The following is a 46,611-nucleotide window of genomic DNA, read 5'->3' as shown; positions in this document are numbered from 1 at the left end:
CGTTTCCCACTTCAAATCAGGATTGTTGTTTCTTACCATACCAAGGGTTACTGTTGGAGAACTCTTTACCGGAACAATGCCAGTCTGCCTTACGGTGTTCATGGTTGTGTAGGCGGAGATACCGCCAAGGTTGCCCGCCTGTCCCAAACCAGTGCGGAGTTTAAGCATTGACAGCGGTTTTATGTTGGCAAGGAAGCTTTCCTTCTTCATGTCCCAAGTGAATGATACAGATGGGAAGAATCCCCATGTGTTGTTGTCACCAACCATTGACGATCCGTCACCGCGTGCATTAACTGCTAAGGTATATCTGTCAAGCAGATTATAAGTGATGCTTCCCATTACAGAAGCCAGAGATTGGTCTTCGTAAGTGCTTTCTGTTCCACCGTATGGACGGGCTGCTGTAGCACCCAGATTGTCGTAATGAAAATCGTTTGTAGGTATTCCCTTGGCATACACCCAGAAAGCAGTTTTTCTCAGTTTTCTGTATTCACTGCTTACTCCAGCAGAGACCTTATGTATGCCGAAACTCTTTGTTGAAATCAAGAGATACATTGCCAAGCCATTCCTCTTTCTTGAAACTCTCCACGGTACACGTTGCCTTGTGCCCATACCCATGTCGGACAGAATTGTCCGTTTTCGGTAGAGCCATACAGGTAAGAGCCGAAGGTGGATACACGCCAGTTCTTATTGAAATCGTAGCTCAGCTTTATGTGTGCGTCAAAGTTCAAATCCTTGGAGTCGTTTTTCTCTTCAAGCAATATCCCGGGTGGGTTGACATGTGTTGCCGATTCGTTTTTCAGCCAGTTTCCATGCTCGTCAGTACCTGCAGGGAAAGTTGGGTTCTGGCATGCTGCGGAATAGAACAGCATCTGCGTATCAAAGATGTCATGGTTCTTGAATGAAGAGCCGAAAACTCCGAATTCTCCGGTTAGTCTGTCATTGAAGGCTTTCTGGGTTACATCAACTTTGGCAACAAAAACGTTATAGTCCATCTTCTTGATGATGGTGTTGTGGTCCATTACTCCGAAAGATGCACGATAGTTTGACTGTGGCGTACCTCCGCTGAATGCAAGGTAATGATTGTTCACCAAACCCGTGCGTGTTATCACCTTGTAGTTATCGGTATTGAAACCTCCGTTGTTGGCAATAGAATACCCAATGCCTTTGCCGTTGCAACATATTCAGCAGCATTGAGCATCTCCAGGTGTTTGTACATCTGCTCGAACCCCACATTACCCTCATACGAGATCTGGAATCCTCGTCCTGTGCCTTTCTTGGTTTTTCACCTCTATAACACCAGACGCTCCACGTGAACCATACATGGCGGTCTCCGCAGCATTCTTTAATATACGGAAAACTCTCGATGTCTGCAGGATAGATGGTTGATAGGGTAAGTACGTCAGAAGTAAACCCCATCAATCAACACTAAAGGGTCATTGCCACCGATGATGGAGGTTGTACCACGTACTCGCACACTATTGAGCATAGCCATACGATCCAGACCGTTGGATGTCACATTGACACCAGCAGCCTGACCACTCAACACGTCGAGGGCGTTGTTGGCCGCACCCTTGTTGGAATGATTTCCAACTATCTTTATTATATTACTTCCATTGTCAATGGAATCTTTCCGTTCTGCAGGAACTTGCTTTTGTGCATGAGCCAAAGAACTGCAAAAGAGCGCAATGAAAAGTAATGTAAAGTCTTTTTTGCTCTTTGCCATTTTCTATTTCTATTACTTTGGTTATGGATTATTTCCGATAAGCAAAGATAAGGTGCAATACATTAAAAAACGTATACAAACCCCAATATTTATGCATTATTAACGATAAAGAAGTAAGTGCGTAGAGTATTACTCCATAACAGTTGCACCTGCCAATGAATGTAACGGTTTACGGAGTTTTTGAGGATGTAAAATATTTATGATTTTTCATTTTTACATCACAGATCAGTAGCCATTTTATGTCTTTGTATCTTAATGTTATCGCCTTCAAGAACAATGGTAAATTCAAGTGGTCGCAGACGACACGATAACGTTGGCTACAAAAAGTACCGACCGCAGTCGCCTCAATGCCTTGGTCGCACAGAAAGGAAACTGTGACGACATCATCATCGTCAAACATGGACTTTTAACGGATACCTCATTCACGAACCTTGCCATATTTGATGGCAAACATTGGGTGACTCCCAGACATCCCTTATTGCTAGGCACAAAAAGAGCCGCACTATTGGACAAGGGAATGATACAAAAAGCAGATATTACATTGGACGATTTGCGAAATGCCAACAAGGTAAGTCTTTTTAATGCGATGATTGACTTTGGTGAAATAGAAATAGCAATAGAGAATGTCCACTTTCACTTTTGAACATGCTCTATTTCTTCTGATATACAAGATATTTTATGGTTGTAGCGAACATGGCTACTAAAATATTTGGCGTTATCAAATAAATACCATATCTTTGCAACCGCAAAAGTTGTTTGAACCATTATGCAAAGTAAAGCAGGCAGAAGTAGTCTGACTTTCGCTAAATCGTTACCATAAATAAACCAGTCGAAACAACTATGCTGATTATTAGACTGATACAACTTTTTTGATTATCTTATGCAAAGATAGTGCAAACCGAATGCAGGACAACAAGCTTGCTTGATAGTTATGCTGAGGTGAAGCCTATCTTATGCAAAGATACTTGTTTTTCCCCCTTCTGCAAATTTTTCCAGTCAGTTTTTTGCAGTGTTGTCAAGTTGTAGTATATTTGCATCGATAGACATATTGCCGTATTAGTAGACTCCCGTTTGCTGGATGTCGGCAGAATGCGCAAAATACCAACCACTACCACATTATTTTGGCGTATGACAGATCGCTACTATACCTTAAATACATTTCGAAAAATCCGACTATTATTCTCTGTGCGCAGCGCAGCCTTCCTTGTTACGTGTGCCATAATCCTGACTCTCATCATGTCGTGCCATAGTTCACCGTCGCCACGCGTCCTCGCCATGAAGCGTGATGCCGCCGACAGTGTGGTAAACGGCATGAAAGACAAAGAACAACTCGACAGCCTGGTGAAAGAAGCCGAAAAGAGCGGCGACTATATGCTTGAGATGAGATCACTCCAGAAGCGGGGACGCTTGTGGCGAGATGAAAACCGCTTCATGAAAGCCATAGCCTGTCATAACGTGAACTGGAACTCGCAAGGAAACTCGGTGACACCATCGCCACAGTGCAGGCGCTGAACAATATCGGAACGAATTTCAGAAGAATGGGAGTGCTCGACGAGGCAGTGGACTACCACTATCGTGCGCTGCACCTCGGCGACCTGTTCAGTCGGCGAAACGACAAGACGGCAATGAAAAACCGTGTGGTATCCCTCAACGGCATCGGAAACATCAGTCTTACTCTCGGCGACACCGAAACGGCAGACTCTATGTTCCGCGCTGCATTGAAGGGAGAGAAGACACTCGGAAGCCACCTCGGACAGGCCATCAACTACGCAAATATAGGTTCGGTATTCGAAAAGCGAAACATGCTCGACTCCGCATGGGCATGCTACAAGCAGTCGATGCAGCAGAACAGACTCGCCGATTCCGACCTCGGCATATCGCTCTGCTATACCCACTTCGGACGCCTCTTCGAGAAGCAAGGCAGACGGACAGAAGCAATAGCCGAGTATCGCAAGGCATACGAAATAATGGGAACGTCAGAAGACAGGTGGCATGCCATGGAACCATGTCTCGCTCTTGCGGAGATATACATTAAAATCGGCGACGAAAACACAGCGATGACCTATCTCGCCACTGCCGACCGCCTTGCCCACGACCTGCATTCGCTCGAACACCAGGCGCAGATTGCCAAGCTGTACTACGACATCTATGCAAAGAAAGACGACTGCCGGCGCGCTCTTCACTACTACCGGACGTTTGACCAACTCAGCGACAGTCTGACGAGCGAGAAGAATATTGTTCACATGCAGAACATGCGAGTGCGCTATGAGCATGAGCAGAGGCGTGCCGAAGTGAATGCCCTGAACGAGGAGTATCAAACGGAGAAATCGCTTAAGTGGGTCAGCATTATGGCTGCAGTCCTTTTGTTCGTGCTCGGTTGGTGTGACAATGAGTTTCATGCTCTACGCCCTTCGTAGCCGTAAGCGCAAGCAGATGGAGCAGCATCAGATGGAGGAGATGAGAATAAGTTTCTTCACTAACATAACACACGAGTTTCGCACCCCTCTCACCGTTATTCTCGGATATTCACGGATGATGGAGGAAGGCAAGGTGCCGGCAGGCGATATGGCAAAGGTGGGAAGCATGGTGTCAAGACAAGGCACGCGACTTCTGTCGCTCATCAACCAGTTTGCTCGACATACAGAAGGTGAAGTCGAATATCGGACATCCCGACTGGCATCATGGCGACATCGTGCTCTTCATGGCAAACATCATAGAGAGTCATCTCAATATGGCACACTCCAGACAGATAACCCTGATGTATGCCCCAAAGCAAAAGAAGATGATGTGTGACTTCGTGCCAGACTATGCCCAGAAGGTGTTGTGCAACCTTCTGACAAATGCCATAAAGTTCTCCAAGGAGGGCGGACAGGTGCTTGTGGCGCTTGAGGTGGAGAACGACATGCTGACCCTGCGCATTGCCGACTATGGTAGCGGTATACCGGAAAATGAGCAGCAGCATATCTTCGAACCCTTCTATCAGACAGAGAGCGACAAGAAGACCATCGGTCGGGAGTGGGACTGGCCCTCGTGAACCAGATAGTGAAAACCCTTGGCGGCAGCATAACGCTCGACAGTAAGGTGGACGTCGGTTCGGTATTTACTGTAAACGTGCCCGTCAAGGCCCCGGCGGGTGTTGACGTGAAGCCGCTTGAGTCACTCGGAACAATTCCTGACGACATTTTGCTTGGAGCAAATACTAAAACAGGTGGCAATAACGGAACTTCCGGTTGTGGAGAGGATAATAATCCTGTGGCAGGCGACAAGAGTGATGCCCTCGTGGATATCGGTGCGAATAGTCATGATATGGATGATGATGGTGGTGATGTGGCTGACGGCAGTTCTGCTGACACCCGTCAGCTCGTGCTCATCGTGGAAGACAATGCCGATGTGGCGGAATACATGACAATGCAGCTTAAGGCAAGATACCGCCTCGTGTTGGCACGTGATGGTGAGGAGGGACTGCGCATTGCCACGGAGGACGGTGCCCGACATCATCATCACCCGATCTCATGATGCCACGCATGGATGGCTACGAACTGTGTCAGAGAGTGAAGGAATCGGAGGTGCTCAACCACATTCCTGTCATCATCGTCACGGCGAGGACAACCCAGAAAGACAAGCTGCGCGGACTGCAGATTGGCGTTGATGCGTATATATATAAACCATTTGATGCTGAAGAACTATCCGTAACTGTCGGCAACCTGCTGGAGAAACACCGCTTGCTGCGCCTGCGCTATATGCAGGCGCCAGCCGACGACAAACAGGCTGCAGTGGAGACGCTGCCGCCTTGCGACCGCGTGTTCCTCAATAGGGTGGATGCCGCAGTGGACGAATTGATGGCGACGACCTCTCCGTAGACAGTGTGGCTATAGCCCTATGTATGAGTCAGCAGCAGTTGCGCCGAAAGCTCAATGCTGTGTCGGGCGACACACCGATGGCATATTTCCGCAAGCGCCAGATGCAGAAAGCCAAAGATATGCTGGACAACCGCGATGACATGTCGATCAGCGAGATAGGAATGAAGTGCGGTTTCTACGATATGTCGCATTTCACAAGAATATTCAAGCAGGTGGTAGGAATAACACCGTCGCAGTATAGCAAGAAAGCATAACCCCCCAAACGGTCATTATGCCGTTTGGGGATAAAATCCGCTCTTCTGAAAAAAAACACAATCCAGGCTGGCCATGATGACCGATTTGGGTTAAATGGTTTGCTGACCGTTTTTAAGATTATAAGAATAGTGGTCTTGATTTCCCAATTGAAGAAATCAAGACCACGAATGTTCCTTTGCGAAAATTCCCCCCTGGCGTGGGGAATGAATCCCCACATTAGGGGGTACTGTTCCCCACGCTGTGGGGAAAATATGAGACCTATGGCTTGTCTTGTTCCTATTTCATGCAAGCCTTGAAGATTTCGAGGATATCCTGTTCCAAGAGAGGAGCCCATGCCTTGTCGAGACCTTCATTGTCTGCCACGTGTTTCGCCATTTCAGCAAGGCGGCTGTCGTCGATGCCGACCTCAGGCAGAGTCATCGGGATGCCGATGTTGCGATAGAAGTCATGTATTGCCTTGATTGAAGGCCTCTGCGTTTTCAGCTCCAAACACGTTCTTGCCGAACTTCTCGATGCGCTCCACCACTGGTCGTGCAGTTCGCCTGTAGAGTGGTCGAGGATATGTTTCATCCAACGTGGCGTCACGATGGCAAGACCCTCCCCGTGGGTGATGTCGTAGTATGCCGACAGAGCGTGCTCCCATGGCGTGCATAGGCCAGCCGCTCGGACTGTTGCCGAGACAGTAGATGCCGTTGCAGCCAAGAGTAGTGGCATAGAATATCTCAGCCCTGGCGTTGTAGTTCTGTGGATCTTCCAATACAATCTTCACGTTCTTCACGAGCGACTTCACGGCACCCTCCATGAAAGCGTCGTTCATGTCGATGTGGTCGCCACAGAAATACGACTCCATGATGTGGTTGATGCAGTCGGAAACGCCTGCCAACGTCTGTTTCACAGGCAGTGTGAAGGTATATGTAGGGTCGATGAAGCTCACTGCCGGGAATACGAGTTTTGAGAAGTATGCCAGCTTGTCGTTTGTCTCAGTGCGCGATATCACTCCGCCCATGCATATTCACTGCCGGTAGCGCCATGGTGATGATGTCTACGATGGGCACTGCTGCCGTTTGGGCTTGCGTCCGCAAACGATGTCCCATGCCTCCTCCACATTGTCCGTCACCTTAGTCTTGAGCGTTCCGGCAACACCGGCTATAGCCTTAGTGCAGTCGAGCACCGAACCTCCACCCACGGCGAGTATCACATCGATGTCGTTGTCCTGACACATGCGCACACCGTCAAGCACGCTGGGGTTGAACTTGGGATTAGGCTGTATGCCGCCGAGCTCGAAACCTGCTTGTCTGTCAGTGTATCCTTCACCAGGTCATAAAGACTCTTGTCGTGTCCGGGAGCGGTGCGTTTGATGCTGCCGCCGCCATAAGTGATGAGTACACGTTTCCATACTGGTTCATTACGCTTGCGAGTTTTTCGCTTACTACACCCTTGCCGAAGATGAGGCGTGTGGGTGTCTGATAATCAAAATTGACCATAGCTCTTTGATTTAAAAAAGGTTGTTTATACATTGTCGTTGTAGATGGCAATCTTTATCACTCCGTCTTCTTTGTTTTCGAAGATGCGGTATGCCTCTTCTATCCTGCTCAGTGGAAGCGGTGGGTGATGAGAGGTGTGGTGTCTATCTTGCCTTGCTCGATGAGCTGCAGAACTTCCTCGCAGTCGCATCCGTCCACGCCGCGGTCTTGAACGTAAGGTCTTGCCATACATGTCGGGTAGTGGCAGCACCTGTGGCTCGTCATATAGTGCCCACTACGGTTACGATGGCGTTAGGACGGGCGCATCGCCAGGCGAGCTGGAACGTATGTTTGCCTCCAGCCACCTCCAATACCCTGTCGGCACCTCCGTGGTCGCTGTTTTTCATCACGAACTCCTCACACTCTTCCGGTGTCGTTACCATCACTTCCGGATAATGAGCCTTTACGAATGCCTGTCGCTCTTCCGACTGTTCGCACACGATGATGCGCTTTGCTTTTTCAGCATCACGCTCAGCAGTGTGCAGATGCCTGTCGGACCGGCACGATGATGAGCACGGTGTCCTCTTCCGTTATCTCACTGATGCGTGCAGCCCAGTAGCCTGTTGCCAGTACGTCGCCCACGAAGAGAGCTTGCTCGTCGCTCCACGCTGTCGGGAAATGGCGGTTCAGTCCCTGTGTAGCCAGCGGCACACGCACATACTCCGTCTGTCCGCCGTCGATGCGGCAGCCCAGTGCCCATCCGCCGTGTGGCGAGTGCAGTTGTTCACGTAGCCATGCTTGCAGTAGAAACATTCTCCGCAGAACGTCTCCACGTTCACCGTCACGCGGTCGCCGGCTTTCAGTCCCTTCACTGCCGTTCCTGTCTCTTCCACTATTCCCACCATCTCGTGTCCCACGGTGATGCCAGGCACCGCCTTGGCACGCTGCCATGCTTGATGTGCAGTCGCTCGTACAGATGCTGCCCAGCGTCACTCTGACGATGGCGTCGGTGGGGTCCTGTATCTTGGGTTTCGGTTTGTCGGTCATGGCAAACCTTCCTTTCTCAATGTATGTATATGTCATGTTATTGTTGGTAGTTTATGTTATATAGACAGAGGGTCAGAAGACGGTGTTTCATTTCTTGCCTTTCGTGCGAAGTATTTCCATAGCGGTGCTGCATCATAGCCTGATGAAACTCGTCGTTCATGAGCATGCGTACCACTTCGTCCTCGTCCAGTAGCACGACCTTGATGTCTTCCGACTCTTCGAGATGCTGGGTGGAAAGCCTTTCCACCCTGTGGCAAGGTATGTATGACTGTAGTTGGTGCAAGCCCCGGCATTGGACTAATGGTCATCAGCTTCGACCATTCGCGCCGCCATATCCCGTCTCCCATTAGAGTTCGCGTCTGGCAGCCTCCATCGGGTCTTCGCCTTTCTCCACGCATCCTGCCGGAATCTCTATTGCCGTGAGGTGCTGGGCATCGCGGTATTGGCGCTCCATGAGGAATTTCCCTTCTTTGGTTATCGCTATGACATTGCAGAACTCTGGATATTCCAGAACGTAGAAATCCTGTATCTCAGCGCCAGTAGGCAGTTTCAACATGTTCGCGTCTTGCCGTCAGCCAAGGCTCTCTGAAGAGGTATTCGCTCTCTATCACCTCCCATGCCATAGGGTCTTTGTCTTGTTTCATGATTTCTGATATTTCATTTGATTAGGAAAGGTGTCCATTGGAGGCATACGATTCCTAATTTCTTCATATCCTTTGGTATTGTAGATTTTATATGTCTTGATAATTTCTGTCTCTTCGTCTGTTCTATCTCTTCATGTCCTTGTCCACCATTGCACATACACAAGAGTCAGACCACACGTTCTCTGCCGTCTCTATCATGTCGATGATGGTATATTATGGCAGGAGATACCCATGATGCCGATTGGCGCATTCACTCCCGACATCAGCGAGAGGGTGAGGAAATAGCAGGCCCATAGGCACTCCGGCATTGCCCACTGCCGACAGCACGGAGATGAAGAGCCAGAGAATCATCGTTGTCAGCGGCAGCTCCATTCCGCCGTTCTGCATCAGGAACAGGGAGGTGACGAGGATGAACGCCGCACAGCATTCATGTTGATAGTGGTGCAGATAGGCAAGACGAAGCGTGACACCTTGCTCGACACTCCCATCCTCTCTTCTGCCGTCTGCATGGTGACAGGCAGCGTGGCAGCCGAACTCTTGGTGAATAGAGCCATCAATACCGCCGGCATCATGCGGCCGAGGGTGCGGAAGGGTTGATTCCCCTTGCCAGCAGGAACAGGGCAGTACGATGAAGAACTGTATCACGTTGCCACCCAATATCACCGCCACGTATTTTCCGAGCGATGCCATCACGATGCCTGCCGAGAACTGTGCCGAAAGCTGTGCTGCAAATGCCACGATGCCAAGTGGCAAAGCCCATATCAGACCGTGGATGAGCATGAAGAGCAGGTCTTGCAGACCGAACAGTCCCTTCACCACCACCTCCTTCTTGTCATTTTGTGGCATCTTTGCCAATGCAATGCCCACGGCAGCAGCCAGCATGAGGATGGAAAGCACGTTGCCGTCGGCAAACGGTTTCACTTATGTTGTTGGGAATCACACCCAATATTTGTTGGTCATAATAAGATGTCTCGCCCAGGTTCTGAGGCACGTCAGCCATACCGCTCTGCACCAGAGCCGCCGGCAGGTTGCCGGGAGCAATGACATTGTAGAGCACCAGTCCCACGGCGGCAGCGGCAAATGTGGTGAGCAGCGTGTAAGTGATGGCATGCCTGAAAATCTTTCCCGTGTCGGCCTGATTGCCGAGCGAGGCGAGAGTCGTCATCACCGCCAGGGCTATCGTCGGCACCGCCAGGAGCTGGAACAGACGGGTATATACCGTAGCGATGAAGTTCATCAAACCCGTTGAGCCATGCTATGCCCAAACATTCCCAATGCTGCACCGACTACCAGTGCACCGATCCAAAGCATCAGCTGCTTTGTCTGCTTCTTGTTGTTTTTTCCTTTTGCCTATATTGTTCATGGTGTTATTAGTATTCAGGTTCGTTACAACTTACGCCCTTTCAAATCCTTTGTATTGTATGACCGGCGGTCCGTCATGCGAACAGCTCATTCTTCTTTCTGTCACGGCAGAGCGGTTCGAGATGCGCCACAAGCATGTTGAGGCGTCCCCGATACCCCTTGCCTGTACCGACATACAGCTACGCATCGCATGCAGCCGATGCAGAGTCCGTTGTCGTTGCCTCTCAGATTGTCGGGAGAGATAGCTCCGGCAGGACATTCGCTCGCACACGTTCCGCAGCCCGTGCAGTTGTCGTTTGCCGTGGGGTAGGACCCTTGCAGCCCTGCTTGTATGGTCGGTTTCCCGGCAGGGAGAGAGGTGCATACTCTCCATCCCCCTTGATCTTGCGGAGTATGTCGGCGGCAAACGAAGCCAGTTCGTTGGCATCTTCTGCATCGGGACGGCCGGAGCCATACATGCGGCAGATACTGTGTTCGGCGATGGCGGCAATAGCAGCCACCACACGGAATCCCATGCCAGTTGCCACATCCTGCATCTCCACCAGAGCGTCTTCGTAAGCCCTGTTGCCATATACGGCAATGATGACACACCGTGCCCCGTTAGCCTCGATGCCCTTCAGTCTCTCCACAGCCATGGCAGGCACACGGCCGGCATATACGGGCATGGAGATTACCGTCAGGTCGTCGGTGTGGATACCGGGGAGTTTCAGATTCTCTTTCTTTGTGCAGAGTTCTGTAGTGACACACTCCCCGCCAAATTCTTTGCACAGCAGTTCGCCCACACGGCGTGTTCCACCTGTGGGACTGAATGTTATGTTGTGAATTGTCATTCTGGCTCTTATCCTTTTATAGCGTTTAATATCTGCTCCGCATGAATCTTTGTCTTGATTTCCTTTGGGGTGAAGATTTTCTCGATTATTCCGTTTTCGTCAACGAGATATGTGGTGCGCAGTATGCCGATGGTCTTCCTTCCGCATGTCACCTTTTCTCCCCAGCATCCCAGCTCTTGCAGCAGAGTGGTCTCCGTGTCGGCTATCAGCGGGAACTGCAAGCCGTGAGCGTCGGCAAACTTCTTCTGCAGTGCCTGTTTGTCTTTGCTCACACCGATGATTTCATATCCGGCGGCTGCCAGTTCCTCTTTGTGTGCCTGCAGCGAACAAGCCTCTGCAGTGCATCCGCTTGTGTTAGCCTTTGGATAGCTGTATATCACCAGTTTCCTGCCGCGATAGTCGCTTGCCTTAATCTCTCGTCCGTCCTGGTCGATGCCGAGGACCTCTGGTATTCTGTCTCCGATATTCATAATGATTTAGATTTATATTATTGTCAGGTTTAATCTTATCCTTTTATTATAACATGCAAATATAATAAAATGTATTGATAGCCCGTGATAATATTTTAACCCAAATCAGCAATTAGAGCGTTTATTGTATTTTTTTATATACTGCTTGCAGTCTTTTGTCTTTTATAAGGTGTCTTTTGCTCGTCCTTAATTCGTGATAGCTCGCTATTGCTCATTAAAAGCCAAATAAAATCCACTCTTCTAAAATACCAAAATCCAAGCAGACCCTAACGACCGATTTGGGTTAAATAATTGTTTTGCTGCTAAAGTTGCAAGTCGTGTTGCTGAGATAAAATTTCAGTAGCAGTTCTTTTGCGTTAAATGCATATATGCTGGGAATCGTGGTACGACCATAGTGAATGGCGGCTATGCCTCCAGCAGGAAAGTCAGTCCGCTGATGCCGATATAGGCATAGATGATGTATTTGAGCAGCGAGCCCGTGATGTGTCTGAACACCCATGCCCCCATCATGTTGCCAATCACCACGCCCACGATACCGTAGACATATCCCATTGCCACGGATGTGGTGAAGAATCCGTTGTATGCCCTCGCCATGGTCATCATCAGATTGCCTATGAAGAAGTAAGCCTGTGTCTGGGCGAGATAATGGTCCTTGTCGGGTTCGGAATTCACGAAATACAGCACCGCCGGCGGTCCCTGCATGCCGAAGAATCCGCCCATAAGTCCGCTCAGTCCGCCGGCCGTGACCTGCAGCGGCTTGGTGGGCTTTATCTTTATGCGCTTGCTGAAAAACGAGAAGTATATGCTCACGACGATCAGCGTGATGCCGAGCAGGATGTTCAGAATGCTGTATTCCATGCGTTTGAGCATGAATATGGCACCTGCCGACACCACCACGAAAGTAATCAGTATGGGCAGCAGTCTGCTCCATACGATGTATTTGTGTTTCTGTAAGACGATGATGAATGAAGTCGTCATCGCCAGGATGCCGGATAGAGTCGTCGCCTGTCCGTAAGACGACATTATTGCCGGCAGCATGGTCATGATGAAGATGCCGAAGCCGAAGCCCGTGGTGCGCTGCACGAAGCTCGCCCCGATGCTCAGCAAGAAGATTTCAATAGGCATACTGTCCTCATTATTTTGACGGTATCACGTAAACATGCTCTTCCCCGTGGTTGCCGCAGTCGTGATGGTCGCATGATTCCGCCGAGTCGGTGAGTTTGCCGTCGAGATATGCTTTCAGCACATCGTTGATGTCGCCCTTGCAGCCGCGTATCACGCTTATTCCATGTGCAGAAAGCTTGTTGAAAGCTCCCATGCCCATATTGCCGGCAAGCATCATCGTGATACCCATCTGCTGCATCACAGAAGCGATGTTCGACTTGCATCCGCAGCCCTGTGGAGAGTCAAGACGCTCGGTGGAAACCACCTGCTTGTTGTCGTCGATAGTGAATACGGAGTAGTGGTCGCAATGTCCGAAGTGGTCATCCACACGACCTTCGCGTGTGGGAATAGCTAACTTTGTCATGTTTCCTTGTTGTTTAGATTTATTCTGCAAAGGTATAAATCTTATTGTATACCCGCAAGTTTTCAGTGTGATAACCGCCTGCCTGCATCTATATTCTAACCCGTTGGCGGAGTTAATTTAGTGCACACTTATTAATGACCGATTTGGATTAAAATTGGGCACGGTGCTTGCCCAACTGGGGCAACGTGCTTGCCCATCATGGGCACGGTGCTTGCCCCTGTTGGGCAGATTTGCTGTCAGGCGTCTGCCCAATAAGCTAATGTTGTAACACACATATTCCTGTTTTCAGAATTCTGCCAACGCATGCCATTCCTGCAGTCTGAATTACTCACAGCTGGCATTCCTTTCATCTGACGATTCCTTTCATCTGACGATTCCTCACACTTGACAATTCCTTTCATCAGCAAACCATCCAGACAGTTGGCTGACAATTATTGAACAGTCAACAGCCTGACTGTTAGAATGTTACGACGAAAAACCAGATGGTCTGACAGTTTTTTGGCAATTCATGATTTTACTGAGAATCAAGCGATATTTACAACTTTTACTCATATCTGTCAACATAAATTAATTCCGCCAACGAGTTAAACCAAATCGGTAATTATTCCGGATACCGGACTACTGATTATTGTTAGGAAAGTATCGTTTGTATAGAGTATCGGGAAATAAATTACCAATTTTAAGGTATTGCGCAAATTTGGAAGTCCTTGTAATTTTGCAGCCGGAAATTTGATTACCACAGACTAATTATTTAAAGAAACAAAATTGTATTATATGAAGAAATTTTTTACTCTCATTGTAGCCACTTTAATGGCAAGTAGCATGATGGCACAGATGCACGGTGCTATGACTTTCGCAGGACCCTCGTCGGTTAATGTCCTGACTCAGAACACCGGGAATGCCTGCGATACCGTCAGATTTGAAATGGCAAGCATGAGTGCAGGCAACATCACGCTGCCCGTAATGCAGGGCATGGCAGCCATTCCGTCTTTCACCATCGAGAATGTGGCTTTCAGCAAGGGAGAGAATCATGTGATTAGCATAGCAGAACAGACCTTCACGTCTAAGGTTACGGTGAACGGTGAAGAGAAGAACATCGAAGGCTCGTCAATCTCTGGCTCCTATAATATGGCAGACAATTCTCTGACTTTGAAGGCAGTGTTCAAATATGGATCTATGCCCTTCGACCTGACCTACGAAGTCAAGGCATATTATGTGAAACCAGTGGCAAGCGCCATCACGGTTAACGTGGGCGGAACCTTCATCTATGGCAACGACGGAGTGACATACAACGTGCGCAAATACATCGACGGCGACGCTGAGAAAGTGGATGTGGAAATCCCTACTTATACACTCGACAATACTGTGATGGGCAACCTCACCCTCGGCACATACACCGTGAAGGGTCTGACCTACGACGAGGAGAAGGGCGGCTACTATCGCGACTACAAGAACGACGGACTGGAGTTCCACTTCACGGCAGAAAACAATGGCACCAAGACCATGGACGGACAGTATTCGTTCAATGCCGCCAAAGACAACAACATCCTCGTGAAATACGACGGCAACAAAGTGACAGACATCGTAAACGCTTTCCAGATGGGTGCCATGCCTTTCGCTATCGTCACCTCTTTCAATACAGAGGCGTCAGGAATCTCTTCGGCAAAGACTGAAAAGAAGAGCGACGGCAGAATGTATAACCTCAACGGCCAGCTGGTGGGCGAGAGCTACAAAGGTATGGTGATTGTGAATGGAAAGAAATTCATAAAGAAATAAAATACGGCAGATATGGTCTGATGACCGTAAGCGGAAAATACTAGATTCATATATAAAACAATCAATCGCAGATGATGAATTGGAATAAAAGGAATCATCTCAAAACTACCGTTGCAGGATTGGGGCTGATGATGCTCACGGCTTGCAACGGTATTTTTGACGATATCTACGACAAACCGGAAGAAATCGTTCCGGCAAAAGGGCAGATAGTGATGGATGCCACCAGCTGGACAGACTGGTATTATGTAGACCTTGACCGACTGCACCAGCTTGCCACCTCCGGCGACGAGGCAGCGCTGCTGAAGGCGCAGACCGAATTTGAAGCCTACCCGATACCGATGCAGGCCACAGGCGACAGGGTGGACACACCAACGACTGCCGATGAGGGGAAAGACGGAAAGGTCATTGCAACCCAAGGCAAGAAAGCAGGACAGTATATGTATTGGTTTGATGTGTTTGGCGCGGGCATAAAGAACAACACGTTCTCCTATTTCGAACCGACAGCAGGGCAGACGGCTCCGGAAAACTGGACCTTCGCCGTGCATCGCAATAATGTGAGGACCAATGGAGGCGCTGTGCTGGAGACAACCTATACATCGATGGACGAACTGCCGGAGAGTAGTGAGGCATTCCGCAACATGACGTTCACCGAAGACGAATGGAGCGAAAACGCCGTGTGGAACAGTCAGGACCAGATGCTCCAGGGCTATGTGCCGTCGCAGGGAATAGAGGTGAACAAGGTGCTCTCGTCGTGGCTCAGCATGGAGATTCCTCCGATGCCCCCATCGTTCAGCCTCAACCGCCATGTCTTTATCCTGCGCCTAAAGAACGGCAGCTATGCGGCGTTGCAGTTGGAAAACTATCTCTCGCCCAGTGGCAAGAAATGTTATCTAACCATAAACTACAAATATCCGTATTGATTCCGGTATCCGGTATAGATACAGTATATGATACGCTATCATGACATTATGCCGGCATCCATATTCATGCCGGTATCACATAGAGGCAGATTCACAACAGAGACAATCTGGCTTACACAATAAAATATCCTATTCAGGAAATACTCGATAAAGAAGAAATGAAGAAGCATATATTATTCTCCATGCTGATGGCAGGTGCCGCATGGCAGCCGGCAGTGGCAGCCGGCATTATAGATGATGTAGTGACGAAAGGCCGGATGGAGAGGAACGGAGGCATGACGGCGACGATGCCGTCGGTGAGCGACTCTTTGGCATACGAGGCATATCTCGACTCCATCAGCCGCAAGTTTGATCTGGGCGAAGTGGTGGTGACAGGCACACGGACTCCGAAGTTTCTGAAAGACACACCGATACAGACCCGAGTCATCAACTCAAAGGACCTTGCGAAGCTCGATGCCACAAATGTGCAGAACCTCTTGCAGCAGGAACTGCCAGGAGTGGAATTCTCGTATGCCATGAACCAGCAGACACACCTCAACTTCTCTGGTTTCGGCGGACAGGGAGTGCTCTTCCTCGTGGATGGAGAGAGGCTGGCTGGCGAGACCATGGATGATGTGGACTTCACGCGCCTCAACATGGACAATGTGGAACGTATAGAAATAGTGAAGGGAGCAGCCTCTGCCCTTTATGGCAGCAATGCCACGGGGGGAGTGATAAACATCATCACCAAGCAGAACAAGCAGCCGTGGACGCTGAACGTGAACGCCCGCTACGCCAAACATAACGAACAGAGATATGGAGCCTCGTTCGGACTCAACGGCAAGTACTGGAACAATATGCTGACCGCCAACTTCAACCGTATGGACAATTATGATGTGCATAGTGCGGCAGATCCCGTGACGCGTATCATCTCTACCGTATATGGCGACAAGACGCTGAATATAAAAGACCAGTTGGTGTGGGCCCCATCGAAGAATTTCAATCTCACGGGACGCGCCGGATATTTCTTCAGAGAGACAGTAAGGTCGGCAGACCAGCCGGAGCGCTATCGCGACTTCTCCGGCGGACTGCGCATGAACTGGAACATCTCAGACAGTGATGACCTGCAGGCGAGTTATGCCTTCGACCAGTATGACAAGTCAGACTATCAGCGCATCACCCGTCTTGACATCCGCGACTACAGCAATGTGCAGAACTCCTTGCGACTGCTCTACAACCACTCCTTTGACAGGGGAGACGTGCTTACCGTGGGCTCAGACCTGATGCACGACTATCTGTATAACACCAATCTGGAAGGGGAGACGAGAAAACAGAACTCATTTGATGTGTTCGCACAATATGACTGGCACATCACATACAAATGGGAGGCTGTGGCAGCATTGCGCTATGATTATTTCTCCGACGGCAGAGACTCCCACGTCACTCCGAAGCTGAACATCTGCTACAAGCCATTATATAATCTTGCCATACGTGCCGGATATGGCATGGGATTCCGTGCGCCGACGCTGAAGGAGAAATACTATAATTTCGACATGTCGGGCATATGGATAGTGGAAGGCAACGCCAACCTGAAGTCGGAGGTGAGCCACAACTTCAACATCTCGGCAGAATACACCAGGGGACACTACAATTTCACGGCGTCTATGTATTACAACAAAGTGAAGAACAAGCTTTCCACCTCGGCACCATATTTCAAGTCGCCGACCGACAAGCTGCCTTATCTGCCATATTCCAATCTCGACGACTATAGCGTTTGCGGAGGAGAAATCGGCGCACAGGCGAGATGGAACAACGGACTCGGTGCGCGCTTCACCTATGCATACACCAAGGAACAGCTGGCAAAGGACAAAAAGGGCAACACCATCAACAACCAGTATATACCAGCCCGCGAGCATGCCCTGAATGTAAGAGTGGACTACGACCGTCAGTTCACCAAACACTATGGCATGAACATCGGTCTGCAGGGACGTGTGCTTTCGGGTGTGAAGAATGTGGAATACAAAGACTATTATGATGTGAGCCAGGGAACGGTCTCCGTATCCTATCCTGCCTATACCATCTGGAAGCTCTCTCTCTCGCAGCGCATCGGAAAGGCGGTGAAGGTGAATGCCGCATTGGACAATCTCTTCGGATACAAGCCGAAGTATTATTACCTTAACAGTCCGATAACCGACGGAGTGACTTTTCAGGTGGGAATGTCGATATATATTGATAAATTATTGTAATTTTGCAGACTTGTCGTCTACTTTATTACTCGTCAACTGATAAGATGAAAAAGTCCACTTGGAGAAAACAACATAAATGGTTAGGGCTCGGTATGACGCTGTTCATGCTGCTGTTCTGTGTGTCGGGCATCCTGCTCAATCATCGTTCTCTGATCAAGAACGTGAACGTGAGCAGGAAATATCTGCCCGGCCGTTATGAATACCATGACTGGAACGGTGGACTGCTCAGAGGAACCACAGATATCGGACACCTCCCACCGTCTGTTTCCGCAGGCACCGCAGACTCATGCCGCCATCTGCTGATATATGGCAGCGGAGGTATATGGATTACAGATGCAAAAGCCTCATCAGTCAGAGATTTCAACGAGGGGCTGCCAGAGGGAGCAGACTACCGTCAGATTAGAAATGTTGTCAGGATAGACAAAAACGCGAATGACACCAATGATAATGCCGGTGATTCCGGAAACGCCATTTTTGCCGTATCTCCTTTCGCCCTCTATCGTTATGGCGTACATGGCGCGTGGCATGAGATAAAGATGCCGTTGGGAGAAGATGAGCGCTTGACTGATGTGGCTTCTCATGGCGATACGCTGGTGGTGCTTAGCCGCTCATTCGTCTACACGTCATTGCCGCCTTATACCACATTCCGCCGCATTGAAATTCGTGAGCCGGAAGGTTACGACGGACGGGCTACGGCTTTCCGTGCGGTGTGGCTCCTGCATAGCGGCGAACTCTTCGGCATGGCTGGACGACTGGTCGTGGATGCCATTGCTATAGTGTTGGCGGTGCTTTGCCTCACGGGAGTCATCTTCTGGTTGAGGCCGAAACGCAAGGCTTTGCTGAAGGCGTCGTTTCAGATACACGACAGGGTGGGGCGATACACCATCGTGCTCACTATATTGGTGGCGCTGACAGGATGGTGTCTGCGTCCGCCGGTGATGATAGCTCTGGTGCAGAACAAAATTCCTGCCATCCCCGGAACGGCGCTCAAGAGTCGGAATCCCTGGAACGACAAGCTGCGCATGGTGCGTTTTGATGAGGCTTGCGGCGATTGGCTCTTGTCTGCGTCAGACGGTTTCTATTCGCTGGATATCAAGCGTCGGGCGGCGACTAAAATCAGCGCCGCTCCGCCGGTGAGCGTGATGGGACTGAACGTGTTGCAGAAGGATAAGGACGGAAACTGGTATTGCGGATCCTTCAGCGGACTGTATGTATGGGACAGGCAGCACGCCAAGGCAACAGACTATTTCACTCATGAGCCGGCTCCGGCAGAAGCCGGTCCGCCATTCGGCAAGAAGGCGATAGCTGGCATGAGTCAGCATTTCTGCGCTCCTGTCATAGCGGATTATTACGACGGCACGTCGGTGGTTTCCCAGCCCTCAGCTTTAGCCCACCTGCCGATGTCGCTCTGGAATGTCGCTCTTGAGGTGCATAGCGGCAGAATATTCATCGGCAGCATCGCCACATACGTATTCATCTTCGTGATGGGCATCCTCTCCCTCTGGTGCCTGTGGTCGGGCTATAGGGTGAGAAGGAGGAAAAGAAAATAATGCATGCAAAAGTCTTGTCGAGCAGCAGTATTTGTTGACTCAATGATTGTCTGTCTTCATTTTGTTTGTTTTTCTGCAAGCTCCATTGGTAAATTCCCATAAATGGTCTATTACATTTTCTGGACCCTTATAGCCGTCATTGTCTTCTTTGCCATGCCATGTCATGAAGGCTAATTGTCGAAACAGGTCCTTTGTCAATTCCGGATTTATTATATGGAAAGAGTCTTTCACGTTGTCTATGTCACTAATTATTTCTTTTCCAGCTCCTGCAGACTTTCCATCTTCTTTGTCTCGAGGAATTCGTAGATGCCGCAGAGGTGTTCGCGAACGCGGCCATGACCGAATTCGTATACTTTGCTTACAAGGCCGTCGAGGAAGTCGCGGTCGTGGCTTACCACGATGAGGGTGCCGTCGAAGTCCTGAAGGGCTTGCTTGAGCACATCCTTGGTCTTGAGGTCGAGATGGTTGGTGGGCTCATCGAGGATGAGCAGGTTTACGGGCTCCAGCAGGAGCTTTAGGATGGCAAGTCGCGTGCGTTCACCGCCAGAGAGCACTTTCACCTTCTTTGTGGAGTCTTCTCCTCCGAACATGAATGCGCCGAGCAGGTCGCGTATCTTGTTGCGTATTTCGCCTTTTGCCACGTCGTCGATGGTCTGGAATACCGTGAGGTTGCCGTCGAGCAGCGATGCCTGGTTCTGGGCGAAGTAGCCTATCTGCACGTTGTGGCCGAGCTCCAGTTTACCTTCGTTCTGCAGCTGTCCCATGATGCATTTCACGAGCGTTGACTTACCCTCGCCGTTGCGTCCCACGAAGGCAATCTTGTCGCTGCGTTCCACTGTGAGATTTACGCCGCTGAAAATCTTCTTGCCGTCGAACGACATTGCCACATCGCTCATCTGTACGGGATAGGAACCGCTGCGCGGGCTTGGCGGGAACTTGAGGCGCAGGTGGCTCGTGTCTTCCTCGTCCACTTCGATGAGTTCCAGCTTCTCGAGCATCTTCACGCGGCTCTGCACCTGGAAAGTCTTTGAGTATGTGCCTTTGAAACGCTCGATGAAATCTTTCGTCTCTGCAATCATCTTCTGTTGCTCTTCGTATTTCTTCATCTGTTGTTCGCGGCGCTCCTTGCGCAGTTCCAGATAGTGGCTGTAGGTGGCTTTGTAGTCGTAGATGCGCCCCATGGTCACCTCTATGGTTCGTGTGGTGATATTGTCAACGAATTTGCGGTCGTGGCTTATCACGACCACGGCTTTGGAACTGTTGATGATGAAGTCTTCGAGCCATCCTATGGATTCTATGTCGAGATGGTTGGTAGGCTCGTCGAGCAGCAGCACGTCGGGCGACTTGAGCAGCAGCTTGGCAAGTTCGATACGCATACGCCATCCTCCGGAGAATTCGCTCGTCGGGCGGTTGAAGTCAGAGCGCTCAAAACCAAGTCCGAGCAGCGTCTTCTCCACGTCCTCTTCGAAGTGAGACATGTCTATGGCGTAGAATTTCTCAGAGAGCGCCGACACTTTTTCTATGAGCTGCATATATTCGTCGCTCTCGTAGTCGGTGCGTGTGGTAAGTTCGTTGTTGATGCGGTCTATTTCAGCCTGTATCTCGTGCAGATGGGCGAAAGCCTGGCAGGTCTCGTCGAACACTGTGCGACCGTCTTCTGTCATCAAGTGCTGAGGCAGATAGGCGATGACGCAGTCCTTCGGTGCCGAAACGCTGCCTCGTGTGGCAGTCCTGACACCAGCGATAATCTTGAGCAGCGTGCTCTTGCCTGCTCCATTTTTTCCCATCAGGGCTATACGGTCCTTCTCGTTTATCTGGAAGGAGATGTCTTTGAATAGGGTGGTGCCGCCGAACTCGACGGTCAGTCCATCAACTGTAATCATGTCTCTTTCTTGTACTTATAATGAAAAACGCTGCAAAAGTAGGCAAAAATATTCATATTCCCACGCAGAACGGCGGAAACATAGGTGGTATTATGGGTTTATATGATGCAAGGATTACAGGTGCAGGCGTCATTCTGTTGCCGTCATCTCAGAATATACGAGTTCTCCATCGATACGTTCGGATTTCATCACGAAAACTCGTTCTATCTTGATGCTTGCCGCCGGCACGTCGATGTCTGTAACGATTTGTGACGGGTGTCGCACCAGGGATATGTGGGGATAGAAAGCCTTGGCGCTGAAAGAAACTCCATGTGCGGTGAGGCGTTCGCGCAGCAGGTTGGCTATAGTCGTGGCAGGTTCGTTCTCTTTCGTGCCACACCAGATGACTCCGGCTTTCGTGGGGAATGATCCAAGTCTGTCCAATGTCAGGGTGAAAGGTTTGAATTCCACTTCGCTCAAAGCCTTTCCGATTTTCTGCAGGTCATATCGTTCGCCTATGAAGACAAGAGTCATATGGAGGTTGTCATAAGGGCAATAGTTTCCGCTGACGCCTCTTGCTTTCAGGGCATCCTGTATACTTACGAGTGCTTTCTTGAACTCGTCGTTGAAACGTATAGCTATGAATATGCGGGCCATAAGTGAGCTAAAGCTATAAGACGCCTTGTGACAGGCAAAAGACTGCAAACAGTTGCAGAATATTACATTAAACGACCTAATGACCGTTTGGGGTTAAAATATTATATTACACGGTCTAATGACAGGCTTGCATCATGGACTCAACGTTATTTCCGCAACATCCTGCGCGACTTTTCCTTGGCAAAAGCCTGCATGTCCACAGCCACGTCGTCTTCGTCCACGATTTCCACGCCGGTCATGGTCTCTATCACGTCTTCCATTGAGACCACGCCACGCAGACAACCATATTCGTCAAGGATGATGGAGATGTGTTCGCGCTTCTCCAGCATCTTCTCCCATATCTGATACACCGAATCGTCTTCGCAGAAAGAAAGAATCGGGCGCATGAGGTCGGAGAGCCTTGTTTCGAACTTATCTTCCGACAACTCCTTCAACACCATGTCTTTTAGCACATAACCGATGATGTATTCCTTGCTCTTGTCGTATCTGTTTTTTTTTGTATTCGCAAAGGTAACATAATTATTTATATTTGCGTCTCTATTCCGAGCAACACTCTCTTAGCCTCCAATCCTCCCGCATAGCCTGTCAGTGAATGGTCGCTGCCTATTACGCGGTGGCAAGGGATTAGGATGCTGATGCTGTTTGCGCCTATGGCTCCTGCTACGGCTCTCACGGCTTTGGGCTTGCCGATGCATTGGGCTATATCCTTATAACTCTTTGTCGCTCCGTACGGAATGTCGAGCAAAGCGTTCCACACTTCATGCTGAAAATCAGTACCCGCCAGGCGTAACTGTATGTCGAAAGCCTTGCGCTTGCCGGCAAAGTATTCGTCGAGTTGTCTTTTGGTCTCTTCCAAGACAGAGGTTGTCTCAGTCTTGAAAGAAGTCTTCATGTTCCTTGTAAGTCTGAGCATGTTGCGCTCTGCAAAAGGGTTGTCGCTCCAATCGCAAAGGCATAGTCTGTCAGCGAAAGAAGCCAAGACCAGTCGGCCGCATGGCGAGTCGTAATACTGGATGCATATCCTTACTTCTCCCATGCTTATCATTCAATATCTATCAGTTGGAAGTGCTTGTTGAAGGTCAGGTCCAGTCCGTTCGTCAGTTCCACTTCGTATTCCTTCCTGTTTATTTCAATCTTTCTCACTGATTGTCCTTCATAATTCTCCTTCAGGTAGTTATTTATGGCTTGCGGAATCAGCTGATCTGGCACAATGCCTTGCTTGCAGTCAATCTCAGTGAGATTGCCCCTCTTGTCGAACTCCAGCTTCGTGCCATTCTTCAGAACAACGTCATAGCTTCTGCTGACAACTCCCGATTCAATCGTTGCAAGCATCACCTTCTGACCATTGAAATGATTATTGAGCAAGGTCTGGGCCTTGGCTGGAAGTGCATCTACAGAGATAGGCTTTCCGTTGCCTGCATTCGCCGCCATGTTGCATGACATCATACAACAAATGGCTATCATCAATACTCTTATCATTCTTTTCATAAGCAAAAAAATTAGATAATTAGATAATAAATTAATACCCAAGTTGTGATGAGTGTTTAACCCAAAACGGCCATTAGGCCGTTATAAAATTAGTTAATGACTGCTTGCAGTCTTTTGCTTTTTATAAGGTGTCTTTTGCTCGTTTTTAATTCGCAATAGCTCGCTATTACTCATTAAAAGCCAAACAAAATCCACTCTTCTAAAAAAACAAAATCCAGGCAAGCCCTAACGACCGATTTGGTTTTAATCATCTATGAATTAGACGCAGATTATGCCTGAAGGTCTGATACCGTAGAAACAACTATATTCATCGTTATGCAGTACAGGGTGTTCTGCCATAATCTTCTTTACCGGATATTTTCTCTTACGAAATGCGGATTGTTTGCGTCGCCTGATTGCGGAGCGTATTCAAAGCCTTCGTAGCTGAAAGCGGAGAGTTCTTCGGGAGTGACGATGCTGTTGTTCACAATGAAGCGTAGCATTGCTCCACGGCACGACTTGGCCCATACTGCCTGCATCTTCAGCCTGCCGTCTTTCTGCCGTACATAGAAGAGGGGGTGAACGACCGTCACTTCCTTGCAGACTCTCTTCCAGTCGAACAGATGCTCGTATTCTTCGGTGGAGAGATGCAGGAGGATGCCGTCGTCAGCCTTCACGCTGTCTATTAGCACATCTGTCAGTCGGTCTTTCCAGAACTGATTGATGGGCTTGTCGTTTGTGGCTTCGAGCGTTACACAATGTTCCATGCGATAGGGCACTATGCCGTCCATAGGGCGCAGCAGACCATAGAGAAAACACGTTATCCAAAGATGCTTCTGGGCATACTCCAAAGCCTCGTCGCTCAATGTACAGGCACACAGATGCTTGTATGCCTGACCATTGAAGGCAAGCAGGGCAGGCATCTTCTCGGCTGTCATAAAGTCTTGATAGCGTCTCCAGTTCTCTGCCGCTATCTTCCGGCTGCAATCCAGCTGCCGGGCCAAATCCTCTACGTCCATCCTTGCCATCTCCGCAGCCAGAGTGTCGGCTACGGTCTGGAAGAGTGGGGTGGAGACCGGCTTCCTGTCCGTCTTGTCGAACATTATCTTGGCGTTTGCTAATAATATCTGCATGTTGCCTTATAATTATGATATAATCAGAAACCTTTCTGTTTGAGTTCGTTGTTTTTCTCTCTGTAATGCAAAATTACGATTTTTATATTGATACTGCAACAATTTTATGCAAGCAAATTTCTCTCTCCTCTCGCTTAATCGGATTTTTTTGTATATGTAACCTCTCTTTGCCTCCAATCCTCCCGCATAGCCTGTCAGGGAATGGTCGCTGCCTTCGGTGCGGTGGCAAGGGATGGGTATGTTTTACCAGAATCGGTCATTAAGATTAAGTGTGCACTAAATGAATTCCGCCAACGGGTAGACCTTCTTGAAGTTCTACGATTGAGAAAGGCTTCTCTTCAGACTGTATAGTTTGAAAACTTGTCAGTCAATATCGATTACCTCGAAAAGCTGTTGCCCCAACCTGATATTCATCCTTTTTCCTTTCAAGCATCCTGCCCCCTTTCTCCGGGATGCACGAACTGCCCATGCTTCATGGTGTGTCTGCAATATTGTATGGCAAAACGGGGGCAGTGGTGCAGGCATCTGAGACACAGCGTGCATTTCTCTTTCGTCCATACAGGATAGCCGTCTTTGCATTCTATGGCTTGTTCCGGACATTGGCTGGCGCATTTCCCGCAACCTACACATCTGTCGTTCATCACATGGAAATTCTTCGTCTTGCGCTGCTTCCCGTAGGTGAGATAATACCAATGGGCAAGCCAATGCGGAAAACGCAGACAATCAAAGTTGCCAGCCTTGCGTGCTGCAGCCCTTGCCGTGGTCTTGGCAATGCTCTTTTCGGCTTCTTCCGTTTTTCGCAGGCATTTCTCGTGGTCCGACACATCGAATATCGGAGTCCATACATCCACCATTCTCACATTATACTTCGCATCCAGCCGCAGCCCCTTCTTCTTGAGCAATTCCTGCATCATATAATGAGCCTGCCCGGTAGTGGTGCCGAATGTGAGCACATGATAGATGAAGTTGTGATGGAGCCCCGTGAGAGTCAGTTTGTTGACAAACCTCACGACGATGTCGGGCAGCCCCCAGAAATACACGGGGGTGACAAATCCCACACGTTCATCCTCGCTTAAGGAAAACGAACATTCGTCCTTGCTCATGCAGTCTGTTATCGAAATGCAGCTTTCGCCGGTTGCCTGTGCCAGCCGTTGCGCCACATGCTTGCTGTTGCCTGTACCTGAAAAATAAAATACCATTATTGTCTTTATTTCATTTGAATTCCAAAGATACTGCTTTTTGGGGGAACACAAAAATAAAGGCTGGTTTTGTCATGTTTTATATCGGTATTATCTGGCGGCATAAATTCAAAAGAGTCGAAATCGCCGTAGCAGCCGGATAGATATACCGAGATGTCGTGCTCTGTCTGCACGCTTCCAAATCAGCCCTTTATCTTTATCACCACTTCCTCATCTGCTGGCAGCCACTTCACACATCCCAGCTCGTCGCGCGTGAGCCACTTGGCTGCCTCGTGTTCGAGGAGAGTGAGGTTGCCGCTCTTGACCTTGCAGAGGTAGCAATGCATGGTTAGGTGGAAGTTGGGGTAGTCGTAGCAGACTGTGGTGAGGAGGCTTTCCACGGAGATATCCGTTGCCAGCTCCTCTCGTATCTCTCTTTGCAGGGCAGCTTCGGGCGTTTCGCCAGGCTCCATCTTTCCGCCCGGAAACTCCCACCAGTCCTTCCATTCGCCATATCCTCTTTGTGTGGCAAATATGCGGTTGCCGTCGCAGATAACGGCGGCAACCACTTCTATATGTTTTCTTTCTCCTGTGTTCATAATTATCCAATAGCTTTATATTGACTTGCATCATCCTTCGAAATCAGCTTCTTGCCTATATAGAATCGCCCGGTGTCCACCTCATTCAATTTCTGTTTGAAGAGGCGGTTGATAATCTGTTCGTAAACGCCGGTATGGATATTCGTGTCTTGCATAAATGAAAAGATTGAGAGTTGTGATTTTTTCTTATTCATCCTTATGCAAAGATACAGTATTATTTGTTATGCCACAAATCGAGATGAAACAAATAATACTGACATATCTTCTTCTACAATAAGTTGGTATTTGCTATCTTCTTGTTGGGAAACATCCACTATGACGCTTGGATGACCTTGTTCTTGAAGCGAAGAAAGGTGCTCGACTACGAGTTGTTTGAGCAGCAAGCCATAAACAATAACAAGACCTATGAGTTTATCTCTTTCATGCAGGAAATCAAGTTGCAGGATTGTGAGTCAAAGTCTTTTTCCTTCCCCCAAAAAACAACGCTTTTGCCCTGTTTTTGCAAAAGTATATAGTCAGCCCATGCAATAATCCACCCTTTTGCGTATTTATGTAAATAAAAAAGCTGAAAAGTATGGATTGTAAACAAAACAAAGTTAGTTGTAAAATGAAAAAAAATATCGTACACATAGGTCATGCAGCCGTTATGGCAGCCCTGGCCGCTACCACGCTTGGCTCGTGCGCCACGCAGAAGAACCATCAGAATACGGATAACAGTATGAATGCAACCAAGATTGAGAGCAAACTCGATGAGCAATACCTCGTTCTGAGCGACGCTGAGCAGAAGGCTGTGGCCCAGACCAACGACTTTGCTTTCAACCTTTTCCGCACCCAGGAGGGTATGGACTCGAAGGTTCTCTCGCCCATCAGCGTGGCCTACCTCATGGGCATGCTGGCCAATGGTGCTGAAGGCGCCACGCAGACCGAGATCATGAAGGCATTGGGGCAGGACGGCACATCGTTGCAGACGCTCAATGACGCCTATAAGTCGATTATCAATCATGCGTCGGCTCTCGACCGTCGTACCCAGATCAACATAGCCAACTGCATTGCCGTGAACAAGCAGGTGACCTTCAAGAACGAGTATGCCACCGCCATGAAGGCCCTCTTCGAGGCACAGGTGGAGAGCATGGATTTCACGTCGCCCAAGACCCTGAGCAAGATCAACGGATGGTGTGCCAAGCAAACCGACGGCATGATTCCCAAGATCGTTGACCAGCTCGACGCCAATGCCACCGCAGTACTGATGAACGCCATCTACTTCAACGGCACTTGGGCTTCCAAGTTCGACAAGAGCCAGACCAAGACGGAGGAGTTCCGCGGTTTCACCCGCGACATCAAGAAGGTCGACATGATGCAGCAGGAGCATAAGTTCATGTATGCCGACAATAAGGATTACGCCGCCGTGACCCTTCCTTACGGCAATGGCACCTACTCGATGACCATAATCCTGCCCGCTGAGGGCAAGTCGACCACTGATGTGGCGCAGCAGCTCAACGCCAAGAACTTTGCCGAGCTGCAGGCCAACATGACCGAGTGTTTGGTCGATCTGAAGCTGCCCCGCTTCTCCACCACCACCGAGACCCCGCTCAACCAGCCCATCTCAGCCCTTGGCGCCCCGTCGATATTCCAAGCTGGTCAGGCTAATTTCGGTAATATGACCGACGCCCCCATGTATGTGTCGACCATGCTGCAAAAGGCTAAGATAGAGGTGAGTGAGAATGGAACCAAGGCCGCCGCAGTCACCGCCGCCACCATGATGATGTCGATGTATCAGCCCGAAGAGCCCCGCCACGTGGTGTTCCATGCCAACCGCCCGTTCATCTACATGATTACCGAGCGCGCTACCAACACCATCTTCTTCATCGGCCAATACACCGGCCCCACGGAGTAAGATCCCCATCTTGTCAGGCACCGCCTTCGGCAAGCCTTCGAGCCATCCTTGTGATGCGCCTTTGCCTACGTAACGTTTCAGTATCAATATATCACTTGAAAAAATATTATCTTGCGACAGGACTTACTCTTCTTCCACGATTTGCGTGATGCGTCTGATGCTTCCGTTGCGTTGGCTGATGATGAGCGGTACACGTTCTACCACCACCATAGAAGTGTCGAGTCCCAATGCCTTTGGTTCGTCGATGCCTATCTTGCTGATGAGTGCATACATACTCATTAGCAGGTTCTGCTGGCGGTTGACTGAACTCTCCGGATAATATACTCGGTGGATGATGATGAATCGGAAATCGCCAGGAATACCGTTTTTGCGGAGCGACGGATAGGAGCTGGTCAGATCAACTTTTCCGTCAGCCACAAGGTCTTCCACCACTTGCCTCAAGTAGAGACTCACCCGGGGCTCTATGCGGAAACCAATGCGCATCGTAATGCTGTAGAGGGTGTCGGGTACCAGGGTATCAAATCTGTACTCCAACGTGTCTGGCGTATCGGCAAACTCCATGTTGATAAGCCAGTAGTGGTCAGCACGTTTAGGCTGCTTGTTGATGATGGAGTAGAGCAGTTTGTTGTCTACGGTGCCTTCCTTGTTGGCATGGTTTATATAGACAAGGTTGGAGGCGTACTTGGGGATACTCTTGTCTGCCTTGATGTCGGATATAATCTGATAGTAGTCATCCAGAGGTTTTGTTCTGATATAATGGTGGCGTATCTTCATGGCTCTAACCCATACATACATCATCAGAAACAGGATTCCGCCAATAAGCATCGTACACCATCCTCCTGCGAGAAACTTCGACAGGTTGGCTGCCAGGAAGATTGCCTCGATGGTGCAGTATGCGCCCATAAACAATATCGTGAGGACTCGCGACACACCCTTGCTGTGCAGGTAGAAACCGAGAAGCAGGGTGGTCATCAGCATGGTGATGGTGATGGCGAGTCCGTAGGCTGCCTCCATGTGTGAGGAGTCGCGAAACAGCAGGATGATGATGACCACACCGATATACATGGCAAGGTTGATCATCGGGATATAGAGCTGTCCCTTTACATGTGTAGGATGCTTGATTCGCATGCGGGGCCAGAAGTGCAGGTTCATGGCTTCGCTCAATATGGAGAATGTTCCGCTTTCTTATTTGGATGTTGACAAAACACCTATGCTTGTAAAAGGATTTGATTTGACTCCAGACTTCTGGAGAGCATACACAGACAACGATTTTGGTTCACATATGCCTACATTAAGTGCAGCATGGAATAAGCCAAGTATGGAACTGAAGAATTTTACCCGTAAGGAGAATGGTTCTGTTGTTGCCGAGTTGTATCTCAAAGAAACAGAGTCTACACTGACTCTTACCTATACATTGAATAATAATGGAGAACTTACTGTTGAACAAGATCTGAAGGTAAATCCTGATGCGGAGAACAAGCCAAATCTTCTGCGCTATGGAATGGAATTGCAGATGCCTAAAGAGTTTGATAGAGTTGAATTCTACGGAAAGGGTCCTAACGAGAATTATGCAGACCGTAACAATTCCGACAGATTGGGCATTTTTACCCAGTTGGTAAAGGATCAGTATTATCCATATGTCCGTCCACAGGAGTCTGGCAACAAGACGCAGGTAAGATATTGGAAGGTTCTGACAAAAGACAATAATGGTCTGGAGTTTTTCTCCAATGAGCCAATGGAGTGTTCAAGCCTGAACTATCTGACTTCAGATCTTTACCGCGGACCGGTAAAGAACCAAGAACATTCTGGAGACCTTGTACCACGAGACTTTACCTCTGTACACATTAGTCAGAGACAGATGGGATTGGGATGTGTCGATACATGGGGCTCATTACCTATTGAGAAGTATATGCTTCCTTATCAGGACTATGCATTCAAATTCGTGATTCGTCCTGTAAGATAACCAAATGGTCCTCACTCTGAGAAATCAGAGTGAGACCGCAATCTTGAAAAAACGTGAATAGACTTAATGTCTGTCCACGTTTTTTTGATTCCTTGTACTATTTCTTTTTCAGTACATACAATTTTGCAGTCTCACCTTCAGGTTCTACACCCATAGAATCTGTCATAATGATGCTGTTGGCATTCTTAACCTTATAAAAGGTCTGTTCACCTGTTGAAGGACGAACAAGCATAAGGACTTTACCGTCAAGCACTTTAAAAATGCCGCTTGCTTCATCGTGACCATCTTTCTTGTCAATATAGTCCTGCTTCAACAAATAGGTGCTATCAGCATTGATAGTGAGCACTGTCTTTATACCCGGGCAATCTGCTGCCGGGAGAGTTCCCTCATACGTTCCTGCAACAGACGTCAAATCCACATTGTCCTTATTGGAAGCGGTGGTGTCAACTACATTTGCAGAATCATTGTCTGCAGCATTTGGCGTAGTCTTCTTTCCTGTGCAGGAAGCCAGAATTGCCAGAGAACTTATCGCCAAAACAATCAGTTTCTTTTTCATACTTTCCTTTTAAGTTCAATAGTGTCTCGTTTAAACGGGACACTAGTGTTGTGTCATAATTATTTAACCCAAATCGGTCATTAGGGCTTGCATGGATTTTGTTTTTTAGAAGAGTGGATTTTGTTTGGCTTTTAATGAGTAATAGCGAGCTATTGCGAATTAAAAACAAGCAAAAGGCGCCTTATAAAAAACAAAAGACTGCAAGCAGTTATTATAATTATACATTAAACGGCCTAATGACCGATTTGGGATTAATTCTCAATGTCCGCAGATGTTCCTTCATAATCTATATATTTTTGTTAACCCATAACAACATCAAGCACCATCATCAGCACGAAACCTATGGCGAAGCCGATGGTACTGAGATTGCTGTGCTGGCCGCTTGAGGCTTCAGGGATTAGCTCTTCCACCACTACGTAGAACATGGCTCCTGCTGCAAAGGCGAGCATGTAGGGTAGGACTGGCATAATGAGAGAGGCAAGCAACAGTACGGCAATGGCTCCTATAGGCTCTACCACTCCGCTCAGCGAGCCTAACATAAAGGATTTCCATCGGCTGTTGCCTGCTGCCCGCATGGGCATGGAGATAATAGCGCCTTCGGGGATGTTCTGAATGGCTATGCCCAACGAAACGGAAATGGCTCCGGCTAACGAGATATGCGAAGCACTGTTTTCGGCTCCTGCAAACACCACGCCTACTGCCATTCCTTCGGGCAGGTTGTGGATGGTTACGGCAAGGGCAAGCATAGCTGTCTTTGACATGTGCGACTTAATGCCCTCGGGCTTGTCTGTGCCAATATGAAGGTGGGGCGTAAGCTCGTCGATCAATAGTAGGAAACCTATGCCTAACAGAAAGCCTATGGCTGCCGGTACTACCGACCATACGCCGCTCTCTGCCTTCATCTCCATAGCAGGAATTAGCAAAGACCATACGGACGCTGCTACCATCACTCCAGAGGCAAAGCCCAACAATGTCTTTTGCAATCGCGCAGACATCTCGTTTTTCATCATTAATACGAAAGCCGAACCAAGCATCGTTCCCAATAGCGGAATCAGAAGTCCAATGATTATTGTTGCTGTCATTTCTGTCATAGTCTTTTATCTGTTAGTTACGATGCAAAGATACAATTTTGTTGTGAGTCGGGCAATACCTATAAGTGATACTTTTTTACTTTTCGTACAGTTCTATTGGTAGACCGTCGGGGTCGCTGAAGAATACAAACTGCCTGCCGGTATATTCGTCCGTGCGTATAGGCTCGTGCTTTACGCCCTTGCTGTCAAGCTCGCTGACGGCTGCCGCAAGATTGTCCACCTCGAAAGCGAGGTGACGCAGACCGGCTGCTTCGGGATAGGAAGGACGTGCAGGAGGATTGGGGAAGGAGAATAGTTCCACGACGTATGTGTTGCCAAGCCAGCAGTCTGCCTTCCATGAGTGGCGTTCCTCACGATAATTTTCACTCACGATCTTCAAGCCCAACACTTCTGTATAGAAATACTTAGATTGCTCATAGTCAGAGCAAATCACGGCTACATGATGTATTTTGTTTAGTTTCATATAATTAAAAATTTATAATGCCTAAAAAGCTATGGGTGCTTAAACGCCATCTTCTAAGAATAAGACGCAAATCGTGTCTGAATGTTTAAAGAGAAATTCTATTGCAGCTTCTGATGTCCGCAGATATTCTTTCTGCTCGGGCGTGATTCTGTAGCTCTCTTTTGAGTCTAAAATTATTTCAACTCATAAAACTCCATAATATCCAGCATCTTAAACGATGTACCATCAATAGAAGAATGCCAGCTTTGATGAAAATGTCCGTAACACCAATGAGTGACATGCTGCTGATGTTCTTTCAGAGTTTCATACAGACTATTCATAACTTCACGTTCCTGCTGTATGTCTGATATCAGAGTTTTGTCGTTGCAAGTCCATTTGGTTATCCCTTCCTTGCTTAATAATTCGCAGAAGGATGGAGACGTATGTGTTATTTCTGCTATTCATCTTTCATGTTCTCCCAAAACGGAAGAAGTCTTTGCTGTAAGAACGCTATCACTTCGGTAAAGGACAATATGTCTGTGGACGTTATTTTACGCATGAAAGCTGTCCACCTGACCTGCATTTGCTGATTGCTACCAAACTCCTTTCTGAAGAACATCGTGTTCTCATTATAAGGAGTGTGGCGATTTTCAAATGTATGTTTGATAGCTTCCTGTAATATTACAGGATTATATTTTTCATTCTGCAAGATTTTGTAGAGATCATAATAATCCTTCATTCTACTGCTTTGGTCTGCAAGATCCACAATTGCGTGCATCTTTTCGGCAATAACCGTTTCAAGCGAGTAGGCCAGAATATTGGCACTCGGCAGATGTTCAAGCAATACAGGATAATCAAGATCTATTGGGGAAGGTGTTACCACATCACCAAAACCAATATCCATTGTTAAAACCTGGGCAATGGTGTCCATCTTGACTGGAATGCTGAGCCTAATTCCATGATAGTCTTTGAACTCTGTTATATTTTGTGCAGTAATGTTCTCCGTGTCAAATATTACGCCATCTTCCTCGTATGGCACAGAACAAATTTCTCTGAACGCTGCAATTATAGAGAAGAGCCTTCGTTGCTGATATTATTGCCAAGGAAATCTATATCCAATGTTGGACGAGCCGCAAATTTTGGTTCTTCCGTTAAATGCATAGATAGAAAAAAATATTTATATTATGATAAAAATAAAGCTGGCATCATCTATCTTTGTAGTGACCAAACTCAATGATAAATGAATGCCAGCATAATGCATAAAGCTTTTGGCATATCCTTGCAAGAATGTTTGGATATGCGTTGCGAAAGTAATAAAATAGTTTTGAATATCCAAACTCCATCAGACAAACTTTGCTGTCCGGAGTGTGGAAGCCATAATGTAGTCCGTAATGGTTTCACGGCCAGACGCTTTGTGAGCGTGCCGATAGGTTGTTCAAAGACTTTCGTCGAGATGAAGATCCAACGTGTCAAATGTTCTGATTGTGGCTGCATAAAGAACGAGGATGTCGATTTCGCAAAAGGCAAGCGCAGGCATACGACCGCTTTCGCCAATATGGTTATAGACTTGTCGCGCTTTGCAACTATACAGGACATTGCATGGTTCCTGGATGTATCTTGGGACATGGTGCGGAACATACAGATGGAGTTCCTGCAAAAGGAGTATGGCAGCCCGGACCTTTCAAACCTCAGATACATATCCATAGACGAGTTCGCTACCCACAAGGGACAAGTTTACAAGACGATAGTCGTAGACTTGGAAACCGGGCGGATTGTCTTTGTAGGTGACGGTAACGGCAAGGCTTCGCTTGAGGAATTCTGGAACAGGCTCGGAGACAGAAAGAATGACATAAAAGCCGTATGCACAGACTTGTCGTCTGCTTATACGGGGGCGGTAACGGCAAATCTCCCCAATGCCTCTCTTGTCGTGGATCATTTTCATGTGGTAAAGCTCATGAATGAAAGGATAGACCAGTTGCGCCGCCAGTTGTGGCATGCTGAGAAAGACGTTAACAAGCGTAAGGTAATCAAGGGCACGCGCTGGATATTGCTGAGAAACGGCAACGACATCTTTGACGCAAAATACAAGACAAGACTTGACAATGTGCTGAACTTGAATGAACCGTTGATGATTGCATATTACCTGAAAGAAGACTTGAGGGAAATATGGAACCAAACCAACAAGGATGATGCAGAATTGGTGCTAAACGAATGGGTGCGGCAGGCCATGGATTCAAAAATACAGCCATTGGTCAAAATGGCTGCTACCTTGCGGGCCTACAAGCCATATATACTTGCATGGTATGACTACCCGATATCAAATGGCCCTACTGAAGGTATAAACAACAAGATTAAAGTGCTGAAAAGACAAATGTATGGATTCAGAAATGATGAATTCTTCACGTTAAAGCTATACGCTCTACACGACAAGCGTCTACGCATTTAACGGAAGAACCCAAATTTTTCGTATGCATACATGAGTGCACCTCCCTTCAGATAAAAATTTCCTCTATAATGAGTCTGCGATATTCTGTAGAGAAGTCTCTCTTGAAAATACCGAGTTAGGATAGTCTGATTAAAGACGTTTTCCTTTCTTGCAACGTTCAGCAATTTTGTACGTATAGACTTCCCATAGTTTTTATTTTGTTCTTTACTCATAGCTTCACTTGTAGATAATTTTCCAGGATATTGCCAACACGCAATTGTCTGGCATAATCCATTAGTTTACTGATATTTCTTTCTGGTCTGGAAAGATAGTTATCGATGATTTCAGAACAGACATCAATGCCCACCTTGTTGCGGAACTTTACTGCATCGCATACGCATCGTTCTACATCATATACCTTTACCTTAAATCCATCTATGACTTTCTCCATCACGCCAATTTCAAGAATGTTGGAAGTATAGTGATGGAGCTCTATCTTTGGGAATGAAGGAACTTTTACTTTCCTATCCCTTTTGATGGCGACATGATAAGCCTGCGGCATGGATGTCGTAAGCTGATGGATATTCCAGGCAGACCAAAGGCAGAGAATACCGTTGGGGACAATAGACTCAATATCAACCATACATGCTGACAATTGGTCTATGTTAGCATATACGCCACGGCAAACCTGAATCAGTTCACCTTGGCGAGCGGCTTTCAGCATCTTGTAGTAAGCTGTTCGTCCTTGTACTTTGACGCTTGCTGATGATATGAATGAATTCTTTGTTTCCATAATTGTTCTCCTGATTTTGGTACGAAATTATCACAAATGTTTCTAATTGTGGTACTTTTGTACGGAAATCTTTTAAAATCCACCCCTTTTTTAATACCTTTCAACAGTTTTGTAGCTATTTTAGTACAAAAATACCACAAACGTAGCTAATTGTGGTACTTTTGTACGGGATAATGAAAAGGCTCTTTCTCCGATGTGTGGTTATTCGCCTTTTTCAGGTAATAACTCAAACCATCAATAGTTTGTATAAATCTCACCCCAATTCACCTCAAATGTCATATTACCCCAAAAATGTGAAAAACCATCAGATTGTCTGGTTTTTGACTGTAATATTCTGATAACCAAGTGGTTGACTGTCCGGCGATTGTCAGGCAATTGTCTGGATGGTTTGCTGATGAAAGTAATTGTCAGATGGAAGGATTTGTCAGAAGTGAGGAATTCAGCCGACAGGAATTGTAGGAGTCGGCTGAATCCAGAAAACAGGAATATGGGTATTACAACATTAACTTTTGGGCATTTGTCTGACAGCAAATCTGCCCAACAGGGGCAAGCACGTTGCCCATGATGGGCAAGCACGTTACCCATGTTGGGCAAGCATCGTGCCCAATTTTAGCCCAAATCCGTCATTAGACCGTTTTATGTATTTTTTATATACTGCTTGCAGTCTTTTGTTTTTTATAATGCGTCTTTTGTCTGTTTTTAATTCGCATTAGCCCGCTATTACTCATTAAAATCCAAACAAAATCCACTCTTCAAAAAAGCAAAATCCAAGCAAACCCTAATGACGTTTGGGGTTTAATCAGCAAACCATCCAGACAATTGGCTGACAGTTGCTTGATGGTCAACTGTCTGGATGTCAGAATGTTATGACGAAAAACCAGATGGTCTGACAGTTTTTCTGAAATTCTCATTTTTACTAAAAATCAGCGATATGGGCAACTTTTTGCTCATATCGACCAACTTAAATCAATTCCGCCAACGGGTAGTTTTTATTTTATCTTGTTATATTCCTCATCGCTCACAGCCTCCTGCCACTCGTTGGATGTGTTCTCGCCAGGTATTTCAAAGGCGAGGTGAGCAAACCAGCTGTCTTTTGCGGCACCATGCCAATGCTTCACGTTGGCAGGAATATGGATGACTGTGCCGGGAATGATTTCCTGCGCAGGCTTGCCTTCTTCCTGATACCAGCCACGTCCGGCTACACCTACCAGCATTTGCCCGCCATCCCTTGTAGCGTGGTGCGTGTGCCAGTTGTTACGGCAACCAGGCTCAAAGGTAACATTGAAGAAAGGTATCTGACTGTCGGATATTTTCGCCAGATAACTGTTGCCCTTGAAGTATTTGGCATAAGCGGTGTTGGGTTCGCCAACAGGGAATATCATCTCGCGCTGGAAAGCAGCCTTGGCGTCTTCGCCTTTCACATCTTCGTTCCATACCTCCTTTGCCAGATTGAAGGCAGCCCATGCCTTTGGCCAACCGGCATAGAAGGCGATGTGGGTGATGATCTCTGCCGCTTCCGTGCGGGTAATTCCGTTATTCTTTGCCGACTGCAAGTGATATTTCAGCGAGCTGTCGGTGATTCCTTGGCTGATGAGCGAAGTGATTGTTACCAAACTGCGGTCGCGCAATGAAAGCAGGTCATTGCGGCTCCATACTTCTCCAAAGAGGATATCGTCGTTGAGGTGGGCGAACTCCGGGGCAAACTCACCCAGTTGGGTGCGCCCAGCTGTCTGTACTATTTTTTGTTGTGCCATAATGTTGAGCGATAGCGTTGTTAATATAATGAATGTTGCAAAAGCTTTCATAAAAGCCCTCCTTAATAGTTATCCCTTAAACAGATTTTCCTAACTCGTATGCTTCCTGCAATTTCTGGTTGCCTTCAATGGTGCGTGGCGCGTCAACACCTCCGCAGAACAGCGTGCCAGCAAGATGGCTCTTAGGGTAACAGTCAATCCATCCAGTCAATCCTGCTTCAGCACGTTTCGGTACTTCTGGTTCATCCTCGGCAGCAGTAGTGAGCATGTAAACATCTCGGAATTTGTAGTCGAGCGAGTACAAAGCATTCATGCGGTCGATGAGGGTCTTCATCTGTCCGCTCATCTCATAATAATATATAGGTGTTGCCCAGCAAACCACATCAGCATTCAGCACTTTCTGCATGATGTCGTTTGCATCATCCTTGATGACACACTTGCCCAATTTCTGACAAGCCAAACAGCCTTTACAAAACTTGATGTCCTTTTCTGCAAGCGAAATCTTTTCCACTTCATGACCTGCAGCCTTGGCACCTTCAATAAACTGATTAGCGAGCATGTCGCTGTTTGAACCAGTACGCAAACTGGTAGAGATGATTATTACTTTCTTCATTGTATTATCTTTTTAAATTCTTCTTCAGGAACTCCTCGATGTTGTCCCAAGGAATCAATCCTTTCCCACCACCATCGTATAGGTCGCAATGAGAGGCTCCTGGGATAATGAGCAGTTGTTTGTTGGATGGAACCGGGTTGGGCTTTCGTACGAAGTCGTAGCCTTCCGCTTTTCCATCCATCATATATCTGAAGGCACTTTCTCCGAAGTAACGGGAATGTGCTTTCTCTCCATGCACGATGAGGACTGCCGAACGGATTTCGTTGATGTAATAGAGAAAACGGGTGTTGGCGTAAGCCTGGCAACCGGTGGTGCGCCAACCGTCGTTTGAGTTGCCCGAACGCTTATGATAGCCACGTGGCGTTTTGTAATAGGCGTAATAGTCTTTTACAAACTGCGGAGCATCCTCCGGCAATGGGTCGACCACGCCGCCAGCCATCGTGAATGTTCTGTTCTTGAGGTCGGCCGTGCGAGCCTCTGCCCATGCCTTTCGTTCCGAATATCGCTTTTCTTCGCTGTCATCAGCATCAAAGTAACCATTCCCGTTTACTCGACTCATGTCATACATTGTTATAGCCGCAGTAGCCTTGATGCGAGGGTCCTGAGCTGCAGCATTCAGAGCGATTCCGCCCCAACCGCAAATGCCAATGATGGCGATTCGCCCTGCATCTACATCATTTCGCATGCTGAGATAATCTACAGCAGCCAGAAAGTCTTCCGTATTGATGTCGGGAGAAGCCGTACGACGAGGTTCGCCAGAAGATTCGCCTGTATACGAAGGGTCGAAAGCGATGGTGACGAATCCACGCTCTGCCATGGTCTGTGCATAGAGACCTGAACATTGCTCCTTGACGGCTCCAAAAGGACCGCTCACGGCAATGGCAGGCAACTTTCCTTCAGCGTTCTTCGGAATATAGAGGTCGGCTGCAAGAGTAAGACCATATTGGGTATTGAATGTCACTTTCTCATGATTTACCTTCTCGCTTTTAGGAAAAGTCTTGTCCCAATCCTGTACTAATTGTATCTCTTTGTCCATAATTTCTGCTTTTACTTTTGTTTGATTTCCTGCACAAAAAATGAGGGCTATTGCTATAAATGTGAATAATCTGTCCATGATACTATTTCTTTACTATCTATGCAGTTTTGCGATACTCGCTTGGAGTCTTTCCCGTCTGCGCCTTGAAAAAGCGGACAAAGTGCAGAGGATACTCAAAGCCGAGGTGCTGGCTGATTTGCGTAATGCTGAGGGTTTCATCAACAAGTAGTTGGCGGGCTGCAGAAAGCAGCCGGTCGCTAATCAGACTCTTAGCGGTTCTGCCCGTCTCGGTCTTGACCAATTCGCCGAAGTATTTGGGCGAATAGCAGCATTTGTCGGCAAAGTAGGCTACGGTAGGCAGCCCTTCACGCTCCGCTTTCTGAGCAATGTATTCAACGAGCAGAGAGATGAACTTCTTTACTACCGAATGATTTATCTCCTCGCGTGTGATAAACTGCCGGTCGTAGAAGCGCAGGCAGTAGTTCAGCAGCAACTCGATGTTTGAAACGATGAGTTCACGCGAATGTCTATCTATAGGATGCTGAAGTTCCTGCTTGATCATTGAGAGTACATCACGGAAGATGTTTACCTCGGTAGCGGATAGGTGTAGGGCTTCGTTGCTTGTATAGTCGAAAAACTCGTATCGGGAGATTTTCTTGCCAAGCTGAGTGCGGTTGAGCAACTCGGGATGGAATGCCAATACCGTATATTTGGCAAACGGTACTTCTGGATTAGGTTTCACTTTAACCGACTGTCCTGGAGCAAACGAAGTGACGGTCATTTCGTCAAAGTCATATTCTGTTCTGCCGTATGACAATTTGCAGCCCTTGTTTTCCTTCAGAAAGAGGGCATAAAGTCCGTAGTGATGCACAGCCTCCTGTATCGGAGCGGTGTTCTCTACACGTGCAATGCTTACTAAGGGATGAAGTGTTTTCACCCCAATGAAGTCGTTGAACTCCTGTATTGTATTAAAGAATATTTCCTTCATAATCCTAAGCCTTTTAAAAGGCTAAATTTCTTGGGTGCAAAGATACGTACATTCTCCAAAAGAGTGTATACCTGGCTTTCGGAAGATATTACCTTTATTGCAGTTTATTATCCTTTGTACTTAAACACCTTGACCATATCCTTGTCGCCACCCACGAGCTGGCTGCATCTGTTCAGCATTCCGGTGTCTGAGAAACCGCATTTCTCCATGACCTTTCCTGATGCAGGATTGCCTGTGAAGTGGTCTGCCCAGATGTTTTCGAAATGCTTCTCGTGGATGCAGAAGTCGAGCATCAGTTTCAAGGCTTCGGTGCAGATTCCTCTGTTCCAATAAGGCTTTCCTATCCAGTAGCCCACCTCGCAGTCGTTCTTGCCGATAGGGATGTTGCTGGTGGTGTGGGTGTAGTAGCCGATGCAGCCTATAGCCTCGCCAGTCTCTTTCAACACAATCGCCCATGTCGTGTCATTATTGAAATAAGTCCGGATTATCTCCAGACTTTCCTCTTCAGACTGATGCGCCGGCCATCCTGCATGTGGTCCTACGTCAGGGTCGGAGGCGTACTTGAAGAGCGCCTCTGCATCCGATTCCTGCCAATGGCGAAGTAAAATTCTTTCTGTTTCCATCCGATTATTTCAATGTTTTGCAGTCTATTTACGCAGTCTATCTACCATGTGCGCTTACCCCAGCCAGTCGGTAAAGATAAGTATACATTCGTGCACCTTCTCAAAGAATCTCCCTATCCGGCGCTTGATGCCCTTCCAATAAATCCCATTCTTTTTAACCCAAATCGGTCATTAGGACGTTTAAAGTGTAATTTTAATAACTGCTTGCAGTCTTTTGTTTTTTATAAGGTGTCTTTTGCTTGTTTTTAATTCGCAATAGCTCGCTATTACTCATTAAAAGCCAAACAAAATCCACTCTTCTAAAATAACAAAATCCAAGCAAGCCCTAATAACCGATTTGGGTTTAATGCTCATATACTTCGTTCTTTATTTTATTATCAATTCATTCAGTTTGTCCTCTCTGATAATCTTCGGCTGAGCCTTGCCTGCGAGAATGAGAATCTTCTTGCCATTACGATAAATATGAAGCTGTCGTGAGCGAACTACGGCTGTCAACTCCTCATCATTCTGCATGGCTTGCCAGATAGGATAATATATTCCCTCAGGTTCAAACAACTTTTTTTGAAGATGCGAGCAGAGGTTTGTTGTATCAATAGTCATAGCCATATTTCTTTAAACTTCTTTTCTTACCACTTTAAAATCCCAACTCCACATCCTTGCCGAATGGTGCGAGCGAAAGCCCTGCCATCTTGAAATGTTGTTTTCCCCATGGAATGCCGATGATGGTGATACATAAGATAAAGCCGAAGAACAGATGCACGAGGCAAGCCCACAAACCTCCGAAAATCAGCCAGAATAAATTCAGCGGAATGCGAATGCAACCTGTTGGACTATCCGTTTTCTTTACCGTAGAGCCAAAAGGCCATAGGCAGAGCAGACCAATCTTGAATGTCTGTATAGCAAAGGGGATGCCGATGATGGTACATGCAAGAGCCAGACTGCCTGTGAAATAACCGATGGCAGCTTCGAGACCTCCGAAGAGCCACCAAAGTAAGTTTCCTATTATGCGCATAAGTTTATTCTTTTATATTGTTTTGATAAATCTTTCTTCCTTTGTCGAAAATTCCATCATCATTTTCTGGGCAAGGGGAGCGTACCATGTCTTTACCTCCTGCTCAGTAGGCGTATGCCCGCCAGGGAAATGGAAGGCTTGATTGTAGTGCTCCAGAAAGAGCGGACAGAAGTGGGCGATGGCGTCATTATCACCAAAAAGTCCCCACACACGATCCTTATAATATGGGTCGCAATGGTCAAACTGCACGGCTTCCAGTTCTGCAAACTCCCCGATCAGCGCCTCGTCAATCACCAGCCGCTGGTTGCCGTCCTTTCTCGAAGCCTTGTATTCATGCTCGCCGATTCGCTCCTTCAGAAACTCCGTCATCATGAAATACGGATTGCCGAGCAAAGCAGGAATGCCCACCACGGGAGCCAGCATCTGGGCTAGGAAAGAGCCGCAGCTGTTGCCCAGAAGCAGGTCTGGCTGTTCGCGGTCGATGATGGAGCGAATCTCCCTCAATGCCTCCTTTGGATGCAACGGGAGGTCGGGAGTCAGCACCACCGCCGTCCCCTCAAACGCCTCTTTCAAGGCTCTCGCCATCGGACAACTGCCTGTGGCGAAAAAACCGTGTAGGAAAAGTATCTTCTTCATGCTATAATCATTGGATTATTATGCGTCAATACTGTTTAGGATAAGATATGCTCACCCACACAATATTTGTGTAATATATCTGCAAAGATATAAAAATATATCGGTAAGTCGTGGAAATGTCTCAAAAACAGATGATTTCCACGACTTACCGATATATATTCAATATGGAAAGTGATTTCAGATATTCTTCCACGTATAAAATACTACATTAATCGGTCTGATAAAATCCATCTAACAATCAAAATTCAGGCAAGCTTTAAAACCCACAAACGGTCATCATACTGTCAGAGACCTAATGGCGATTGAGGTTAAAAGGTAATCGGCAAACATGGACGGATTACAAATCAGTTGCTTTAGAAGCGAGAAGTATGTTTACCTTGACCTTGTTTATAAAATAGAGGTAATTGAGATGCTGGTTGGAAAGTTAAGCCTGCCGAAGCAGGAAATATACATAAAGGAGTAAGTATCTCTTAGACCTCTCATTGAGCGGCGGACAGGATTCGAACCTGCATTTACCATTAAAGGAGTAAGTGACTCTTGAGCCTCGCAAGGCAATAGAGAGACTATACCGCCGCAGTTGGGAAAGACGGAATACAGATTATCTGTGTATCTTTTTGGCGTTAATAGTCAATAACTAGTAATTTCCTTGGATTATGCCAGCCAGTAACTATTCAGCGGTAGGGCTGCACCCTTAATCCACGATTGAAATATACTGCAAGAAGACCTATAAAAAGGCAAAACAAAGTGTCTCTATTTCTTGCGTATGTGGGATATTTTTCGTATCTTTACACCTATGAAAGAGCAAGTTACGGACATATCAAAAGTGCTGCAAGACATGACGGCAGAGATGCGGTTGATGCGTGAAGCCATCGATCAGCAATATGCTGAGATTGCCAAACTGAACCGTAACATAGAAGCTCTGAATCGTCAAATACGCAAGAAGGACGAAGAAAATGCAAGACTTAAAGAGCGTCTGTCCAAATACGAGAAGCCCAAGAAGAATTCCGGCAACAGCAGCACTCCGCCAAGCTTAGACAACCTTCTCAAACTGAATATCTGCAATTTTGGCAAGAAGTTTGAAACACTCAAGAAAGGATTGATAAAATGTCGTGACTACATATTCAATTTCCTTGAAGACCCAATGATACCATCTGACAATAATGGAAGTGAGCGTGGAATACGCAAGTTGAAAATCAAGTTGAAGAACTCCTGTACATTCCGTTCTGATTTTGGGGCAGATGCATTTCTTGAATTACATTCAATCGTTGAAACAGCTAAGAAACGCAACAAGACTCCGTTCAATGCAATTCAAGCCTTATTTGAGGCTTGATACCCCGCCATGCCCTTTCGCTGAATAGTTACTGGCAAAAATTATTTTATTAAAAAGTCTAAAATCACTTGCAAGAAAGAGCAAAACGCATTATTTTTGTATCAGAAATATTTTTGGAATAATTACAAATAAAATACAAAACATTATGAAGGACTTAAAAGGAACCAAGACTGAGAAGAACTTGCAAGAGGCTTTCGCAGGTGAGAGCCAGGCACGCAACAAGTACACCTATTTCGCCTCCAAGGCTCGCAAGGATGGCTACGAGCAGATTGCGGCCATCTTCGAGGAGACGGCCAACAACGAGAAGGAGCACGCCAAGATGTGGTTTAAGCTACTTGAAGGTGGCGCTGTTCGCTCAACACGAGAGAACCTGAAGGCTGCCGCAGAAGGCGAGAACTACGAGTGGACCGACATGTACGACCGCATGGCCCGGGAAGCCGAGGAAGAGGGATTCCACGAGATCGCCGAGAAGTTCCGTGGCGTATGCGCCATCGAGAAGCACCACGAGGAGCGCTACCGCAAGTTGCTGCAGAACATCGAGGACGCCCTTGTCTTCAGTCGTGAGGGAGACGCTATCTGGGTGTGCCGCAACTGCGGTCATGTGGTGGTAGGCAAACAGGCACCTAAGGTATGCCCCGTGTGCGCTCATCCCCAGAGCTACTTCGAGTTGCAAGCCAACAATTTCTAACTTGCAACCACGACCAGCCGCCCCACAAAGACCCTAAATACGCAAAGAGGCTGTGTCAAAACTCATTTTTTGAAAATATGAACTTATAATTTGAAATTTGAGCATCCTAAAAGACTAAAGAAAGGGTCGTATCATTACTCAATACAGAGTTTGATACGACCCTTTTTTTTCTGGCAGTGCAGATAGATTGCATCATATTCCGGAAGGGGTTGCTCCTATGTTCAAGGGTGCGGCTGATTTGGAGGATGTGAATTTACCCCCAATTCGCCATAAATGTGATATTTCCCAAAAAACAGTCAAAACTGTCAGATTATCAGGTTTTCGCCGTAACGCATTGACGTACAGACTGTTCGCGACCAGATGGTTGTTTTGAATTGTCTGGATGGTTTGCTGATGAGAGGAAATGAAGTTTTGGGGCATCTGTCTGACATCAATTCTGCCCAACTGGGGCACGCTGCTTGCCCAACTGGGGCAAGGTGCTTGCCCATCATGGGCACGCTGCTTACCCCGGATGGGCATAATTGTAGTCAGGCAGATGCCCAATAAGTTAATGTCGTAATACCCATATTCCTGTTCCCGGAATTCTGCCAACGCATACAATTCCTTACATCTGACAATTGTAAGCGTATCCGCGATGCCAGTATATACGGTCCGTAAACGTATCCGCGATGCTATTGTATAGAGTCTCAAAAAATATCGCCCCTTCCATCAGCAAACCATCCAGACAATTGGCTGACAATCGCCAGGTGGTCAACTGTCTGTCTGTCAGAATGTTACAACCAAAAACCAGATGGTCTGACAGTTTTTTCGGAAATTCTTGTTTTTACTGAGAATCATCGATATTGGCAACTTTTACTTATATCTATCAACATAACTTAATTCCGCCAACAAGTTATAACTATTCTTGCATGTCAGTAAGGAAAAATAGAGGCTCCCAAATTATAATATTTATGTGACATTTAATTGACATCCAAGCTTTTTTATACCATTCACTTGCCGACGCAGAGCATCTAACACGCTGATAATCAGATATGAACACAATGCAGGAACAGAGTTTGAGCCGTTGTTGGAAACGGAGGTCTTGCTTCTGCAAATCGCTGATTATCAATACAATATGCCGTAGTATTCCTATTTGTTTTCTCTTGTTTTCACGTCCTACTTTCCGATGCAGGAAATAAACATCGTTGATTATCAGATAGTTAGGTGTTAAACGATAGAAAAGTGCGAAAACTGCTCAAAATAATTTTCAAAAATCGCATTTTTAACGGAATTAATATTTGTTAAGGTGACAAAAGCCCCAGGTAGGCTCAAAATCGGCAAAAATATAGAGTTTAAGCTGCTTTTGAAGGGATGTGCCACCTTTCTTAAACTATAGGATAAGTTCTTTTGTTCTTTCATTCGGTTGAATATTTCGTTAAATGTTGATATTTTATGCTCAAAATATTGTGGTGAAAAAGTAGGCGTTTTACACCCTTAGTCTTACCCGCATAGATGAACCCTGTAACTTGCATAGTTCACGTTTTTCATTTTCACGTCCGATAATCATAGTGATACATGATTTTAGTATTTCCGCTACAAATAAAGCAAAAAAGTTGCTATAACCAGCGGAAAAGTGTATTTTTCTTTGTATTTCCGCTGAAAATAGAGTGTTTTTAACGTAATTCAAAATTCAAGAAGGCTGTTCTTATTCTAAATTATGTATAATGGTTTGAAGCATAATCTCCGAAAACACCCAAATGTTTTTGCCAAAAACCTCCGAAAATACCGAAATGTTATAATTCTATAGAGATTGTTCAATTAAGCGTGTGAGCTCACCTTGTACCCTTGCATCATAGTTGTCACGGAGTGAAACGGCCAATGATAGCCTGTCCACCCATTCGGCTTCAGCACCAATCTTGGTGACAGGCGGGTATTTCCATGCCTCAATGATGATGTTGCCGTCGAACTCATTAGGACGTACCAAGGTTCCAGAACTCCTAAAGTCACGGAGCTGTTTGACGGTCATCATAATAATCCTTTCCGGGTCAGGGTTGAGCCATGTATAATGTGCCAGGGCATTGATGCCACATGCGGGGTAGTGTCCATCTGAAAGCAGGTCATCACAGAAAATGCGTTCTTCAACAGGATTGATGAGGACGGATTGAGCCTGTTCCCAAAGATCCTTCCCCGTCTTATCGAAGCGGATGACTTTCCGCTTGGAGCCATCGTCCACCTTCTG

52 protein-coding genes and 7 pseudogenes (1 of these 59 cut by a window edge) are annotated in these 46,611 nt (G+C 47.3%); 18 read left to right on the top strand and 41 right to left on the bottom strand.

What is annotated here, in order from left to right:
- The 3 genes from CCC32_RS12845 to CCC32_RS12835 form a co-directional block, all read right to left on the bottom strand.
- A partial coding sequence (locus CCC32_RS12845) for a TonB-dependent receptor domain-containing protein (protein ID WP_287073813.1) occupies nucleotides 1-609 on the bottom strand: 609 nt, incomplete at its 3' end.
- Nucleotides 540-1,088: a hypothetical protein gene (locus CCC32_RS12840; protein WP_287073806.1), complete on the bottom strand. Its 549-nt coding sequence runs from the start codon at nucleotides 1,086-1,088 to the stop codon at nucleotides 540-542. The genes CCC32_RS12845 and CCC32_RS12840, both read right to left, overlap by 70 nt.
- A gap of 311 nt (nucleotides 1,089-1,399) precedes the next feature.
- Nucleotides 1,400-1,723, bottom strand: coding sequence for a TonB-dependent receptor plug domain-containing protein (locus CCC32_RS12835; protein WP_287073804.1), 324 nt, complete (start codon nucleotides 1,721-1,723; stop codon nucleotides 1,400-1,402).
- A gap of 313 nt (nucleotides 1,724-2,036) precedes the next feature.
- On the opposite strand from CCC32_RS12835, the gene CCC32_RS08825 reads away from it, so the two are divergent.
- The 7 genes and pseudogenes from CCC32_RS08825 to CCC32_RS08790 all read left to right on the top strand — a co-directional run bounded on the left by CCC32_RS08825 (nucleotide 2,037) and on the right by CCC32_RS08790 (nucleotide 5,837).
- Entirely contained in the window at nucleotides 2,037-2,366 is a 330-nt protein-coding gene (locus CCC32_RS08825; protein WP_287073801.1) for an aminotransferase class IV, read from the top strand.
- 542 nt (nucleotides 2,367-2,908) lie between these two features.
- Entirely contained in the window at nucleotides 2,909-3,235 is a 327-nt protein-coding gene (locus CCC32_RS08820) for a hypothetical protein (protein WP_287073799.1), read from the top strand.
- Nucleotides 3,223-4,140, top strand: a complete 918-nt coding sequence (locus tag CCC32_RS08815) for a tetratricopeptide repeat protein (RefSeq protein WP_287073796.1) — start codon at nucleotides 3,223-3,225, stop codon at nucleotides 4,138-4,140. Before CCC32_RS08820 ends, CCC32_RS08815 begins: the two co-directional genes overlap by 13 nt.
- Nucleotides 4,112-4,516, top strand: a complete 405-nt coding sequence (locus CCC32_RS12705) for a histidine kinase dimerization/phospho-acceptor domain-containing protein (protein WP_353756400.1) — start codon at nucleotides 4,112-4,114, stop codon at nucleotides 4,514-4,516. The genes CCC32_RS08815 and CCC32_RS12705 overlap by 29 nt, the downstream gene beginning before the upstream one ends.
- Nucleotides 4,425-5,239, top strand: a pseudogene (locus CCC32_RS12700) (sensor histidine kinase). Before CCC32_RS12705 ends, CCC32_RS12700 begins: the two are co-directional and overlap by 92 nt.
- Nucleotides 5,236-5,583, top strand: coding sequence for a response regulator transcription factor (locus CCC32_RS08795; protein ID WP_287073787.1), 348 nt, complete (start codon nucleotides 5,236-5,238; stop codon nucleotides 5,581-5,583). The pseudogene CCC32_RS12700 and the gene CCC32_RS08795 overlap by 4 nt, the downstream one beginning before the upstream one ends.
- Nucleotides 5,584-5,588: 5 nt before the next feature.
- Complete coding sequence (locus tag CCC32_RS08790; protein ID WP_287073784.1) at nucleotides 5,589-5,837, top strand: helix-turn-helix domain-containing protein; 249 nt, start codon at nucleotides 5,589-5,591, stop codon at nucleotides 5,835-5,837.
- A 277-nt stretch (nucleotides 5,838-6,114) separates the two neighbouring features.
- On the opposite strand, the pseudogene CCC32_RS12830 reads toward CCC32_RS08790, so the two are convergent.
- From CCC32_RS12830 to CCC32_RS08735, 12 genes and pseudogenes are all read right to left on the bottom strand, one after another.
- A pseudogene (locus CCC32_RS12830) lies at nucleotides 6,115-6,655 on the bottom strand (dehydroquinate synthase/iron-containing alcohol dehydrogenase family protein).
- Between the two features lie 225 nt (nucleotides 6,656-6,880).
- The gene (locus CCC32_RS12825) at nucleotides 6,881-7,078 is read right to left on the bottom strand and encodes an iron-containing alcohol dehydrogenase (RefSeq protein WP_502705593.1); all 198 of its coding nucleotides are present in this window, start codon (nucleotides 7,076-7,078) and stop codon (nucleotides 6,881-6,883) included.
- 70 nt (nucleotides 7,079-7,148) lie between these two features.
- Nucleotides 7,149-7,322, bottom strand: coding sequence for a hypothetical protein (locus CCC32_RS08780; protein WP_287071343.1), 174 nt, complete (start codon nucleotides 7,320-7,322; stop codon nucleotides 7,149-7,151).
- Nucleotides 7,323-7,347: 25 nt separating this feature from the next.
- Nucleotides 7,348-8,384: pseudogene (locus tag CCC32_RS08775) on the bottom strand (alcohol dehydrogenase).
- A gap of 20 nt (nucleotides 8,385-8,404) precedes the next feature.
- Nucleotides 8,405-8,992, bottom strand: a pseudogene (locus CCC32_RS08770) (NUDIX hydrolase).
- Nucleotides 8,993-9,205: 213 nt separating this feature from the next.
- Entirely contained in the window at nucleotides 9,206-9,913 is a 708-nt protein-coding gene (locus CCC32_RS12820; protein ID WP_502705612.1) for a cation:dicarboxylate symporter family transporter, read from the bottom strand.
- A complete protein-coding gene (locus CCC32_RS08755) occupies nucleotides 9,825-10,229 on the bottom strand; it encodes a cation:dicarboxylate symporter family transporter (protein ID WP_287073782.1) in 405 nt (134 codons plus the stop codon). The genes CCC32_RS12820 and CCC32_RS08755 overlap by 89 nt, the downstream gene beginning before the upstream one ends.
- A 227-nt stretch (nucleotides 10,230-10,456) precedes the next feature.
- Nucleotides 10,457-10,675 carry a 4Fe-4S binding protein gene (locus CCC32_RS12690; protein WP_353756405.1) on the bottom strand — a complete coding sequence of 73 codons (219 nt, stop codon included), beginning with the start codon at nucleotides 10,673-10,675 and terminating at the stop codon, nucleotides 10,457-10,459.
- A complete protein-coding gene (locus CCC32_RS08750; RefSeq protein ID WP_287073780.1) occupies nucleotides 10,579-11,184 on the bottom strand; it encodes a flavodoxin family protein in 606 nt (201 codons plus the stop codon). Before CCC32_RS08750 ends, CCC32_RS12690 begins: the two co-directional genes overlap by 97 nt.
- A gap of 8 nt (nucleotides 11,185-11,192) precedes the next feature.
- Entirely contained in the window at nucleotides 11,193-11,654 is a 462-nt protein-coding gene (locus CCC32_RS08745) for a peroxiredoxin (RefSeq protein WP_022317051.1), read from the bottom strand.
- Between the two features lie 405 nt (nucleotides 11,655-12,059).
- Nucleotides 12,060-12,779: a sulfite exporter TauE/SafE family protein gene (locus tag CCC32_RS08740; protein ID WP_287073778.1), complete on the bottom strand. Its 720-nt coding sequence runs from the start codon at nucleotides 12,777-12,779 to the stop codon at nucleotides 12,060-12,062.
- A 10-nt stretch (nucleotides 12,780-12,789) separates the two neighbouring features.
- Complete coding sequence (locus CCC32_RS08735; RefSeq protein ID WP_022317049.1) at nucleotides 12,790-13,182, bottom strand: NifB/NifX family molybdenum-iron cluster-binding protein; 393 nt, start codon at nucleotides 13,180-13,182, stop codon at nucleotides 12,790-12,792.
- Nucleotides 13,183-13,956: 774 nt separating this feature from the next.
- Between CCC32_RS08735 and CCC32_RS08730 the strand changes: the two genes are divergently transcribed.
- The 4 genes from CCC32_RS08730 to CCC32_RS08715 all read left to right on the top strand — a co-directional run bounded on the left by CCC32_RS08730 (nucleotide 13,957) and on the right by CCC32_RS08715 (nucleotide 19,653).
- Entirely contained in the window at nucleotides 13,957-14,958 is a 1,002-nt protein-coding gene (locus CCC32_RS08730) for a calycin-like domain-containing protein (RefSeq protein WP_287073776.1), read from the top strand.
- 71 nt (nucleotides 14,959-15,029) lie between these two features.
- Nucleotides 15,030-15,878 carry an HmuY family protein gene (locus CCC32_RS08725; RefSeq protein WP_502705611.1) on the top strand — a complete coding sequence of 283 codons (849 nt, stop codon included), beginning with the start codon at nucleotides 15,030-15,032 and terminating at the stop codon, nucleotides 15,876-15,878.
- Between the two features lie 275 nt (nucleotides 15,879-16,153).
- Nucleotides 16,154-18,103, top strand: a complete 1,950-nt coding sequence (locus CCC32_RS08720; protein WP_287073829.1) for a TonB-dependent receptor plug domain-containing protein — start codon at nucleotides 16,154-16,156, stop codon at nucleotides 18,101-18,103.
- Nucleotides 18,104-18,147: 44 nt separating this feature from the next.
- Nucleotides 18,148-19,653, top strand: a complete 1,506-nt coding sequence (locus tag CCC32_RS08715; protein ID WP_287073774.1) for a PepSY-associated TM helix domain-containing protein — start codon at nucleotides 18,148-18,150, stop codon at nucleotides 19,651-19,653.
- Nucleotides 19,654-19,901: 248 nt separating this feature from the next.
- Here CCC32_RS08715 and CCC32_RS08710 read toward each other — a convergent pair whose 3' ends face one another.
- The 9 genes from CCC32_RS08710 to CCC32_RS08665 all read right to left on the bottom strand — a co-directional run bounded on the left by CCC32_RS08710 (nucleotide 19,902) and on the right by CCC32_RS08665 (nucleotide 26,743).
- On the bottom strand, nucleotides 19,902-21,536 hold the full coding sequence (locus tag CCC32_RS08710; protein WP_287073772.1) for an ABC-F family ATP-binding cassette domain-containing protein: 1,635 nt from the start codon (nucleotides 21,534-21,536) through the stop codon (nucleotides 19,902-19,904).
- A gap of 129 nt (nucleotides 21,537-21,665) precedes the next feature.
- A complete protein-coding gene (gene thpR, locus CCC32_RS08705) occupies nucleotides 21,666-22,172 on the bottom strand; it encodes an RNA 2',3'-cyclic phosphodiesterase (RefSeq protein ID WP_287073770.1) in 507 nt (168 codons plus the stop codon).
- A 146-nt stretch (nucleotides 22,173-22,318) separates the two neighbouring features.
- Nucleotides 22,319-22,624, bottom strand: a complete 306-nt coding sequence (locus CCC32_RS08700) for a CBS domain-containing protein (RefSeq protein WP_287073766.1) — start codon at nucleotides 22,622-22,624, stop codon at nucleotides 22,319-22,321.
- A gap of 71 nt (nucleotides 22,625-22,695) precedes the next feature.
- The gene (locus tag CCC32_RS08695; RefSeq protein ID WP_044074982.1) at nucleotides 22,696-23,208 is read right to left on the bottom strand and encodes a methylated-DNA--[protein]-cysteine S-methyltransferase; all 513 of its coding nucleotides are present in this window, start codon (nucleotides 23,206-23,208) and stop codon (nucleotides 22,696-22,698) included.
- A 5-nt stretch (nucleotides 23,209-23,213) separates the two neighbouring features.
- The gene (locus CCC32_RS08690) at nucleotides 23,214-23,651 is read right to left on the bottom strand and encodes a PepSY-like domain-containing protein (RefSeq protein ID WP_231572960.1); all 438 of its coding nucleotides are present in this window, start codon (nucleotides 23,649-23,651) and stop codon (nucleotides 23,214-23,216) included.
- Between the two features lie 356 nt (nucleotides 23,652-24,007).
- Nucleotides 24,008-24,772 carry a YaaA family protein gene (locus CCC32_RS08685; RefSeq protein WP_287073761.1) on the bottom strand — a complete coding sequence of 255 codons (765 nt, stop codon included), beginning with the start codon at nucleotides 24,770-24,772 and terminating at the stop codon, nucleotides 24,008-24,010.
- A gap of 425 nt (nucleotides 24,773-25,197) precedes the next feature.
- A complete protein-coding gene (locus tag CCC32_RS08675) occupies nucleotides 25,198-25,971 on the bottom strand; it encodes an EFR1 family ferrodoxin (protein WP_287073758.1) in 774 nt (257 codons plus the stop codon).
- Between the two features lie 182 nt (nucleotides 25,972-26,153).
- On the bottom strand, nucleotides 26,154-26,549 hold the full coding sequence (locus CCC32_RS08670; RefSeq protein ID WP_044073692.1) for a (deoxy)nucleoside triphosphate pyrophosphohydrolase: 396 nt from the start codon (nucleotides 26,547-26,549) through the stop codon (nucleotides 26,154-26,156).
- Between the two features lie 2 nt (nucleotides 26,550-26,551).
- The gene (locus tag CCC32_RS08665) at nucleotides 26,552-26,743 is read right to left on the bottom strand and encodes a hypothetical protein (protein WP_156145806.1); all 192 of its coding nucleotides are present in this window, start codon (nucleotides 26,741-26,743) and stop codon (nucleotides 26,552-26,554) included.
- A 66-nt stretch (nucleotides 26,744-26,809) separates the two neighbouring features.
- On the opposite strand from CCC32_RS08665, the pseudogene CCC32_RS08660 reads away from it, so the two are divergent.
- Nucleotides 26,810-27,007, top strand: a pseudogene (locus tag CCC32_RS08660) (hypothetical protein); the annotation flags it as partial.
- 149 nt (nucleotides 27,008-27,156) lie between these two features.
- Nucleotides 27,157-28,443, top strand: a complete 1,287-nt coding sequence (locus CCC32_RS08655) for a serpin family protein (RefSeq protein WP_287073752.1) — start codon at nucleotides 27,157-27,159, stop codon at nucleotides 28,441-28,443.
- Nucleotides 28,444-28,566: 123 nt separating this feature from the next.
- Here the strand turns inward: CCC32_RS08655 and CCC32_RS08650 are convergent.
- Nucleotides 28,567-29,613, bottom strand: a pseudogene (locus CCC32_RS08650) (KUP/HAK/KT family potassium transporter); the annotation flags it as partial.
- On the opposite strand from CCC32_RS08650, the gene CCC32_RS08645 reads away from it, so the two are divergent.
- On the top strand, nucleotides 29,570-30,406 hold the full coding sequence (locus tag CCC32_RS08645; protein WP_353756395.1) for a beta-galactosidase small subunit: 837 nt from the start codon (nucleotides 29,570-29,572) through the stop codon (nucleotides 30,404-30,406). The pseudogene CCC32_RS08650 and the gene CCC32_RS08645 sit on opposite strands and share 44 nt — an antisense overlap.
- Nucleotides 30,407-30,503: 97 nt before the next feature.
- Here the strand turns inward: CCC32_RS08645 and CCC32_RS08640 are convergent, their stop codons facing one another.
- The 4 genes from CCC32_RS08640 to CCC32_RS08625 form a co-directional block, all read right to left on the bottom strand.
- Complete coding sequence (locus tag CCC32_RS08640; protein WP_044074964.1) at nucleotides 30,504-30,962, bottom strand: copper resistance protein NlpE; 459 nt, start codon at nucleotides 30,960-30,962, stop codon at nucleotides 30,504-30,506.
- Between the two features lie 299 nt (nucleotides 30,963-31,261).
- Entirely contained in the window at nucleotides 31,262-32,044 is a 783-nt protein-coding gene (locus tag CCC32_RS08635) for a ZIP family metal transporter (protein ID WP_044073712.1), read from the bottom strand.
- Nucleotides 32,045-32,129: 85 nt separating this feature from the next.
- The gene (gloA2, locus tag CCC32_RS08630; protein ID WP_042519728.1) at nucleotides 32,130-32,516 is read right to left on the bottom strand and encodes an SMU1112c/YaeR family gloxylase I-like metalloprotein; all 387 of its coding nucleotides are present in this window, start codon (nucleotides 32,514-32,516) and stop codon (nucleotides 32,130-32,132) included.
- A 436-nt stretch (nucleotides 32,517-32,952) separates the two neighbouring features.
- A complete protein-coding gene (locus CCC32_RS08625) occupies nucleotides 32,953-33,534 on the bottom strand; it encodes a nucleotidyl transferase AbiEii/AbiGii toxin family protein (RefSeq protein WP_287073749.1) in 582 nt (193 codons plus the stop codon).
- Between the two features lie 201 nt (nucleotides 33,535-33,735).
- Between CCC32_RS08625 and CCC32_RS08620 the strand changes: the two genes are divergently transcribed.
- Complete coding sequence (locus CCC32_RS08620) at nucleotides 33,736-34,941, top strand: ISL3 family transposase (RefSeq protein ID WP_287073747.1); 1,206 nt, start codon at nucleotides 33,736-33,738, stop codon at nucleotides 34,939-34,941.
- 11 nt (nucleotides 34,942-34,952) lie between these two features.
- On the opposite strand, the pseudogene CCC32_RS12680 reads toward CCC32_RS08620, so the two are convergent.
- The 10 genes and pseudogenes from CCC32_RS12680 to CCC32_RS08575 all read right to left on the bottom strand — a co-directional run.
- Nucleotides 34,953-35,153 (bottom strand): annotated as a pseudogene (locus CCC32_RS12680) (nucleotidyl transferase AbiEii/AbiGii toxin family protein); the annotation flags it as partial.
- Nucleotides 35,150-35,713, bottom strand: coding sequence for a type IV toxin-antitoxin system AbiEi family antitoxin domain-containing protein (locus CCC32_RS08615; protein WP_042519726.1), 564 nt, complete (start codon nucleotides 35,711-35,713; stop codon nucleotides 35,150-35,152). The gene CCC32_RS08615 and the pseudogene CCC32_RS12680, both read right to left, overlap by 4 nt.
- Nucleotides 35,714-36,702: 989 nt before the next feature.
- Complete coding sequence (locus CCC32_RS08610; protein WP_287073744.1) at nucleotides 36,703-37,518, bottom strand: carboxymuconolactone decarboxylase family protein; 816 nt, start codon at nucleotides 37,516-37,518, stop codon at nucleotides 36,703-36,705.
- Between the two features lie 25 nt (nucleotides 37,519-37,543).
- Complete coding sequence (locus tag CCC32_RS08605; protein ID WP_042519724.1) at nucleotides 37,544-38,080, bottom strand: flavodoxin family protein; 537 nt, start codon at nucleotides 38,078-38,080, stop codon at nucleotides 37,544-37,546.
- A gap of 4 nt (nucleotides 38,081-38,084) precedes the next feature.
- Nucleotides 38,085-39,116, bottom strand: a complete 1,032-nt coding sequence (locus CCC32_RS08600) for an alpha/beta hydrolase (protein ID WP_287073742.1) — start codon at nucleotides 39,114-39,116, stop codon at nucleotides 38,085-38,087.
- A gap of 97 nt (nucleotides 39,117-39,213) precedes the next feature.
- Entirely contained in the window at nucleotides 39,214-40,104 is an 891-nt protein-coding gene (locus CCC32_RS08595) for a helix-turn-helix domain-containing protein (RefSeq protein ID WP_287073740.1), read from the bottom strand.
- A gap of 107 nt (nucleotides 40,105-40,211) precedes the next feature.
- Nucleotides 40,212-40,727, bottom strand: a complete 516-nt coding sequence (locus CCC32_RS08590) for a GNAT family N-acetyltransferase (RefSeq protein ID WP_287073737.1) — start codon at nucleotides 40,725-40,727, stop codon at nucleotides 40,212-40,214.
- 366 nt (nucleotides 40,728-41,093) lie between these two features.
- Nucleotides 41,094-41,327 carry a hypothetical protein gene (locus tag CCC32_RS08585; RefSeq protein ID WP_044080833.1) on the bottom strand — a complete coding sequence of 78 codons (234 nt, stop codon included), beginning with the start codon at nucleotides 41,325-41,327 and terminating at the stop codon, nucleotides 41,094-41,096.
- Between the two features lie 34 nt (nucleotides 41,328-41,361).
- Complete coding sequence (locus tag CCC32_RS08580; RefSeq protein WP_044066235.1) at nucleotides 41,362-41,739, bottom strand: YccF domain-containing protein; 378 nt, start codon at nucleotides 41,737-41,739, stop codon at nucleotides 41,362-41,364.
- Nucleotides 41,740-41,751: 12 nt separating this feature from the next.
- Nucleotides 41,752-42,375, bottom strand: coding sequence for a YqiA/YcfP family alpha/beta fold hydrolase (locus CCC32_RS08575; RefSeq protein ID WP_287073732.1), 624 nt, complete (start codon nucleotides 42,373-42,375; stop codon nucleotides 41,752-41,754).
- A gap of 328 nt (nucleotides 42,376-42,703) precedes the next feature.
- Between CCC32_RS08575 and CCC32_RS08570 the strand changes: the two genes are divergently transcribed.
- From CCC32_RS08570 to rbr, 3 genes are all read left to right on the top strand, one after another.
- A complete protein-coding gene (locus CCC32_RS08570) occupies nucleotides 42,704-42,838 on the top strand; it encodes a hypothetical protein (RefSeq protein ID WP_287073730.1) in 135 nt (44 codons plus the stop codon).
- Between the two features lie 330 nt (nucleotides 42,839-43,168).
- Nucleotides 43,169-43,705 carry a coiled-coil domain-containing protein gene (locus CCC32_RS08565; protein WP_287073728.1) on the top strand — a complete coding sequence of 179 codons (537 nt, stop codon included), beginning with the start codon at nucleotides 43,169-43,171 and terminating at the stop codon, nucleotides 43,703-43,705.
- A gap of 145 nt (nucleotides 43,706-43,850) precedes the next feature.
- A complete protein-coding gene (gene rbr / locus CCC32_RS08560; protein WP_287073727.1) occupies nucleotides 43,851-44,393 on the top strand; it encodes a rubrerythrin in 543 nt (180 codons plus the stop codon).
- Nucleotides 44,394-45,599: 1,206 nt separating this feature from the next.
- Here the strand turns inward: rbr and CCC32_RS08555 are convergent.
- Both CCC32_RS08555 and CCC32_RS08550 read right to left on the bottom strand, forming a co-directional pair.
- On the bottom strand, nucleotides 45,600-45,791 hold the full coding sequence (locus CCC32_RS08555) for a hypothetical protein (protein WP_287073725.1): 192 nt from the start codon (nucleotides 45,789-45,791) through the stop codon (nucleotides 45,600-45,602).
- A 382-nt stretch (nucleotides 45,792-46,173) separates the two neighbouring features.
- Nucleotides 46,174-46,611, bottom strand: the 3' portion of a protein-coding gene (locus tag CCC32_RS08550; protein WP_287073724.1) for a hypothetical protein. The gene runs 198 nt beyond the window's last position; only the last 438 of its 636 coding nucleotides appear in the window; its start codon lies off the right edge, out of view; it ends in the stop codon at nucleotides 46,174-46,176.

It is taken from the genome of Prevotella sp. LMAG:51, from assembly GCF_008680225.1.
Classification (GTDB): domain Bacteria; phylum Bacteroidota; class Bacteroidia; order Bacteroidales; family Bacteroidaceae; genus Prevotella; species Prevotella pectinovora.
This window is presented reverse-complemented; position numbering and strand designations above follow the sequence as displayed.

Excerpts from the sequence above, each read along its gene's own strand:
- CCC32_RS12835 (WP_287073804.1), bottom strand. The coding sequence starts at position 1,723 with ATGGCAAAGAGCAAAAAAGACTTTACATTACTTTTCATTGCGCTCTTT.
- CCC32_RS12705 (WP_353756400.1), top strand. The coding sequence starts at position 4,112 with ATGAGTTTCATGCTCTACGCCCTTCGTAGCCGTAAGCGCAAGCAGATG.
- CCC32_RS08795 (WP_287073787.1), top strand. The coding sequence starts at position 5,236 with ATGATGCCACGCATGGATGGCTACGAACTGTGTCAGAGAGTGAAGGAA.
- CCC32_RS08780 (WP_287071343.1), bottom strand. The coding sequence starts at position 7,322 with ATGGTCAATTTTGATTATCAGACACCCACACGCCTCATCTTCGGCAAG.
- CCC32_RS08755 (WP_287073782.1), bottom strand. The coding sequence starts at position 10,229 with ATGAACTTCATCGCTACGGTATATACCCGTCTGTTCCAGCTCCTGGCG.
- CCC32_RS08750 (WP_287073780.1), bottom strand. The coding sequence starts at position 11,184 with ATGACAATTCACAACATAACATTCAGTCCCACAGGTGGAACACGCCGT.
- CCC32_RS08745 (WP_022317051.1), bottom strand. The coding sequence starts at position 11,654 with ATGAATATCGGAGACAGAATACCAGAGGTCCTCGGCATCGACCAGGAC.
- CCC32_RS08740 (WP_287073778.1), bottom strand. The coding sequence starts at position 12,779 with ATGCCTATTGAAATCTTCTTGCTGAGCATCGGGGCGAGCTTCGTGCAG.
- CCC32_RS08735 (WP_022317049.1), bottom strand. The coding sequence starts at position 13,182 with ATGACAAAGTTAGCTATTCCCACACGCGAAGGTCGTGTGGATGACCAC.
- CCC32_RS08730 (WP_287073776.1), top strand. The coding sequence starts at position 13,957 with ATGAAGAAATTTTTTACTCTCATTGTAGCCACTTTAATGGCAAGTAGC.
- CCC32_RS08725 (WP_502705611.1), top strand. The coding sequence starts at position 15,030 with ATGATGAATTGGAATAAAAGGAATCATCTCAAAACTACCGTTGCAGGA.
- CCC32_RS08720 (WP_287073829.1), top strand. The coding sequence starts at position 16,154 with ATGACGGCGACGATGCCGTCGGTGAGCGACTCTTTGGCATACGAGGCA.
- CCC32_RS08715 (WP_287073774.1), top strand. The coding sequence starts at position 18,148 with ATGAAAAAGTCCACTTGGAGAAAACAACATAAATGGTTAGGGCTCGGT.
- CCC32_RS08710 (WP_287073772.1), bottom strand. The coding sequence starts at position 21,536 with ATGATTACAGTTGATGGACTGACCGTCGAGTTCGGCGGCACCACCCTA.
- thpR (WP_287073770.1), bottom strand. The coding sequence starts at position 22,172 with ATGGCCCGCATATTCATAGCTATACGTTTCAACGACGAGTTCAAGAAA.
- CCC32_RS08695 (WP_044074982.1), bottom strand. The coding sequence starts at position 23,208 with ATGGGAGAAGTAAGGATATGCATCCAGTATTACGACTCGCCATGCGGC.
- CCC32_RS08690 (WP_231572960.1), bottom strand. The coding sequence starts at position 23,651 with ATGATAAGAGTATTGATGATAGCCATTTGTTGTATGATGTCATGCAAC.
- CCC32_RS08685 (WP_287073761.1), bottom strand. The coding sequence starts at position 24,772 with ATGCAGATATTATTAGCAAACGCCAAGATAATGTTCGACAAGACGGAC.
- CCC32_RS08675 (WP_287073758.1), bottom strand. The coding sequence starts at position 25,971 with ATGGTATTTTATTTTTCAGGTACAGGCAACAGCAAGCATGTGGCGCAA.
- CCC32_RS08670 (WP_044073692.1), bottom strand. The coding sequence starts at position 26,549 with ATGAACACAGGAGAAAGAAAACATATAGAAGTGGTTGCCGCCGTTATC.
- CCC32_RS08665 (WP_156145806.1), bottom strand. The coding sequence starts at position 26,743 with ATGAATAAGAAAAAATCACAACTCTCAATCTTTTCATTTATGCAAGAC.
- CCC32_RS08655 (WP_287073752.1), top strand. The coding sequence starts at position 27,157 with ATGAAAAAAAATATCGTACACATAGGTCATGCAGCCGTTATGGCAGCC.
- CCC32_RS08645 (WP_353756395.1), top strand. The coding sequence starts at position 29,570 with ATGCGGGGCCAGAAGTGCAGGTTCATGGCTTCGCTCAATATGGAGAAT.
- CCC32_RS08640 (WP_044074964.1), bottom strand. The coding sequence starts at position 30,962 with ATGAAAAAGAAACTGATTGTTTTGGCGATAAGTTCTCTGGCAATTCTG.
- CCC32_RS08635 (WP_044073712.1), bottom strand. The coding sequence starts at position 32,044 with ATGACAGCAACAATAATCATTGGACTTCTGATTCCGCTATTGGGAACG.
- gloA2 (WP_042519728.1), bottom strand. The coding sequence starts at position 32,516 with ATGAAACTAAACAAAATACATCATGTAGCCGTGATTTGCTCTGACTAT.
- CCC32_RS08620 (WP_287073747.1), top strand. The coding sequence starts at position 33,736 with ATGAATGCCAGCATAATGCATAAAGCTTTTGGCATATCCTTGCAAGAA.
- CCC32_RS08615 (WP_042519726.1), bottom strand. The coding sequence starts at position 35,713 with ATGGAAACAAAGAATTCATTCATATCATCAGCAAGCGTCAAAGTACAA.
- CCC32_RS08610 (WP_287073744.1), bottom strand. The coding sequence starts at position 37,518 with ATGAAAGCTTTTGCAACATTCATTATATTAACAACGCTATCGCTCAAC.
- CCC32_RS08605 (WP_042519724.1), bottom strand. The coding sequence starts at position 38,080 with ATGAAGAAAGTAATAATCATCTCTACCAGTTTGCGTACTGGTTCAAAC.
- CCC32_RS08600 (WP_287073742.1), bottom strand. The coding sequence starts at position 39,116 with ATGGACAAAGAGATACAATTAGTACAGGATTGGGACAAGACTTTTCCT.
- CCC32_RS08595 (WP_287073740.1), bottom strand. The coding sequence starts at position 40,104 with ATGAAGGAAATATTCTTTAATACAATACAGGAGTTCAACGACTTCATT.
- CCC32_RS08590 (WP_287073737.1), bottom strand. The coding sequence starts at position 40,727 with ATGGAAACAGAAAGAATTTTACTTCGCCATTGGCAGGAATCGGATGCA.
- CCC32_RS08585 (WP_044080833.1), bottom strand. The coding sequence starts at position 41,327 with ATGACTATTGATACAACAAACCTCTGCTCGCATCTTCAAAAAAAGTTG.
- CCC32_RS08580 (WP_044066235.1), bottom strand. The coding sequence starts at position 41,739 with ATGCGCATAATAGGAAACTTACTTTGGTGGCTCTTCGGAGGTCTCGAA.
- CCC32_RS08575 (WP_287073732.1), bottom strand. The coding sequence starts at position 42,375 with ATGAAGAAGATACTTTTCCTACACGGTTTTTTCGCCACAGGCAGTTGT.
- CCC32_RS08570 (WP_287073730.1), top strand. The coding sequence starts at position 42,704 with ATGGACGGATTACAAATCAGTTGCTTTAGAAGCGAGAAGTATGTTTAC.
- CCC32_RS08565 (WP_287073728.1), top strand. The coding sequence starts at position 43,169 with ATGAAAGAGCAAGTTACGGACATATCAAAAGTGCTGCAAGACATGACG.
- rbr (WP_287073727.1), top strand. The coding sequence starts at position 43,851 with ATGAAGGACTTAAAAGGAACCAAGACTGAGAAGAACTTGCAAGAGGCT.
- CCC32_RS08555 (WP_287073725.1), bottom strand. The coding sequence starts at position 45,791 with ATGAAAGAACAAAAGAACTTATCCTATAGTTTAAGAAAGGTGGCACAT.